This window comes from Chryseobacterium lacus, from assembly GCF_003336205.1.
Taxonomy (GTDB): domain Bacteria; phylum Bacteroidota; class Bacteroidia; order Flavobacteriales; family Weeksellaceae; genus Chryseobacterium_A; species Chryseobacterium_A lacus.
In genome coordinates this window covers 288358-346028 of the sequence record NZ_QPIE01000003.1, presented here as the reverse complement: position 1 = coordinate 346028, position 57671 = coordinate 288358, and the positions used below count along the sequence as shown (strand labels likewise).

56 protein-coding genes (2 of these 56 only partly in view) are annotated in these 57671 nt (G+C 40.2%); 26 read left to right on the top strand and 30 right to left on the bottom strand.

Features of this window, described 5'->3' with window-relative positions:
- Positions 1-708, top strand: the final stretch of a protein-coding gene (locus DQ356_RS05440) for a T9SS type A sorting domain-containing protein (protein ID WP_114303451.1). 1185 nt of this gene lie to the left of the window's left edge; only the last 708 of its 1893 coding nucleotides appear in the window; the start codon falls outside the window, past its left edge; its stop codon occupies positions 706-708.
- A 352-nt stretch (positions 709-1060) separates the two neighbouring features.
- Here the strand turns inward: DQ356_RS05440 and DQ356_RS05435 are convergent, their stop codons facing one another.
- From DQ356_RS05435 to DQ356_RS05410, 6 genes are read right to left on the bottom strand one after another with little or no spacing between them, the layout of a single operon-like run.
- On the bottom strand, positions 1061-2104 hold the full coding sequence (locus tag DQ356_RS05435; RefSeq protein WP_114303450.1) for a GMP reductase: 1044 nt from the start codon (positions 2102-2104) through the stop codon (positions 1061-1063).
- 35 nt (positions 2105-2139) lie between these two features.
- The gene (locus DQ356_RS05430) at positions 2140-2469 is read right to left on the bottom strand and encodes a DMT family transporter (protein ID WP_114303479.1); all 330 of its coding nucleotides are present in this window, start codon (positions 2467-2469) and stop codon (positions 2140-2142) included.
- Positions 2470-2523: 54 nt separating this feature from the next.
- Positions 2524-3078: an HD domain-containing protein gene (locus DQ356_RS05425; protein WP_114303449.1), complete on the bottom strand. Its 555-nt coding sequence runs from the start codon at positions 3076-3078 to the stop codon at positions 2524-2526.
- 46 nt (positions 3079-3124) lie between these two features.
- Complete coding sequence (gene mnmA / locus DQ356_RS05420) at positions 3125-4312, bottom strand: tRNA 2-thiouridine(34) synthase MnmA (protein WP_114303448.1); 1188 nt, start codon at positions 4310-4312, stop codon at positions 3125-3127.
- A 55-nt stretch (positions 4313-4367) separates the two neighbouring features.
- Positions 4368-5348 (bottom strand): Gfo/Idh/MocA family protein, encoded by a 981-nt coding sequence (locus tag DQ356_RS05415; protein ID WP_166413052.1) that lies wholly within the window; start codon positions 5346-5348, stop codon positions 4368-4370.
- Between the two features lie 58 nt (positions 5349-5406).
- Complete coding sequence (locus tag DQ356_RS05410) at positions 5407-7929, bottom strand: ATP-dependent Clp protease ATP-binding subunit (protein WP_114303446.1); 2523 nt, start codon at positions 7927-7929, stop codon at positions 5407-5409.
- Between the two features lie 159 nt (positions 7930-8088).
- Here DQ356_RS05410 and DQ356_RS05405 point away from each other — a divergent pair, with 159 nt between their 5' ends.
- The 9 genes from DQ356_RS05405 to DQ356_RS05365 all read left to right on the top strand — a co-directional run bounded on the left by DQ356_RS05405 (position 8089) and on the right by DQ356_RS05365 (position 18018).
- Positions 8089-8307 carry a uroporphyrinogen decarboxylase gene (locus DQ356_RS05405; protein WP_114303445.1) on the top strand — a complete coding sequence of 73 codons (219 nt, stop codon included), beginning with the start codon at positions 8089-8091 and terminating at the stop codon, positions 8305-8307.
- Positions 8308-8336: 29 nt separating this feature from the next.
- Entirely contained in the window at positions 8337-9437 is a 1101-nt protein-coding gene (locus tag DQ356_RS05400; RefSeq protein WP_114303444.1) for a glycosyltransferase, read from the top strand.
- A gap of 9 nt (positions 9438-9446) precedes the next feature.
- A complete protein-coding gene (locus tag DQ356_RS05395) occupies positions 9447-9866 on the top strand; it encodes a SufE family protein (protein ID WP_114303443.1) in 420 nt (139 codons plus the stop codon).
- On the top strand, positions 9863-10858 hold the full coding sequence (locus tag DQ356_RS05390) for a glycosyltransferase family 9 protein (protein WP_317048685.1): 996 nt from the start codon (positions 9863-9865) through the stop codon (positions 10856-10858). Before DQ356_RS05395 ends, DQ356_RS05390 begins: the two co-directional genes overlap by 4 nt.
- A 302-nt stretch (positions 10859-11160) precedes the next feature.
- A complete protein-coding gene (locus DQ356_RS05385) occupies positions 11161-13287 on the top strand; it encodes an elongation factor G (RefSeq protein WP_114303442.1) in 2127 nt (708 codons plus the stop codon).
- 342 nt (positions 13288-13629) lie between these two features.
- Entirely contained in the window at positions 13630-15741 is a 2112-nt protein-coding gene (locus tag DQ356_RS05380) for a TonB-dependent receptor (RefSeq protein WP_114303441.1), read from the top strand.
- A gap of 76 nt (positions 15742-15817) precedes the next feature.
- Positions 15818-16519 (top strand): hypothetical protein, encoded by a 702-nt coding sequence (locus tag DQ356_RS05375; protein ID WP_114303440.1) that lies wholly within the window; start codon positions 15818-15820, stop codon positions 16517-16519.
- Positions 16507-17022: an acyl-CoA thioesterase gene (locus tag DQ356_RS05370; RefSeq protein WP_114303439.1), complete on the top strand. Its 516-nt coding sequence runs from the start codon at positions 16507-16509 to the stop codon at positions 17020-17022. Before DQ356_RS05375 ends, DQ356_RS05370 begins: the two co-directional genes overlap by 13 nt.
- Before the next feature lie 60 nt (positions 17023-17082).
- Positions 17083-18018: an NAD(P)-dependent oxidoreductase gene (locus tag DQ356_RS05365; protein WP_114303438.1), complete on the top strand. Its 936-nt coding sequence runs from the start codon at positions 17083-17085 to the stop codon at positions 18016-18018.
- Positions 18019-18032: 14 nt separating this feature from the next.
- Here the strand turns inward: DQ356_RS05365 and DQ356_RS05360 are convergent, their stop codons facing one another.
- Positions 18033-19838 (bottom strand): hypothetical protein, encoded by a 1806-nt coding sequence (locus tag DQ356_RS05360; RefSeq protein ID WP_114303437.1) that lies wholly within the window; start codon positions 19836-19838, stop codon positions 18033-18035.
- Between the two features lie 304 nt (positions 19839-20142).
- Here DQ356_RS05360 and DQ356_RS05355 point away from each other — a divergent pair, with 304 nt between their 5' ends.
- From DQ356_RS05355 to DQ356_RS05340, 4 genes are all read left to right on the top strand, one after another.
- Complete coding sequence (locus tag DQ356_RS05355; protein WP_114303436.1) at positions 20143-21405, top strand: serine hydrolase domain-containing protein; 1263 nt, start codon at positions 20143-20145, stop codon at positions 21403-21405.
- A 26-nt stretch (positions 21406-21431) separates the two neighbouring features.
- Positions 21432-23180 carry an Ig-like domain-containing protein gene (locus DQ356_RS05350; RefSeq protein WP_114303435.1) on the top strand — a complete coding sequence of 583 codons (1749 nt, stop codon included), beginning with the start codon at positions 21432-21434 and terminating at the stop codon, positions 23178-23180.
- Complete coding sequence (locus DQ356_RS05345; RefSeq protein WP_185123769.1) at positions 23177-23638, top strand: heme-binding domain-containing protein; 462 nt, start codon at positions 23177-23179, stop codon at positions 23636-23638. Before DQ356_RS05350 ends, DQ356_RS05345 begins: the two co-directional genes overlap by 4 nt.
- 143 nt (positions 23639-23781) lie before the next feature.
- Entirely contained in the window at positions 23782-25860 is a 2079-nt protein-coding gene (locus DQ356_RS05340) for a prolyl oligopeptidase family serine peptidase (RefSeq protein ID WP_394337246.1), read from the top strand.
- A gap of 71 nt (positions 25861-25931) precedes the next feature.
- Here DQ356_RS05340 and msrA read toward each other — a convergent pair whose 3' ends face one another.
- The 9 genes from msrA to DQ356_RS05295 all read right to left on the bottom strand — a co-directional run bounded on the left by msrA (position 25932) and on the right by DQ356_RS05295 (position 34996).
- On the bottom strand, positions 25932-26483 hold the full coding sequence (gene msrA, locus DQ356_RS05335) for a peptide-methionine (S)-S-oxide reductase MsrA (RefSeq protein WP_114303476.1): 552 nt from the start codon (positions 26481-26483) through the stop codon (positions 25932-25934).
- Between the two features lie 144 nt (positions 26484-26627).
- The gene (locus DQ356_RS05330) at positions 26628-27356 is read right to left on the bottom strand and encodes an ABC transporter ATP-binding protein (protein WP_114303433.1); all 729 of its coding nucleotides are present in this window, start codon (positions 27354-27356) and stop codon (positions 26628-26630) included.
- Between the two features lie 23 nt (positions 27357-27379).
- Entirely contained in the window at positions 27380-28846 is a 1467-nt protein-coding gene (locus DQ356_RS05325) for a DUF5687 family protein (protein WP_114303432.1), read from the bottom strand.
- Between the two features lie 65 nt (positions 28847-28911).
- Positions 28912-30561 (bottom strand): DNA repair protein RecN, encoded by a 1650-nt coding sequence (locus DQ356_RS05320; protein ID WP_114303431.1) that lies wholly within the window; start codon positions 30559-30561, stop codon positions 28912-28914.
- Positions 30562-30687: 126 nt separating this feature from the next.
- Positions 30688-31590: a type IX secretion system protein PorD gene (gene porD / locus DQ356_RS05315; protein WP_114303430.1), complete on the bottom strand. Its 903-nt coding sequence runs from the start codon at positions 31588-31590 to the stop codon at positions 30688-30690.
- A 39-nt stretch (positions 31591-31629) separates the two neighbouring features.
- A complete protein-coding gene (gene coaBC, locus DQ356_RS05310; protein WP_114303429.1) occupies positions 31630-32826 on the bottom strand; it encodes a bifunctional phosphopantothenoylcysteine decarboxylase/phosphopantothenate--cysteine ligase CoaBC in 1197 nt (398 codons plus the stop codon).
- A gap of 109 nt (positions 32827-32935) precedes the next feature.
- Positions 32936-33259, bottom strand: a complete 324-nt coding sequence (locus DQ356_RS05305; RefSeq protein WP_114303428.1) for a DNA-directed RNA polymerase subunit omega — start codon at positions 33257-33259, stop codon at positions 32936-32938.
- 44 nt (positions 33260-33303) lie between these two features.
- Positions 33304-34263, bottom strand: coding sequence for an outer membrane protein assembly factor BamD (locus DQ356_RS05300; protein WP_114303427.1), 960 nt, complete (start codon positions 34261-34263; stop codon positions 33304-33306).
- A gap of 103 nt (positions 34264-34366) precedes the next feature.
- Positions 34367-34996 carry a TetR/AcrR family transcriptional regulator gene (locus DQ356_RS05295; protein WP_114303426.1) on the bottom strand — a complete coding sequence of 210 codons (630 nt, stop codon included), beginning with the start codon at positions 34994-34996 and terminating at the stop codon, positions 34367-34369.
- A gap of 68 nt (positions 34997-35064) precedes the next feature.
- Between DQ356_RS05295 and DQ356_RS05290 the strand changes: the two genes are divergently transcribed.
- The 3 genes from DQ356_RS05290 to rnpA are packed head-to-tail and all read left to right on the top strand — an operon-like array spanning position 35065 to position 36829.
- On the top strand, positions 35065-35700 hold the full coding sequence (locus DQ356_RS05290) for a TatD family hydrolase (protein WP_114303475.1): 636 nt from the start codon (positions 35065-35067) through the stop codon (positions 35698-35700).
- A gap of 14 nt (positions 35701-35714) precedes the next feature.
- Entirely contained in the window at positions 35715-36455 is a 741-nt protein-coding gene (locus DQ356_RS05285; RefSeq protein ID WP_114303425.1) for a tRNA threonylcarbamoyladenosine dehydratase, read from the top strand.
- Positions 36452-36829 carry a ribonuclease P protein component gene (gene rnpA, locus DQ356_RS05280; RefSeq protein ID WP_114303424.1) on the top strand — a complete coding sequence of 126 codons (378 nt, stop codon included), beginning with the start codon at positions 36452-36454 and terminating at the stop codon, positions 36827-36829. Before DQ356_RS05285 ends, rnpA begins: the two co-directional genes overlap by 4 nt.
- Positions 36830-36836: 7 nt before the next feature.
- On the opposite strand, the gene DQ356_RS05275 is transcribed toward rnpA, so the two are convergent.
- From DQ356_RS05275 to DQ356_RS05225, 11 genes are all read right to left on the bottom strand, one after another.
- Positions 36837-37208 (bottom strand): sulfite exporter TauE/SafE family protein, encoded by a 372-nt coding sequence (locus tag DQ356_RS05275; protein WP_228420645.1) that lies wholly within the window; start codon positions 37206-37208, stop codon positions 36837-36839.
- An 8-nt stretch (positions 37209-37216) separates the two neighbouring features.
- Positions 37217-38923 carry a hypothetical protein gene (locus tag DQ356_RS05270; RefSeq protein ID WP_114303422.1) on the bottom strand — a complete coding sequence of 569 codons (1707 nt, stop codon included), beginning with the start codon at positions 38921-38923 and terminating at the stop codon, positions 37217-37219.
- Positions 38924-38926: 3 nt separating this feature from the next.
- A complete protein-coding gene (locus DQ356_RS05265) occupies positions 38927-39451 on the bottom strand; it encodes an LptE family protein (protein ID WP_114303421.1) in 525 nt (174 codons plus the stop codon).
- A gap of 2 nt (positions 39452-39453) precedes the next feature.
- Positions 39454-40728 (bottom strand): sigma-54 interaction domain-containing protein, encoded by a 1275-nt coding sequence (locus DQ356_RS05260; protein ID WP_114303474.1) that lies wholly within the window; start codon positions 40726-40728, stop codon positions 39454-39456.
- 160 nt (positions 40729-40888) lie between these two features.
- Positions 40889-42322: a tRNA (N6-isopentenyl adenosine(37)-C2)-methylthiotransferase MiaB gene (gene miaB, locus DQ356_RS05255; RefSeq protein WP_114303420.1), complete on the bottom strand. Its 1434-nt coding sequence runs from the start codon at positions 42320-42322 to the stop codon at positions 40889-40891.
- 155 nt (positions 42323-42477) lie between these two features.
- A complete protein-coding gene (locus tag DQ356_RS05250) occupies positions 42478-43275 on the bottom strand; it encodes a hypothetical protein (RefSeq protein ID WP_114303419.1) in 798 nt (265 codons plus the stop codon).
- 10 nt (positions 43276-43285) lie between these two features.
- Entirely contained in the window at positions 43286-44050 is a 765-nt protein-coding gene (locus DQ356_RS05245; protein WP_114303418.1) for a hypothetical protein, read from the bottom strand.
- An 18-nt stretch (positions 44051-44068) separates the two neighbouring features.
- The gene (locus DQ356_RS05240) at positions 44069-44560 is read right to left on the bottom strand and encodes an energy transducer TonB (protein WP_114303417.1); all 492 of its coding nucleotides are present in this window, start codon (positions 44558-44560) and stop codon (positions 44069-44071) included.
- Positions 44561-44602: 42 nt separating this feature from the next.
- The gene (gene lysA, locus DQ356_RS05235; protein ID WP_114303473.1) at positions 44603-45802 is read right to left on the bottom strand and encodes a diaminopimelate decarboxylase; all 1200 of its coding nucleotides are present in this window, start codon (positions 45800-45802) and stop codon (positions 44603-44605) included.
- Positions 45803-46024: 222 nt separating this feature from the next.
- Positions 46025-47251, bottom strand: coding sequence for a 3'-5' exonuclease (locus DQ356_RS05230; protein WP_114303416.1), 1227 nt, complete (start codon positions 47249-47251; stop codon positions 46025-46027).
- A gap of 11 nt (positions 47252-47262) precedes the next feature.
- Entirely contained in the window at positions 47263-48786 is a 1524-nt protein-coding gene (locus DQ356_RS05225; protein ID WP_114303415.1) for a helicase HerA-like domain-containing protein, read from the bottom strand.
- A 159-nt stretch (positions 48787-48945) separates the two neighbouring features.
- On the opposite strand from DQ356_RS05225, the gene DQ356_RS05220 reads away from it, so the two are divergent.
- The 9 genes from DQ356_RS05220 to DQ356_RS05180 all read left to right on the top strand — a co-directional run bounded on the left by DQ356_RS05220 (position 48946) and on the right by DQ356_RS05180 (position 56243).
- Positions 48946-49314 carry a hypothetical protein gene (locus DQ356_RS05220; RefSeq protein WP_126723235.1) on the top strand — a complete coding sequence of 123 codons (369 nt, stop codon included), beginning with the start codon at positions 48946-48948 and terminating at the stop codon, positions 49312-49314.
- Between the two features lie 100 nt (positions 49315-49414).
- A complete protein-coding gene (locus DQ356_RS05215; protein WP_114303413.1) occupies positions 49415-50269 on the top strand; it encodes a hypothetical protein in 855 nt (284 codons plus the stop codon).
- Between the two features lie 63 nt (positions 50270-50332).
- On the top strand, positions 50333-52321 hold the full coding sequence (locus DQ356_RS05210; protein ID WP_114303412.1) for a TonB-dependent receptor plug domain-containing protein: 1989 nt from the start codon (positions 50333-50335) through the stop codon (positions 52319-52321).
- 84 nt (positions 52322-52405) lie between these two features.
- Positions 52406-52849, top strand: a complete 444-nt coding sequence (locus tag DQ356_RS05205) for a hypothetical protein (RefSeq protein ID WP_114303411.1) — start codon at positions 52406-52408, stop codon at positions 52847-52849.
- Positions 52850-52895: 46 nt separating this feature from the next.
- Entirely contained in the window at positions 52896-53696 is an 801-nt protein-coding gene (locus tag DQ356_RS05200; RefSeq protein ID WP_114303410.1) for a sulfite exporter TauE/SafE family protein, read from the top strand.
- A gap of 4 nt (positions 53697-53700) precedes the next feature.
- The gene (locus tag DQ356_RS05195; RefSeq protein ID WP_114303409.1) at positions 53701-54072 is read left to right on the top strand and encodes a hypothetical protein; all 372 of its coding nucleotides are present in this window, start codon (positions 53701-53703) and stop codon (positions 54070-54072) included.
- Between the two features lie 73 nt (positions 54073-54145).
- Positions 54146-55546, top strand: a complete 1401-nt coding sequence (locus DQ356_RS05190; protein WP_114303408.1) for an MBL fold metallo-hydrolase — start codon at positions 54146-54148, stop codon at positions 55544-55546.
- Positions 55547-55553: 7 nt separating this feature from the next.
- Positions 55554-55913 carry a rhodanese-like domain-containing protein gene (locus tag DQ356_RS05185; RefSeq protein ID WP_114303407.1) on the top strand — a complete coding sequence of 120 codons (360 nt, stop codon included), beginning with the start codon at positions 55554-55556 and terminating at the stop codon, positions 55911-55913.
- A gap of 6 nt (positions 55914-55919) precedes the next feature.
- Positions 55920-56243, top strand: coding sequence for a hypothetical protein (locus DQ356_RS05180; protein WP_114303406.1), 324 nt, complete (start codon positions 55920-55922; stop codon positions 56241-56243).
- A gap of 27 nt (positions 56244-56270) precedes the next feature.
- Here DQ356_RS05180 and DQ356_RS05175 read toward each other — a convergent pair whose 3' ends face one another.
- The 3 genes in view from DQ356_RS05175 to DQ356_RS05165 are tightly spaced (at most 46 nt apart) and all read right to left on the bottom strand, a layout consistent with a single transcriptional unit that may run on beyond the window.
- The gene (locus DQ356_RS05175; protein WP_114303405.1) at positions 56271-56732 is read right to left on the bottom strand and encodes a GNAT family N-acetyltransferase; all 462 of its coding nucleotides are present in this window, start codon (positions 56730-56732) and stop codon (positions 56271-56273) included.
- The gene (yihA, locus tag DQ356_RS05170) at positions 56713-57333 is read right to left on the bottom strand and encodes a ribosome biogenesis GTP-binding protein YihA/YsxC (RefSeq protein ID WP_114303404.1); all 621 of its coding nucleotides are present in this window, start codon (positions 57331-57333) and stop codon (positions 56713-56715) included. Before yihA ends, DQ356_RS05175 begins: the two co-directional genes overlap by 20 nt.
- A gap of 46 nt (positions 57334-57379) precedes the next feature.
- A protein-coding gene (locus DQ356_RS05165) for an alpha/beta fold hydrolase (RefSeq protein WP_114303403.1) crosses the window boundary here: on the bottom strand, positions 57380-57671 show its end. The gene runs 470 nt beyond the window's last position; the window shows 292 of its 762 coding nt (coding positions 471-762); the start codon falls outside the window, past its right edge; the stop codon is at positions 57380-57382.

The window sequence follows — 57671 nt, the reverse complement described above, 5'->3', positions numbered from 1 at the left end:
TTGAAAGTCGATAGCGCTGGAAATGTACAATGGAGTAAATCGGTAGATGGGTATGCAAATTCTGTTGTAGCCGCTGGGTATGGCTATAGTAAAGGGCCTCTGGTTCTCAATGGTAATGAAGTGGCCTTCGTAAAAGGGTCACAGGGCGACCAGTGGGGAACGCACACCATGACCCGTCCGGCGAATGACGATGGGGATCCACTCTTGGTACGCCTCAACAAAGAAACGGGTGCCGTAATTGGAGCGCACGAAATCTTAAGTACTTATGGTTCAAAGGATGAGTTTACCTCTATAGCGGTAGATAATGATGGCAATTATGTAGTGGGCGGTTTCAAGCACGGCAGCCTTTTTATGGATCCCAATGACGGTGTACCAGAACTTCACGGCAATACTACCAGCGGGAAATCCCAGTTTTTCTTTGCCAAACTGGCTACCTCGTCTTCATGTACCCAAATGAACACCACAGAAACCCCGTTAAAACAAACGGATGTGGTTTTCTACCCAAATCCGGTAAATGATGTTCTTCATATTAAAACCAAAGAAAAACTTACTTCCTATGAAGTCATCACCGCAGACGGAAGGCTGATGAAGCAGGGTAAATTTACAAGAAACCATACCATTGATATGAGTGGTGTCACCCCTGGAGTGTATTATGTGAAAGTGCAGGGTGATGGTTTTGCTACGGCAGGGAAAATAGTGAAGAAATAAGAAAGGCAAAAGGTAAAAGGCAAAAGGTAAAAGGTAAAAGGATTGAGCCGGTTAATGGTTTAGAAGGAGCGGATTTGCTGATTGCTGGTTAATTGATTAATCGATTAATTGTTTAGTAATAGCGAATTTGCAAATTTGCAAATTTGCAGATTTGCAGATTTGCTAATAAGACAGAAGGCTTCGACGGGCTGAGCCTGACAGAGGGTTTGTTCTTTCGTAACTGCTTCTTCAATAGACGAAATAATCCCGGAACGGTTCCCTTTATGGCTAGGGTAATTGGGCCGGGATTTTTTGTGAATTGAAATGGTATACTAAGAAAACAGGCAAAACCTTACCGGACATTTTAAAAATCTTAATCGCCGGTAAAGACCTGATTTTCCTGTTCCTGAACCCGGATAAAAGTGGTTCTTTTGGAAAGTTCGCGCAGGGTATGGGCTCCTACATAAGTGCAAGTAGAGCGAATTCCGCCTAAAAGATCTTTCACAGTTTCGGAAACGGATCCTTTATAGGGGATTTTAACTGTTTTCCCTTCTGAGGCACGGTATTCAGCGACACTACCGGCATGCTTTTCCATCGCTGTCCGGGAACTCATGCCGTAGAAAAGTTTATATTTTTTCCCTGATTCTTCGCTGATGTCGCCGCCGCTTTCATCATGTCCGGCCAACATTCCACCTAGCATCACAAAATCGGCACCGCCGCCGAAAGCCTTCGCTACATCGCCCGGAACTCTACACCCGCCATCTCCGATGATGTGTCCTTTCAATCCGTGGGCAGCATCGGCACACTCAATAATTGCGGAAAGCTGAGGATACCCCACACCTGTTTTCACTCTCGTGGTACAAACCGATCCCGGGCCTATTCCTACTTTAATCATATCTGCACCTGCAAGAAGAAGTTCTTCCACCATTTCACCCGTCACTACATTTCCTGCCATAATGGTTTTTTCCGGAAAACGATCCCGTGCTTTTTTTACAAAATTCACGAAATGTTGGGAATAACCATTGGCAACATCAATACAGAGAAACTGCAGTTCAGGATTTTGACTGAAGATTTTCTTAATTTTTTCTTCGTCTGAAGCGCCGGTTCCGGTACTCAGCGCGATATGATGATAGAATTCTTCCGGTTTTCCTTTTAAAAATGAACTCCATTCTTCGACGGTATAGTGCTTGTGAATGGCGGTCATCATCTTTGCTGATGCGAGTGCTTCTGCCATTTCAAAAGTCCCGACGGTATCCATATTGGCTGCAATCACAGGAACGCCTTTCCAACGGCGGCCGGTATGGAGGAAAGTGAATTCCCGTTCCAGAGAAACTTCCGACCTCGATTTCAAAGTAGAACGTTTTGGCCGAAACATCACATCTTTAAATCCTAATTTAATATCATATTCTATTCGCATGAGATGGTGTTTTTGTGATTAAAAATAATGTATCGTCATTGTGTGGTAACCGCTTTCAGTCCCACAATAGAAGCGATGAGCGTGGTGATGAAAAACAGTCTCCAAAAATCTGCCGGTTCCTTAAAAAAGAAGATTCCGACGAGAACCGTTCCCACCGCTCCAATGCCTGTCCATACAGCATATGCTGTACCAATAGGCAATGTTTGAGTGGCCTTCACCAATAAAACCATACTGATAGCAAGACAAATGAGAAACCCCGAAAACCACCAATAAGAAGCCGTTCCCGTAGTTTCTTTGGCCTTTCCGAGACAAGCAGCGAAACCGACCTCAAACAGGCCGGCGATAATGAGCAATATCCAGTTCATAATGTAATTAGTGCCGTAAAGGTGTGAATATTTTCCCAAATACTGAAAAACTTTTCAGCGGGAAAGCTGTTTCAGTCCTTCTTCCACCACCGTCATTGCTTTTCTTCTAAGTTCCGGATTTCCCCGATCCAGAGCTTTAAGGATGGTTTTTACTTCATGCAGATAAACTTTTGCAAAATCCGGATCGTAAGGAATAATCTCCAGCGAGTTGTCCAGAATATCGGCATATTTAACCGTTTGGGTTTCCGGGGATATTTGCTTCAGGCGTTCCACTTCTTTAGCCTTTCGGGTACGGCGGTTTAATTGGGGGAAATCATCTTTAATATAGACATCCGTAAGTTCTATCACTCTCTTCAAGGTTTCTTCTGCCTGAGCTTCCGGCATCACGGTTAGTAGAAAATTTCTCATTTCTTCTTCGCCTATCGGAGTATCTTCCAACACATCGTGCAACAATGCCGCTGCGAGAACAGTGATATCCTGAGTGTAATTTTTGCACTGTTCCATTACCCTGACAGGATGCACCATATAAAGATCCGGAGTGTATTTGCGTTGCTGATTTCCGTGGGCATGATAGCCAAATTCGGTAATCTTTCTCAGAGTTTCTTCCATTGCGGTTAATTTGGCAAACTCCTACAAAAACCTTTCCGAAGCTTTTTTAACTGATCACCCCGCTTCCCAATAATTCATCATTCAGATACCAGGCGGCAAACTGGCCTTCTGCGACGGCAGACTGCGGGTTCTGAAATTCAATAAAAAGTACTGAATCGAATTGATGAAGAATGGCTTTTTCCAAAGGTTGACGGTAGCGGATTCTCGCCATCACTTCCATCGTTTCGCCATCATTTAAACGAAGATCTTCCCGAACCCAGTGAACTTCAGCCGGATGAATTCTGATCACTTTAGTAAAAAGGCCAGGGAAATTTTTCCCTTCTCCCACAAACAGAATATTCTGTTCCATATCCCGTGAAATAATAAAACAGCTTTCCTGATGACCGCCGATACCAAGGCCTTTGCTCTGCCCGATGGTATAATATTGCGCTCCCTGATGCTTGCCTATCACTTTGCCATCAGATTTGTTGTAGGTTTTTTTAGTTGACAGAAATTCCAGTTCTTCTTTTTTAGATGAAAATTCAGGTATTTCTTTAGAATATGCTTCGAGATCTTTGAAAATTTCAACAATTTCGCCTTCTTTGGGCTGCAGCTGCTGTTTGAGGAATTCAGGCAAACTTACTTTCCCTATAAAACACAAACCTTGGGAATCTTTTTTTTCGGCAGTAATCAATCCCTGGTCTCTCGCAATTTCTCTAACTTTAGTTTTTGTGAGTTCGCCGATCGGGAAAAGCGCTTTAGAAAGCTGCTCCTGATTTAGTTGGCAAAGGAAATAGCTTTGGTCTTTATTCTGATCTTTTCCTGAAAGCAAACGATAAATTTTGGTTTCGTTTTCATCTGCGAAAGAATCCAAACGGGCGTAATGACCTGTAGCGACTTTTTCTGCACCCAATGCCAAAGCTGTTTGAAGAAAAACATCAAATTTTACTTCACGGTTGCACAGTATGTCCGGATTGGGAGTTCTTCCGTTTTCATATTCCTTGAACATATAATCCACGATGCGTTCTTTATACAGCTCGCTCATATCGATCACCTGAAAAGGAATTCCCAGTTTTTGGGCTACCATCAGCGCATCGTTGCTGTCTTCTATCCACGGACATTCATCCTCCAGAGTAACCGAGGCATCGTTCCAGTTGCGCATGAACAAACCGATGACTTCGTGCCCTTGCTGCTGCAGCAGATAGGCAGCCACCGAAGAATCCACTCCTCCCGAAAGACCTACTACAATTTTCATTACATCAGAATTTGGTGCAAATTTACAACTTTACACCGGGATTAACCGAGGCATACTATGAACAGGTTCTATACACACTTTCCAGAAAAGCAATCAGTTTTTTTCCTTCCTGAAATGAAATATCACTGGGCTTGCCTTGCGACAGCACTTCTGTTACGGTGTGGTATTCCTGTCTTAAGTTTTCCAAATTATCGGGAACGGTAATAATGGTGGGATCCAGCAGATAATCCTTGATGTGGCAAACTTCCACTTTGTCAAAATATTGTCCTGATATTTTGATATTGCCATGTTCTGAAACGATCGTCATGGAACTTTCAAGGTTTTTTTCATAGGCTGCAGTAGTAAAACTGATGCTTCCCATCCCTCCTTTCACAAAATCAAAAGTGGCGATACCGGTATCTTCGATTTCAATCAGATTTTTGTGACGCAGGGTTTTCAGCCGCGAATGAACATTTTCTATATCTCCAAAAATCCAGAAAATAAGGTCGGCAAAATGGGTAAACTGGGTAAAAAGTGTTCCGCCGTCCATGCTTTTGCTGCCTTTCCAAGATTTGGGAAGGTAATAATTTTCATTGCGATTCCAGAAACAATTGGTCTGCACCAGATAAATATCGCCCAAAATCCCTGATACCACCAAGTTTTTCAACCATACGGAAATGGGAGCGTAGCGGTTCTGCATAATCATGAAAACACTTTTCCCTGATTTCTGAGATACTTTTTCTAAGGTTTCGGCTTCTTCTACCGACATGCAGAAGGGCTTTTCGATAATGACATGATACCCGTTCTGCAGCAGTTCCCTCGCTTGTTCGAAATGCAGATAATTCGGTGTGGCGATTACTACAACATCCGTATCCGTGTCTTGTTCCAGAAAAGTTTCCAGTTGCGGATACGCTAAAAACGAATCCTGCGAATCTTCTTGCCAATGATGATCGATCACGGCACTGAGGCGCACGGTATCGAGACTTTTGATAATCTCAATATGCTTTTTCCCCATAAATCCGTTTCCTAAAACGGCAAAATTTAAAACGTTACTCATTTTAATCATAAAAAACCACCGACATTCATCAGTGGTTCTGTTGTTCGTGAATAATTGGTTATACTTTTTCTTTTTTTTCTTTTACGGGCTCTGCTTTTTCCAGTGCATCTTTGGCTTCGTTCAGTTGCAGCGTTACCTTATCACCTTCTTTCATTTGTTTGTTCACCAGCATTTCAGCAATCAGGTCTTCGATATATTTCTGGATAGCACGTTTCAGCGGACGGGCTCCAAAGTCTTTGTCCCAGCCTTTTTCAGCAATGAAACTGGTGGCCTCTTCTGTAAGTTCCACTTTATAACCCAATTTTTCAATTCTGTTGTATAGTTTATTCAGCTCCAGATCAATGATTTTTCTGATATCCTTTTGTTCCAGAGAATTGAAGATAATAATATCATCGATTCGGTTCAGGAATTCCGGTGCAAAAGCCTTCTTCAATGCGTTTTCAATCGTAGAACGGGCTCTGGCATCTGTGGTAGATTTCTTCGCTGACGTTCCGAATCCTACTCCATCTCCGAAATCTTTCAGATCGCGGGTTCCGATGTTGGAAGTCAGGATAATAATCGTATTTCGGAAGTCGATTTTCCTTCCCAGACTGTCAGTTACATGGCCTTCGTCCAGAATCTGAAGTAAAATATTGTATACATCGGGATGTGCTTTTTCGATTTCATCCAAAAGAATAACGGCATAAGGCTTTCTGCGGACTGCCTCGGTAAGCTGTCCTCCTTCTTCATATCCTACATACCCCGGAGGCGCTCCTACCAGACGGGAAACTGCGAATTTCTCCATGTATTCGCTCATGTCAATTCTGATCAATGCATCATCAGAATCAAAGAGCTCGCGAGCCATTACTTTTGCCAATTCGGTTTTACCTACTCCCGTTGTTCCTAAGAAAATGAAAGTTCCGATAGGGCGGTTGGGATCTTTGAGTCCGGCGCGGTTTCGCTGAATTGCTTTCACTACTTTTTTCACGGCGTCCTCCTGCCCGATCACTTTTCCGTTCAACTGATCATCCATTTTCGCCAGCTTATCCAGTTCATTTTTACCCACCTTGTTGACAGGAACACCACTCATCATCGAAACAACTTCGGCTACATTTTCCTCGGTTACTGTTTCTTTTTTCTCTTTTACCTCTTTATCCCATTGTTCTTGTGCCACAGAGAGTTCCATCACCAAGCGTTCTTCTTCATCTTTAAGTTTTCGGGCTTCCAGATAATCCTGTGCCTTCACCGCTTTCTGTTTCAGCTCCTTAATTTCTTCAATTTTCTTTTCATTTTCGATAATTTGCGTAGGAACTTTCATGTTCTTGATATACACTCTGGATCCGGCTTCATCCAAAGCATCAATCGCCTTGTCCGGCAGAAAACGGTCTGTAATATATCTTGCGGTCAGGTTTACACAGGCGTTAATGGCTTCGTCTGTATAACTTACATTATGATGGTCTTCATATTTATCTTTGATCTGATTCAGAATCAATACGGTTTCTTCAATAGAGGTTGGTTCTACCATTACTTTCTGAAAACGCCTTTCCAAAGCACCGTCTTTCTCAATATACTGTCGGTATTCGTCCAAGGTAGTAGCTCCGATGCATTGAATTTCGCCTCTTGCCAAGGCTGGTTTGAACATATTTGAAGCATCCAGACTTCCTGTGGAAGATCCTGCGCCGACAATGGTATGCAATTCGTCGATGAAAAGAATGACATCTCTGTTTTTTTCCAGTTCAGTCATAATGGCTTTCATGCGCTCTTCAAATTGCCCACGGTATTTGGTTCCTGCAACAAGGCTTGCCAGATCCAAAGTAATGACCCGTTTGCCGTATAAAACCCTGGATACTTTTTTCTGATGAATCCGCAGTGCCAGACCTTCGGCAATAGCGGATTTACCAACACCCGGTTCTCCTATAAGCAAAGGATTGTTTTTCTTTCTTCTGGAGAGAATCTGGGAAACCCGTTCTATTTCTTTTTCGCGGCCAATTACAGGATCCAATTTTCCGTCTCTGGCAAGCGAGGTCAGGTCTCGCCCGAAATTATCCAGTGTCGGTGTTTTGCTTTTTCCTGTACCAATATTGCCTGATGGTTTTCTCATTTGCCCATACTCTTCCCTTTCTTCATCGTCGTCATATGCACTCATCTTCGGTTGCTCGCCGGAGTTTTTCATCATCATTTGGTATTCCTTGGAAACCTTTTCATAATCCACATCGTAGGCTCCCAGAATATTGGTCGCCGGATCTTCGAATTTATACAAAATACCCAAAAGCAGGTGTACTGTATTGATTTCTGTAGAACGGTATTGTCTGCATTCCAACTCAGAACGGCGAATGGCCTGATCTGCCATTTTAGTAAATGAAATTTTTTGTTTTTCTTCCGCAAGCGGGTTGATGGAAGCCACGTTCATGGATTCAATCTTTCTGCGAATCTGTGTAAGGTCAGCGTCCAGATTCTGAAGGATTTCCTTGGCAGAGTTTTCTGTTTTTATAATGCCTAAAAGCAGATGTTCCGTATTCAGGAATTCACTTTTCAGCCTGCGTGCTTCGTTTTTGCTGAGTTTGAATACTTGATCCAAACCCTCTGAAAATTTATAATCCATAATAAAATCTCGTCTATTTATGAGGTGGAAATTGCTCCACCTTTTCACGGTGAATAAGTTACAAATTCTTTACCAAAAATAATTAATGACGATATGGCAGAAATACGAAAGGTGATCTTACTGAAAATGACTACATTTGCAACCCTAAAATTATCGATTATGAGTCCAGAATTGATCAGTTATATCGGGTATGGCGCATCGTTTTTTGTAGTTCTTAGTTTCATCCTGAGAGATTTAAAAAAAGTCAGAATTATCAACCTGATTGGATGCATTTTGTTTGTGATCTATGGCGTTTACAATGATATGTTATGGCCTATTATTATTCCTAATGCCATTTTGGTGTTCATTCAAGCCTATCATCTGATCAAAAAAGATTAAATCCCAAAAAACCACAAAAATTTTTATTTATGAAAATTCTGGTGTCCGCATTCAGCAATCTTTATACCGACCAACGCATAGAAAAAGTGTGCGACACCCTTCACCGAAACGGGTATAAGATTGAACTTATCGGCAATACCTGGGGTGGCGAACCGGATATGGAAAGACCGTATCCTTTTTTCAGAATACGCCACTCTCAAACCTCATTGCGACGTGCTTATCTGGAATTTCAATTCAAACTTTATCGGGAACTGACAAAAAGGGCTGACAAAAACACCATCCTTCTCGCTAATGATTTAGATGCTTTACTGCCCAATTTCCTGATCGCAAAAAAACTAAACATCCCTTTGGTTTTCGACAGCCATGAAATTTTCACTGAAATGCCGGCTATTAAAGGAAGATTTACGCAAAAAATCTGGAAGAGTCTGGAAAAACAGCTGGTTCCCGGCACGAAATATATGATGACGGAAAGCCACAGCTATGCCGAGTGGTTCCACGATGAATATGGAGTACAGCCGGTAGTGATAAGAAATATTCCAAAAAAAATCACAGAAACGATTGATATTCCCACGAATAACCCGAAAATTATTCTGTATCAGGGAGCCATCAATCAATCCCGGGGAATTCCTCAGGCTATTCTGGCGATGAAGAATATAGAAAATGCCGTGTTCAAAATCATTGGTGACGGCCCCAAAAAGGAGGAATATGAAGCTCTTGCCCGGAAGGAAAACCTGGAAGAAAAAGTTATTTTCCTTGGGAAACTTCACCCTGATGCGCTTCGCAAGGTAACCCGTACTGCAGATGTAGGACTCAGCGTGGAGGAAAACGGAGGTGTCAGTTATTTGTATTCTCTGCCGAACAAAGTGGCAGATTATATCCAGTCGAGAGTGCCTTTGGTCATGATTAATTTTCCTGAAATGAAGAGAGTTTATGATCAATTTACAGTAGGAGAAATGATAGAAAATCATCAGCCTGAGACCATCTCCAAAGCCATCACTGCAGTTTTGGAAAAAGGAAGATCTTTTTATCAATCAGAATTGGAAAAGGCAGCGGAGGAACTATGCTGGGAAAAAGAAGAGCCTAAAATACTCGCCCTCTTTCAACAGGTAGAAAAGGAAAACTTTCATTAATTTTGCAGCATGACAATCAAAGAAAAGCAGCAGGAAGTCATTGATGATTTTGAGTTTCTGGACGACTGGGAGCAAAAATACGAATACATCATTGACCTCGGAAAACAATTGAAAGGATTGCCGGAAAACCGGAAAACGGACGAAAACCTGATCAAAGGCTGCCAGTCGCAAGTATGGATTGACGCCTCCTATAAAGACGGAAAACTCTTTTTTGATGCAGACAGTGACGGGATTCTTCCGAAAGGCATCGTATCGTTACTGGTTTCCATATACAGCGGCCACACAACAGCTGAAATTCTGGATTCTGATTTTGATTTCATTGCAGAAATCGGCCTTCAGGAATTCCTATCCCCTTCCCGTGCCAATGGATTGATGGCCATGACCAAGCAAATTAAATTTTACGCCGTAGCCTATCAGTTGAAGTCTTGACGAAAATCCTCACATACCGGTTCTCCGCTTTTGGCGACGTAGCTATGGCCGCTTTGGTTATACGTGAATTTCTGGAACAGCATCCGGAAGTGGAACTCATCATGGTTTCCCGGGAACATTTTGCCGATCTTTTTAAAGCAATTCCCAGGTTGACATTTAAAGGAGTAAGCCTGGATGATTATAAAGGGATTTTCGGCATGCATAAACTGGCTAAAGAACTGGCCACGGAATTTAACCCCGATGTGGTGGCGGATCTTCATGATGTGATTCGCACCAAAATCCTGAAAAGAATTTTCAGAGAAAAAGGATACAAAGTATCTGTTATTGATAAAGGTAAAGAGGAAAGAGAAATCCTGACCGATGTGTGGAATCTTGACAAAAAACCGATTCGTTCTACTGTGGAGAAATACGCCGATGTATTTCGTAATTTAGGTTTTCCCGTTGAACTTTCACACGAATTCAGAATTCAACAGGTTCAGAAATCCGGAATTGGCTTGGCTCCTTTTGCACAACATCATGGCAAGATGCTGCCTTTGGAAAAAAGCTATGAACTCGCCAGAATTCTGGCTAAAAAACATTCACTTTTTTTCTTTGGCGGAGGCAAAAACGAAACGGAGATTCTGGAAGAATGGCAACATAAAATTCCGAATACCACTAATTTGGCAGGTAAACTCACCCTACAACAAGAACTTCAGAAAATCGCAGAATTAGAGATCATGATTTCCATGGATTCTGCCAATATGCATTTGGCCAGCCTTGCAGGAACACGATGCATTTCCGTTTGGGGATCTACGCATTACTTTGCGGGATTTCTTGGTTATGGGCAGAAAATTGAAGATGTGGTGCATGTGAAAGACCTTACCTGCAGGCCTTGTTCTATTTTTGGCGACAAAGAATGTTACCGTGGCGACTATGCTTGTCTGGAGGAAATCGATATCCAACAAATCATCGATAAGATACAACCTGGGGAAAAGGAATTCGCTGAAGAGTAATCTACTTTCCGGGGGACGATTTGAATGTTCCTGCTTTCAAAAATTTTTATTCTTTCTTTTTCGAAACATTTTGCATAAAGTCGTGATTGCTAAACTGCGGCACGGAAACTATCGTAATCTCAATGAAATAGAGCTTTGTGGTGACCATCCTTCGATTTATCAAAATCTGTCAAATATCACTTTTAGAAATTCTCAAAATCCGGCGTCGTATTCAAATCTTTTGTAACTTTATTTGCCGGAAAAAATTAATGAACCGGCTATCTTTTTCCGCCTTCTTCTGAATCATTAAAAACCATTATATTATGACTGCACATACCCAAGATTTACGCAATGTGGTTTTGCTCGGCCATTCGGACAGTGGCAAAACCACGCTCATAGAGACCATGCTGTATGAAGGAGGAGCCATCAAACGTCGCGGAACCGTAGAAAACCGGAATATGGTAGGCGATTTTACCGATATTGAACATGAAAAAAAGAAAACTATTTTTTCGCACCAAATGTTCGTGAACTGGAGAAACAACAAAATTAACATGATTGATACTCCGGGATTTGACGATTTCGTAGGCGAAGTGATCGCCTCACTGAAAGTGGCAGATACCGCTTTGATTGTACTGAATGCAGCTTCCGGAGTCGAAGTAGGTACAGAGCTGGTTTGGGAATATGTGGAACAATACCGAACGCCGGCCATTTTTGTGATCAATCAGATGGATCATCCGAAAGCGGATTTTGAGATCACTTTGTCTCAGGCGAAAGAAAGATTTGGTTCGAAAGTGATACCCGTTCAATATCCTTTGAATTCCGGTGAGAAATTCAATCAGATTATTGATGCCCTGAGAATGGTGATGTATGAATTTCCGGCAGAAGGTGGAAAACCTGAGAAGATATCCATCCCCGAAAGCGAGATGGAAAAAGCGAATGCCATGCACAATGCACTGGTTGAAATTGCTGCCGAAAATGAAGAAGGTTTGATGGAAAAATATTTTGAAGAAGGAAACCTCAGTGAAGAAGAATTAGCGAAAGGGCTTACCATTGCGTTGGCACATCAACAGTTTTTTCCTGTTTTTGCAGCATCCGGACTGAAAGATATGGGAAGCGGCAGAATCATGGGATTTATTGATGACATTGCACCATCACCTCTGGACAGGCCAAAACGCAAGATGCAGGACGGAACTGAACTGGCTTGCGATGCCACCGAAAAAACTACCATTTTCATTTATAAAACCACTTCTGAACCTCAAGTGGGACAGCTTTTTTACTTCAAAGTTCTGAGCGGAACCCTGAAACCTGGAGATGAACTCGTGAACGCTGAAAATGGTGAAACCGAAAGAATTTCACAACTTTTTATTGCTGAAGGAAAAGAAAGAATTTCTGTGCCACAGCTGGAAGCCGGAGATCTTGGGGTGACCGTAAAATTAAAATCTGCCCATACCAACAACACCCTGAACACCAAAGGAACTGACCGCAAAGCACGCCTCATTGAATTCCCGGAAAGCCGCGTCAGAAAAGCAGTATTTGCAGAAAGCACTTCCGAAACAGAAAAACTTTTTGCCGCTCTAAATAAAATCCGGGAAGAAGATCCTACCCTGAAAGTAGAAATAGATCACGATACCCACGAAGCCGTACTTGGCGGACAAGGGCAGCTTCATCTCGAACTGGTGCAGCAACGTCTAGAAAAGGAATTCGGAGTGAAAATGCAAATGAAAAATCCTAAAGTTTCCTACCGGGAAACCATCACCGGAAAAGCTGATGCCGATTACCGCCATAAAAAACAATCGGGTGGAGCCGGCCAATTTGGGGAAATATACCTCAAAATAGAAAATTATTATGAAGGAATGGAAGAGCCTTCCGGAATGAACATCCGACAAAAAACGATAGAAGAACTTCCCTGGGGTGGAACCTTAGCTTTTTATTGGTGCATCGTGGGAGGTGCCATTGACAGCCGGTATATTGGCGCCATAAAGAAAGGAATCATGTCACAAATGAAAAACGGCCCATTAACCGGTTCGCCCTGCCAAAATATTAGGGTGTGCGTCTATGACGGAAAAATGCACAGTGTAGACAGCAACGATATTTCCTTTCAGTTGGCCGCTGCAGGTGCGTTCAGAGAAGCTTTTCAGCAGGCAAAACCTGAACTTTTGGAACCGGTCTATCACTTGGAAATCCTCTGTCCGGATGAAGCAACAGGTGAAGTAATGGGAGATCTACAAACCCGAAGAGCCATCATTTCCGGAATGGATAGCGAAGGAAGTTACCAGAAAATCATGGCAGAAGTACCATTGGCAGAACTGGATGATTACGGTTCTACATTGCGATCCATCTGCGGAGGCAAAGCCAAGTTTACCATGAAATTTTCCGATTATCAGCTGGTCCCTGCCAATATCCGACAGGAACTTGTGAAAAAATATGCTACTGAAAAAGCGGAAGTCTAAGAGTCTGTTTAAATCTTATAAAATAATTCAGTGACGGTTTCCACCATTCCTGGGGTGTGGGTGGCTGATGAATTTTCCAAATTAAAGTCAGCGTGCAGAAGGGAAGTGTGAAACCGTCGCTTTTTTAGTCTGGAAAAGCATCTGTTTTCTTTCAGTGAAAAGATGTATCTTTGCCGGCGAGAAATAAAGGGGTGCTGTAAAAAGCTGAGATCATACCCGATGAACCTGGAACAGGTAATGCTGTTTAGGGATTATCCCAACCGTAACATTGCGGATACGGACAAGTATATCTTTTTGAACCCCTTTTATTCCAATAAATTTTAACCTTAAAAATTTAAAAGAATGAAAGGATTGTTTTTTTTAGGGCTCTGTGCAGGCCCGTTCTATTTTGCACAAACATATCCACAAGATTCCCTGAAAGTTCAGGAAATTCAAGAAGTAACTTTTACGAAACGGCTTCCCGTTGCCAAAGAAATCATCAATGTAGAAAAAAATCTGGGCTACAAAAATCTGGGGCAGGATCTTCCGATTCTTCTTAAAAACCAAACCTCTGTCGTGGCTACATCAGATGCCGGAAACGGAATTGGCTACACAGGATTCAGAATCCGGGGAGTTAGCGGAACTTCCATTAACGTGATGATGAACGGAATTCCTTACAACGATTCCGAATCGCAGGGAACTTTTTTCGTGAATGTGCCTGATCTTACCAGTTCTGCATCACAAATTCTGATTCAAAGAGGAGTAGGAACTTCTTCCAACGGCGTTTCGGCTTTCGGAGCCAGCGTGAATGTCATTTCCAAAGATCCGGAAAAGGAGTTTTACGTGAAATCTGACAACAGTTTCGGTTCGTTTAACACCTATAAATATGCCGCTGAAATAGGCTCCGGAAAATTCTGGAAAAACCGCCTTTCCGTGATGGGCAGATATACCGGAATCCATTCTGACGGATATATTGACCGCGCTTCTTCAGACCTGCATTCGTACAATTTCACTGCATTATTTGAAGAAAACAAAACCCGAATCCGCCTTCTGGCTTTTGGTGGAAAAGAAAAAACCTACCAATCCTGGAACGGCATCGACAGAGAAACCTGGCAAACCAACCCTACTTTTAACTATTCCGGAGCGATCTACGATGCGAACTGGGAAAATATCATCGGTTTTTATGATAATGAAACCGATAATTACCGGCAAAACCACTTCCAGCTTCTTTGGAACCAGAACTTCGGAACGAATTGGGACTTAGAAACCACGCTGCATTATACCAAAGGAAAAGGATATTACGAAAATTACAAGCAGGAAGACCGCTTCTCGAAATATAATCTTCCCAATCAGGGAACGGCAACCCGAACCGATTTCATTAGAAAAAAATGGCTTGATAATGATTTCTACGGAATGGTTTCTACGCTTTACGGAAAATTTGACGACCTGAACCTGCAACTGGGCGTAGTAGGAAATCAATATTACGGAAGACATTTCGGAAGGGTAAGCGGAGTGTTTTTACCTGAAATTACTGATCATGAATATTACCGGAACAATGCTGTGAAAAATGAAATTTCCGGTTTTGCCAAAGCGGTGTACCAATGGAATCGGCTGGAGTTTTTCGGAGACCTGCAACTGCGGAATATCGGATACGACAGCCATATTGTAACCGCCGGTGATGATGAAGGTTTAGAGGTAAATAAAAAATGGAGTTTTTTCAATCCTAAAGCAGGAATCAGCTACAAAATTCCCTCAGGAAAAATATTTTTCTCTTATGCACTTGCGCACAGGGAACCAACACGTGACGATCTGCAGGCAGATCCAGATACACGCCAAGAACAACTTCATGATTTTGAACTGGGCCTAGAAAAGCAGATCGGAACCCGGGCTTCCGTTACTGCCAATGCGTATTACATGAATTATAAAGATCAGCTGGTTCTTTCCGGCGTCATTAATAATATCGGTGAATTTATCCGGGAAAATGCCGATGAAAGCTACAGAATGGGAATTGAACTGGGTGCACTTTGGAGAATAACCGATCAACTTGAAGCGAATGCCAACCTGACTTTGAGCAGAAATAAAATAAAATCCCTGAATTCGCAGGACGAGGACGGGACACCTCTGGTCCTGAAAGATACCGATATTTCTTTTTCACCCGCCATTTTGTCGAATTTGAGGATTCAATATCAGGCCACACCGCGGTTTTCTGTCGGTCTTTCCAGCCAGTATGTCGGGGAACAATACCTCAACAATACTGCTACCGAAGCGTTGAAACTGGACGCATATTTTACTTCTGATTTCAATGCACAATATACGTTGCCGCTCAGAAAAACAGAACTTCAGCTTAAGTTTCTGTTGAACAATATTTTTGATCATAAATACATCAACAATGGCTATGTGTATGACACCGATCCATATTATTTCCCACAAGCGGGAATTAATTTCATGCTCGGCATGAGTGTCACCTTCAGATAAGACGCTGTAAATCAGAAGCAAGGTTCCTTTCGGGGAGCCTTTTGTTTTTGGTTAAAATAAATTAAATTTGCCCAACATGAATATTTCAGCCGATATACTTGATTTTGTGAAAGAAAAGGGAAAAGCTCCGGTTCCGGGATTTGGAATCTTTTCTTTTGAAAGCACCGCAGCCCAACTGAATTCTGACACCAAAACACTGTTGCCGCCAGCGGGACGTATTGTTTTTGAAAGCGATTATACCATCAGTGACAACAGGATCATTGATTTTATTGCTTCGAAAAATAATATTCCTCATCACGAAGCGCAAACCGCTCTTGAAAAAATGACGGCTTTCTGGAAAAACAAAACAGAACTTGCAGAACCTTTCGAAGCAGAAGGGCTGGGCGAATTTCAAATGCACGACGACCGGCTTCTATTTAAAGGAAAACGGGCAGAACAAATACATCCGGATTTCTACGGCCTAGAACAAATTGTTCTCGCAGATCTTAAAAATAACCAGACAAAATCGGATACTTCAGGAAATTATCGATTTCGGAAATCGTTCTGGTGGTGGTTTCCGATCCTGATTATTATGGGAATCATCGTGTATTTTGCAGCAACACAAAAAGAACTGCTTTTCGGCGCTCCTTCTTTTTTACAGCCAGAAGAAGTAGCAGAAGCACCACAAATACAGGAAGAAAAGAAAATAATCCCAGCAGTTTCAGACAGCATGAAAGCAGACACAATGCAAACCGAAAATGCCGCACCACAAACCCCCGAATCAACATGGAAAAAATAAAAAAAGCCAGCGAATCGCTTACCATCATGACGAACATTGTGCTTCCCAACGAAACCAATTCGCTAAGAAATCTTTTCGGTGGAGAGCTTTTGGCAAAAATGGATCGTTGTGCTTCAATATCTGCCGCGAGACATTGCGCCAGACGAGTGGTAACGGCTTCTGTAAATCATGTTTCGTTCAATCAACCGATTCCAGAAGGGGGAATTGTCGTTCTGGAGTCGAAAGTTTCCCGCGCGTTTTCGACTTCTATGGAAATTTATGTGGATGTATGGCTGGATGATCCTATTGCCGGAAAAAAAATTCATACCAATGAAGGTATTTACACTTTTGTGGCTGTAGATGAATATAATAAACCGGTTCCTATTCCGCAGGTGGAAGCAGAAACTGAAATCGAAAAACAGCGTTACGACGCAGCATTGCGCCGGAAAGAACTGTCTTTGATTCTGTCTGGAAGAATGAAACCACATGATTCTGTGGAACTCAAAAAGCTTTTCTCAAGTTAAAATTAATTCAAAAATGATGTTCATTCCATTTCTTAAAATGGAACGTCATCGCCATATCAAATGAAAATACTTCAGCTGGATACCAACCATCATCTCATTACCGAACAGCTTACTGCAAATGGCTTTCAGGTGGATGAGGACACGGTATCTTCGTATTATGAAATTTTAGAAAAAATTAATAATTACGACGGTATTATTCTTCGGAGCAGGATTCCTGTTGACAGAAATTTCCTGGAAGCTGCTGAAAATCTGAAATTCATTGCCCGTGTAGGAGCCGGAATGGAAAACATTGACACTGAAACTGCAAAAAAGTCAGGCATTCTTCTCTTTAATGCTCCTGAAGGAAACCGCGATGCCGTAGCGGAACACGTGCTGGGAATGTTGCTTTTGCTTATGAACCGACTCAGAATTTGTTCCGATGAAGTGTGCAACGGCATTTGGAAACGGGAAGAAAATCGAAGTGATGAACTGTACGGAAAAACATTTGGCATTATTGGCTACGGAAATATGGGCAAAGCCGTTGCTAAAAGACTTTCAGGATTCGGAGTGCGCGTTATTTTTCATGATATTCTTCCCGATCTCTCGGATGAATTTGCAACCCAAGTTTCTCTGGGTGAACTGAAAAACGAAGCTGATGTCGTCAGTCTTCACCTTCCGCTGACACCTGAAACTTTGTTTATGATAGATGAAAAATTTATTTCAGAAATGAAGAAAGATTTTTATTTCATTAATACCGCACGCGGAAAAAATGTGAAAACCAAAGATCTGGTCGTTGCCCTGAAATCCGGGAAAATAAAAGCCGCTGCCTTGGATGTTCTGGAATACGAACGTAGTTCTTTTGAATCTTTGGATGAAATGAACGAAGATTTACAATTCCTTTTGCAGTCGGAAAAAGCATTGGTAACCCCGCACATCGCAGGCTGGTCGCACCAAAGCAAGGAAAAAATGGCACAGATTATTGTAGATAAAATACTAAAAAAATTCCGGAAGCAGTAACGCCTCCGGATTTTTTATACCGAAAGTTCGGCAATGGTAAGCTGTTGCACTTCTTCTTCGTAGTGCTCCAGTTCGCTTATAATTTTGCTTTGGTCTTTCTTGAAAAATGAAGTGTTGGCAAAAACCGTTTTGTAATATGAAATTCCCTGCAGGAGATTGTTCCGGAAAGCTTCCAGCTTTTTTACCTGCTGAGGTTTCAGTTCCGTGGCTGCCGTCATTTGATCTGCCAGATTTCCGATGTACAGTTTCAGTTCTTTAACAAACATATTCGGACGTTGGCTGTGATCTTCCAGACTGATTTTTCCATAAATATGCTGAATCATATCCTTCAGAGAAACCGTTTTGGAGAAATACGCCATATTCGGTCCAGGACAAATCACAACACCTTGTTTTTGGCCTTTCACCGGAAAGCCAAGTTCCAAATGTGACGCATTGGCTAAACCTACGCAAAGGCAGGCTTTCTCGGTAGCCGCCGTTTTTTCTTTATTAAATTCCTCAAAAGAAAGTTCATTTCTGCGACCTTCCAGTTCCTTCAGTTTTAGATCCTGATATTTTTTAGAAGCCGTACAAATTCCTTCGTTTTGGCCGTAATCTTTGCTGAGTGCAAGGTATTTTTTAGGGCATGAACTTCCGGCTTTTCCGGCGGCAATTCTTTGATTTTTATGAAACTCATTTGTGGTTCCGCGAACGGTATTGAAAGGAATTCCCAAAGGAGAAATATTGCTGAGATACAAGTCTTTTTCTTTCGCATTGGCCAGTAATTTTCGGGTGTCATCATCCACAGAAGTAGCTTCCGGTACCAGCAGGAAAGGCGAGCCCCAACCTACAGAATCCACTTCGTAATAATTGAGTAAAAAATCCTGTTCTTCTGAAGTTCCCACACCGCCTTGAACGGTAATTTTAATGGGTGGAAATTCCGCAGGAACCGTTCTGCCCTTGCTTTCCAGCGATTTTGAAAAGAGATCGTACGCTGATGCTGCGAGTTCCTGTTTCTTTTCTTTAAATTCTTCAATAATGGGCCCCAATAACAAACCGTCTGTTGCGAAAGCGTGTCCGCCGCAGTTTAATCCGGATTCTATGCGGTATTCCGATACCCAAAGTCCTTTTTTGGCAAGGAAATTTCCTTGTACCATGGCAGAACGGAAATCGCTGACTTTCAGAACAATTTTCTTTTTGAAATTATTATCAGCGTCGGGATAAAAATCATCAAAAGATTCCAAATAACTGTACAGTCTTGGGTTCATTCCGGCAGAAAAAATCACGGAAGAACGGGCAGTACTGTTGGCAAAACCGCGTAATGCAGCATGAGCGTCATTGTACATTGATGGAAGTGGTTCGCCATCTTTGAAGTTTTCTTTATCTACCTTGGTCATGATATTGACATCAATACTTCCGGGATGGAAATACTGATCCAGAGCGGCTTTTACTTCACTGATGTTGTTTTTTCCGGATTGGATAAGATCTTCCAGTTTCTGTTTCAGTTCCGACGTTGACGGAAGAATCGCAAGAAATTCATCGATTTTCTCTTTCTTTTCAATCATTTCCGATTTGAAAGTTTCAAATTTTTCGGTCACAACTTTATCGACAAGATTCAGATAATTCGTAATTCTTTTAGCCTTAGAATCTTCTGCTTTCAGGCTTACTTGTTCGTACGGATGTTTGAATTTGGCAGCGTAAAAAGCGGTCATTCTATCGATGAGATCATCATCCATAATAGAAATAACGGAATCGATTCCGTATTGTGCTACCCGTACCGGACTGTCGATCGTGAAAGCAAGTCCCATAACAGGGATATGAAAGGTGTGTAAGTGTTTAGACATGAATAAAAACGCGTTTATATTTGAGCCCAAAGGTAAGAATTAAGAAACGGTAAAAAACATGATTTAAACCCTAAAATAAATATTTTATTCCTTATTTTTCATTTTAATCCCGCTTTAGTTTTATAATTTTTGACGATTGCAGGATATTCATGGTTAAAAAGTATTCTGTAAAACATTGGTGAAGAATTCGTATCACCGGAATATAAACCCTTTTCAGGTTGTTAAATAAATCTTAATATTACTTGTATCCATGCGCTTCTTTGCTATAATTTGCTAAATTGCCGCTCATTTGAATGATTGGAAAATGAAGAAAAACTTTTGGCTGGTTGCGTTTCTATTTTTGTTTTTGTTTTCGTGCAAGAAAGAATCCGGAACGTTAAAAGAAGAAACGCAAACCTCTCTTCCGAATTTTGGAAACATCGAACTCGACAAAGTTTTTCAAAGACAGGACAATCGGATCGCTCATGAAGATTCCCTTCACACGATTATTCACCATTATTATCAGAATATCTGGGAAGGAGGCGATCTTTGGGGAGGTTTTCTGATTGCCAAAGGCGACAATATTCTGTACGAGGGATATCGCGGATTTGCTCAGGATCATCAGCAGGAACCTATTACACGGGACACTCCGCTTCATATTGCTTCCATCAGCAAACCCATCACTGCGATGGCCATCATGAAACTGGCAGAAGCAGGAAAGCTAAAACTGGAAGATACTGTGGATCAATTTTTTCCAAAATTTCCCTATCCCGGTGTTACCGTAAAATCTTTGCTGACACAACGGAGCGGGCTTCCGAAATATGAATATTTTATTGAGAAAATAAAACCTGAACCGGCAGAACTTTCTAAAAAGTTCCTTACCAATCAGGACATTCTCAATATGATGATAAAATACAAACCTGATGTGCTGCGTGCGCCGGAAACAGGTTTTACTTACTGCAATACCAATTATGCGCTGCTCGCCCTTATTATTGAAAAAGTAACATCAACTCCATTTCCATCAGCGATGGAACAAATGGTTTTTGAACCTTTGGGGATGAAAAAAACCTACATTTTTCAGGAAAAAGACACCCTTTCGGGAGCTAAATCCTTCTACAGAAACGGCCCGAAAGTTCACCCTTATGACAGATTGGACCTCATTTACGGGGACAAAAATGTATATACCACACCGCGAGATTTGCTTTCGTTCTCCAAAGCGATGTATGCCGACAATTTCCTTCACAAAGACCTGAAAGACATGATATTTGAGCCTTATAGCAATGAAAGAAAAGGCATCAATAATTACGGAATTGGCTTCAGGATGAAAGTGTATGACAACGGATCAAAACTTACTTACCACACCGGATGGTGGCATGGCACAAATTCTGTTTTTGCGCATCTCCCGGATTCTTCAGTTACCATCGTAGCAATTGGAAATAAATTTTCCAGGTTGCCTTATTCTGCGCTGTCGCTGGCCAGTCTTTTCGGCTCTTATCCGATAGAAGCAGACCGTCTGAAGAAAAGTTTAATGGGTTCCCGAAATTCTTCCACTCTCGAAGCAGCCCATTCTACGTCCGTTGATGAATAATCATTAAATTTGTACAAAATTCTTTTATGAAGAAGTTATTACTTCTCGCTGTTTTCTCTTTAATTCTACTTTCTTGCGCCCGCGTCGGATCGCCGGTAGGTGGCGACAAGGACACTATTCCTCCGAATTTTTTGGGATCCAATATTGATACGCCAAGAGTTTTAGTTCCTCAGGATTTCAGGGAATTGAGGCTTGCTTTTGATGAATATATTACCCTGAAAGATGTTAACAAAAATCTGATTATTTCTCCGCCTATCAGAAGAATAAAGAAAATACTGCCTGCGAACCTAGCCACCAGAGAAGTGATTATTCAATGGGAAGATACTTTACAGGCCAATACTACTTACAGTTTCAACTTCGGAAACGCGATTCAGGATAACAATGAAGGAAATCCGTTGCCTTATTTTACTTATGCCTTTTCCACCGGTGAAAAAATTGATGATCTTTATATCAGCGGTGAAATCACAGACGGATATCAAATCCGGCCTCCCTCAAAACCTGCCAGTATTGTAATCGGACTGTATCAGGTAAAAGATACGATGGATTATCGCCAAAAACCATATTACATTACCCGCGCAGATGATGACGGATATTACGAACTGAATTACATTTCGCCCGGAGAATTCCGTGTCATTGCTTTTGAAGATGAAAATGGAAATTCCGTTTACGATCCCGGAAAAGAAAAAGTAGCTTTCCGGAAAGAACCTGTAAAAGTAGATTCCTCGATTTCTGGCCTCAATATGAAACTTTTTCCTTCACGAAAACCTTTGAAATATTTAGAAATGAAACCGATGGACGGAGGTGTCGTGATGCTTTTTGAAGGGAATCCGGAATCTGTACAAGTGAAGTCTGTGAGTGAAAAACTAAAAAATTACAAAGTAACACACCGTCCGAATTCAGATTCTGTGAAAATCTGGTTCAATGCGGCAGACCAAAATATTGGCGTAAATTCCACCGAAAATGTAAGGTTGAGTTATGATACCGGAAGCCGACAGGATACAGTATCACTATTTTACAAACACAACGAAAAAACAGAAATGCTGATTGAAAACCGAGGTGGAAATTTACTTCCTCCCAAGTCGCCTTTCAGGATCAGTTCCAATTTTATGATTGATAAAATTCAACCCGAAAAATGGACGCTCACTCTTGACAGCCTTACTGTAGAACCGTTCACAGCGAAAATTTCGGAAACAAATCCGTATCAAATTCTAGTGGAAGCGAATTTTCAGGAAGGCCAAAAATACCGGCTCACGGTTCCCAGCAAAACGGTGTCTTCCTTCTACGAATCGACCAGCAAACCAATGCGTTTTGATTTTGAGGCGGATCAATTACAGAATTTTGGAAGCATTACTTTTCAACTGGCCAACAAACCGGAAAGTAAATTCTGGCTTCAGTTGCTCAACAGCAATGAGGAAGTGGCCTACAGCAAATATACTGATCAGGCAAATGTGAAATTTGATATCGTAAAACCCGAAGAATATTTTGTGAGAATTCTGGTAGATAATAACGAAAATGGGCTTTGGGAAGGCGCAGATTTTCAGAAAGAAATTTTCGCTGAAGACGCTTACATCTTTTACAAAAAAATAAGCGCACGCCCACTTTGGGAAATTGTAGAACCCTGGGATTTGACCGATCCCCGAAAACTGGACCCTCAAAAGCCGGCGGCTCCTGCTGCGCAACAAAATCCGTCAACACCTCGGACTACAACGCCAAGAAACACCAATCAGCCTTTACAAACGACACCTCAGCAACGCCCACAACTCCAAAGACGATGATCAAAAAAACCGGCAAAATAGTACTTTGGGTTATCGCCATTTTTGCTGCCATACAATTGATCCCGATCGATCGGGCCAATCCTCCGGTAGATCCTGAAAAAGATTTTATTCAGGTGATGAATACGCCTCCCAAAATATCTGGACTTTTGAAAAGAGCTTGTTATGACTGTCATTCTTTCGAAACTGAATATCCTCGCTACGCTTATGTTGCGCCGGTTTCGTGGTCGGTAAAACATCATATCAATGAAGGCCGTGAACACGCCAATTTCTCAATTTGGGAAAATTACAATCAGGATCTGAAAAAAAATATGCTGGAAAAAGCAGCACAAAATATTGACTCCAGAAAGATGCCGATTCCCGGATATATTGTCTATCATCCTGAAGCCAATCTTTCCGAAGCCGAACGCCAATTGCTGATCAATTATTTCAAAGAATTGCTGGAATCAGAAACGTATTGATAAGGTTTTTCACTTGCATTTCGAGGAAAAACAGAACTTCTTTTATCATTGATCCGGAATATCTTTATCAATTATTTTGATTATTTTTGAAAAAAATCCGTACTATGACTTTTAGAAATCTTTGTATTGGTTCAGGAATACTGATGTTGGCTTCCTGCACTACACAAACTATGAAAATAACACCTTCCTACCCTGAAACAAAGAAAATTCAACACACCGATACTTATTTCGGCGAAAATGTGGAAGATCCATATCGCTGGCTGGAGGATGACCGTGCTGCAGATACCAAAGACTGGGTTCAGCGGCAGGCCGCGTTTACAGGAGATTATCTTTCCAAAATACCGTTTCGCGATGACTTGAGATCTCAGCTCAAAAATATCTGGAATTATGAAAAAGTTTCGGCTCCTTTTAAAGAAGGTGATTATACTTATTTCTATAAAAATGATGGACTGCAAGCGCAATCGGTACTTTACAGAACAGATAAAAATGGTAAAACCGAAGTGTTTCTGGATCCGAATAAATTTTCCACAGCAGGAACTACTTCTTTAGCCGGAGTTTCTTTTAATAAAAAAGGAAATCTGGTTGCTTATCGCATTTCTGAAGGCGGTTCCGACTGGAATAAAATCATCATCATGGATGCAGTGAGCAAAAAACAGATTGATGAAACCTTGGTAGATGTGAAATTTTCCGGTGTTTCATGGCGAGGCGATGAAGGTTTTTATTATTCCAGCTACGATAAACCCGATGGAAGCGCACTTTCTGCCCAAACCGATACTCATAAAATTTATTTTCACAAACTGGGAACACAACAGAAACAAGATGAATTAATCATTGGCGGAGTAAATTTTAAAAGAAGATACCTTTCCGCAGAAGTATCTGATGACCAGCGCTTTCTGATTTTAAGCGCTGCCAATGCTACAAACGGGAATGAATTGTATATCAAAGACCTGAAAAATCCGAAATCGGACTTCATCGCTATACAAAAAGGATTTGATCATAACACGGATTTTGTTCACAGCAAAGGCGACATTATTTATATGATGACCGATAAAAATGCACCTAACCGAAGACTGGTAAAAACTAAGATTACAAATCCTACGGCATGGGCAGACGTCATTCCTGAAACTGAAAATGTATTGAGTGTTTCCACAGGCGGCGGATATTTTTTCGCTAGATATATGAAAGATGCTGTCACTTCCGTAAAACAGTTTGATGGAAACGGCAAAGTGATTCGTGACATTCAACTTCCGGGAATTGGAACCGCCGGCGGATTTAGCGGAAAAGAAACGGAAAAAGAGCTTTATTATTCGTTTACCAATTACATTACTCCCGGAACCATTTATAAATATCAGGCAGAAACCGGAACTTCTACCGTTTATTATCAGCCAAAAGTAAATTTTGATCCGAAACAATATGTCTCTGAACAGGTTTTTTATACCTCGAAAGACGGCACCCGGATTCCAATGATGATTTCTTATAAAAAAGGACTGAAAAAAGACGGGAAAAACCCAACCATTCTCTATTCCTACGGAGGATTTAACATCAGCTTGCAGCCCGCATTTTCAGTCGTGAATGCAATCTGGATGGAAAATGGCGGCATCTACGCAGTTCCCAACATCCGCGGAGGCGGTGAATACGGCAAAAAATGGCACGATGCCGGAACCAAAATGCAGAAGAAAAATGTTTTTGAAGATTTTATAGCAGCCGGAGAATATTTGCAGCAGCACGGTTATACTTCCCCTGATTATATGGCACTCTCCGGCCGTTCCAACGGTGGACTTCTCGTAGGTGCTGTGATGACAATGCGTCCGGATCTTGCGAAAGTGGCTTTCCCGGGAGTTGGCGTTCTGGATATGCTTCGTTATAATAAATTTACTGCAGGAGCAGGCTGGAGCTACGACTACGGAACGGCTGAAGACAGCCGAGAAATGTTCGATTACTTAAAATCGTATTCGCCGGTGCACAATGTGAGGAAAGGCGTTTGCTACCCTTCTACCATGGTGATTACAGGCGATCATGACGATCGTGTAGTGCCTGCTCATTCTTTTAAATTCGGGGCAGAATTACAGGAAAAACAATCTTGTAAAAATCCAATTTTAATGAGAATTGAAATTAATGCCGGACACGGAGCTGGCAGAAGTACCGACCAGGTGATTGGTGAAAACACTGATCTTCTGAGTTTTGCACTTTATGAAATGGGTATCAGAAATCTGAAGCCGTAAGTTATCACACTAACAAAAATGCCTTTCATTTTTTCTGAAAGGCATTTTTCATTGGATTATTCCAATGATTATTACTCTTCCAGCCAGCCTTTTTCACCAAAATACTTTCTGAATTTCTGAATCTTGGGTCCAACGACTGCGCTGCAATAAGGCGTGTTTGGATTTGCAGAATAATACCCCTGATGATACGTTTCCGCAGGCCAGAATTTTTCTAATTTGGTGATTTCCGTAACATATTTCCCTGCCCATTTTCCGGATGCTTCAGATTTTTTAACAGCATCTTCTGCTTTTTTCTTTTCCGTTTCATCATTGTAAAAAATAACCGAACGGTACTGGGTTCCAATATCATTTCCCTGTCGGTTGAGCTGGGTAGGATCGTGAAGAAAAAAGAAGACTTCCATCAGTTGTTCATAAGAAATAATTTTGGGATCATAGGCGATCTGTACTACTTCGGCATGTCCGGTTTCCCCGGTGCAGACTGCTTCATAAGTTGGATTCTCAACTGTACCGCCGGAATATCCAGACACCGCTTCATGTACGCCTTTCAGCATGTTAAAACAACTTTCAACACACCAGAAACATCCACCGCCAAATACAATATATTCAAGATTATTTTTATCCATATTCAAATTTTTAAACTGATCATGAGGTTGTTTTTTTTCCTGTCCGTTACAGGAAATCAACAGAAAACACCATATCGAAAAAAGAAATTTCCTCACTTTAGTAAGAACGTTTTCTGCTCCGTTTTATTTGAAAATCTGAAAACCTTATTCTGTAACAGATTGCCCTTCTTCGTGTACCGTTCCGGCAAAGAAATTTTCTAATTCCTGCAAGGTTTCCGGATTGGTTTTGATGTCTTTCACGACAACACCTTTATTCAGCAGAACAATTCTGTTGCTTACTTCGGTAGTATGCGCCAGATCATGGCTGGAAATCAGGAAAGTAACTTGTTCTTTCTGAGACCATTCTCTGATTAACTTTTTCAGTTTTATCTGCGTAGAAGGGTCCAGATTCGCAAAAGGTTCATCCAAAATAATAATTTCCGGTTTGCCGATCAGCGCTCCTACAATTCCTACCTTTTTTTGGTTTCCTTTGGAAAGGTCTCTAATGTATTTCTTCGCATTCAGAATTTCTCCGTTGAAAAAATCGCTAAATTGTTTCAGAAACTCATCTACCGCCGGCTTCGACTGACCACGGAGTTCACCAAGAAAATAAAAATATTCTTCGGGAGTCAGATAACCGATCAAAAAACTTTCATCAATAAATGCTGAAGTTCTGTTTTTCCATTCTTCCGATTCATTCACTTTAACGCCAGCGATAGAAACCGATCCTGAACTGGGCTGTATCAAATCCAGCAGCAGCGAGAATAAAGTGGTTTTTCCGGCACCATTATTTCCTACCAATCCGAAACTTTCGCCTTTGGGAATTTCAAGATGAGTGATATCCAACACTTTTTTGGCTCCGTAAACTTTAGATATATTCTGAATTACAATCATTTTATTACTTTTTAAAATTACGATTATGTTGTTTTTTTAAATGCTTCCAGGGTGGAATATTTCTCCGTTCTGTATGCTTTTACAATTTGATCAAAAATGATATTGCGCATCAAAAAACCGATGAGTCCCAACAAAGCCAAAGCTCCCACTGCGGCATACATCCCGAAAAAATATTTCATCCCGGCAAATACGACCATGGGCAACAGCATCTGAGGAATCATCATGAGCATCACTTTAAAATTAAAATTATTCTTGCTTCCGCTGAAGCTTTTCGTGCTGGAATTTAGGTCTACAGGCTGTTTATTAAAAGCTCCTGCCAAAAGTGTGAGGTAAGAATTCACTCCGAGATTATACAGTCCGCCTGCCAAAATCGTGAGATACACTTCCCATCCAAAATAAAGATACGCAGTAGAAAGAATCATTGAAATCAAAATTCCAATAATAATCAGCGACCATTTGGCTTTCAGATATTGTTGGTACGGAACGTTCTGCGTCATCATCAGAGGATAATAAGAGCTGTCCCAGGCGGGAACCCGCTGTCCGAACATCATCATAAAACCGCCGGTAACGAAAATAGCCGCAAACAGTTTCATGAAATCTGACTGGTATAATGAATTAAAGAAAAGCAAACCGTAAAAAAGAAAGAAGAATCCTGAAATCATTGCAGCACGCGCGGCTTTGCTTCTTTTCAGCAAGCGGACATCATTGTTCAAAAATGTCCCGATAACACCGAATTTGTTTAGAAATTCAATATTTTCGGTTTTGCCTTCTGCTTTTTTTAATTCAAGCCCCTGATCTAAATAGAAGTTTTGTCTGATGACTTTATGCGTATAATAAGCAGAGGCTCCTGCGAGTAAAATAGGAATTAAAAACAATCCGGGAATACTGTACAAACTATAAAAAATCGTCTCTGAAAACTGAGTAAGCTGAATAACACCATAATATTCCAGAGCTCCAAATAAAATCACTATTCCCGCGACGGAGTAAAAAACAGAATTTTTTCCGTTCAGCAAAATATTAAGGAAATTATTGAAATAAAATACAAACAGAATTCCGATCACGAACATTAATACACCTGCGAAACTGAATCCATCAATCACAAGCAAAACAGCAAAAGGAATCAGAAAAAGCAGGTTTCCCCAGTTGAAAAAGTGAAAAAAGGTTTTCAGAATGGTGTAATCGACCAGTTTATTTTTCGGAATATTTTGTCCAAGAAATGGCTTGATGTTCTGCGTCGGCATTTGCTGAATGAAATACCTGAGCACAAGATCGAACGCCCAATAATACAGGAAAAACCGGCAAAACAACAGCAAAGGATCGGTTTGCAACTCTTCTTTAGCAAAGAAGAAAAGCAGAAAAGGCATCGCCATGAACATCAAAGCAAAATACACAATACTGAAAAACATCAGGATTCTGAGCGCTAAATTGGTTCCGAATTGTGGATTGCGTATAAAGTTTTTTAATTCTAACCGTAGTAAACGTCGGTACATAACATTTTTATTTGATAAGTCAATATAATACAGAAAATGTTACAGAAAAACAAGATTCCGAAAAATCACTTCATCAGTTCGGCAGCCTGTTGCAATGCAGCTTGCGTAATGCGGGAACCGGACAAAAGCTGTGCGATTTCCTGAAGTTTCTGGTTCTGATCAAGATGAATAATCTGAGTTTGCGTCTTTCCAGCAACTTCTGTTTTGATCACTTTGTAATGCGCATCACCTTTTGCGGCTACCTGCGCTAAATGTGTAATCACGACAAGCTGCATATCACCGGCCATTTCCCGCATGACATTGCCCGTTTCTTCAGCAATTTTACCTGAAACACCTGTATCAATTTCGTCCAGAATCAAAGTAGGAAGTTCGGAATTTTCAGCCATAATTTTTTTGATGGCGAGCATTACCCGAGATCGTTCGCCGCCGGAAACTGCGTGCTGAATATTCTTCAGCGGAAAACCGGAATTGGCCTGAAAAAGAATTTCAATTTTATCTTTACCGAAAGAATTAAACGAATCGGCAGGCGACAACTGTACTCGAATTCTGGCTTTTTCAAGACCCAATTTGCTGAGAAGTGCTTCCATTTTTTCTTGGAAAATATCCGCTGCCACCTGTCTGTTTTTTGTAAGTACTGCTGTTTGCTGACTCATCCGTTGATAAAGATTGGACAGCATTTTTTCGGTGGTGATGATGGAATTTTCCAGATCAGCAAAATTGCTTTGCTCAGTATTCAACTCATCCCGAATGCCAATCAATTCAGGAATTGTATTAACATTATGTTTTAAAAAAAGCAGATTTATTTTGTTGATTCTACCACTCAGTTCCTCGTAAAGTTCCTGATTAATGTCAATCTGTTCTGCTTTATTCTGAAGTTCAAATAAGATATCTTTCAGTTCCACAAAATTCTCATCGAACCGCGTCAGCAATTCTGAAAACTCGTGTGAAAGTCCCGCAACTTTTGAAAGGCGGTTTTTGGAATCCAGCATTGCATCCAGAATTCCAATTTCTTCAGCATCGAAACGAGCGAAAATCTGCGCCAAATTTTCAGAAATTGCTTCGGCATTTTCCTGTGTAGAAATTTTTTGTTGTAAGTCTTCAAGATCAGTTTCATCCAAATTCGCGTCCTGAAGCTCAGATAAAATAAAAGACTGATAATCAGATTCTTTATTACTTCGCTCCAGTTGGGATTTCATTTCTGTAAGCCTCCTTTCCAGCAATTTAGCTTCAGAAAAATCCTTTTGATAACCGTTCGTAAGAAGCCTGTTTTCTGAAAGACCGTCAATGATTCTGAACTGATATTCTTCCTTAAAAAGATCGGAAGTTTCAAACTGCGAATGTATATCCACGAGTTTTCCGGAAAGCTGTTTCAGAATATCCAGCGTCACCGGAATGTCATTGACAAACGCTCTGGATTTGCCTGAGGGAAGAAGTTCCCGACGAATAATCGTTTGAGGTTCAAAGTCAAGATCATTTTCTTCAAAAAAAAGTTTCAAGTTCTCAGATATAGAGAATTCTGCCTCAACAATACTTTTTTCTTCAGTTTCGGACATGGATCTGATGTCGGCCCTTTCGCCCATCATCAGCCTCAAAGCACCTAAAAGAATCGACTTTCCGGCTCCGGTTTCTCCGGTAATCACCTGCAATCCTTCGCTTAAAGAAATTTCAAGCGAATCGATAAGGGCAAAATTCCGTATAAAAATTTTTGAAAGCATTCAGAAACCGTTTCAATGTGAATAAAATCTATTGAGCCTGTAAATTTAAGACTTTCGGAAGGATTTAGAAAATGTAAACCAACACCAATTTCGGCAAATAAAAAGACTTATTTCCGGAGATGAGGATCATTTCCATTTATTCCATTTGCTGTCAATATTTTTTGGAGAGAGTGTCACCATCAGTTGTTTCAGGTCATTCATATTCACTGCTCCATTATTCGTAGAATCAAAAATACTGTAGATTTCATTCGCTTTCGTATCAAGAAAAAGATTGATTGCGTAATTCTGCTGGAAAGTGTTTTCGTAGAGTTTCAGTTTCATCAGCCCGTCTGCAATTATTTTCTTTGGGCCAGCCTGATCCTGATTATAAAGATTATCCAATCCGGAACGATGATAGGAATAGAAAACACTCCTCAAATTGTTCAGGTTGGGATTAATAATTCCGTCGATTAACGATCCTCGGCTTCGCGGCCCTTCAATGACGGACCAACCTTCAAATCCTTTATTCATGGCGTTCCGGGAAATCTGTTGTGCTTTATTGAACCATTGTTGTCCACCCAAAGACTGAAAACTGTCTCCGTCGTATCCCAAAACGAGATAAGCATAAAAACTAATAATATCAGTAAGATTTTTCCCGGAAAACTGTCTTTCGTTGAAAATCAAATTCTCATTTTCTACGTATTCAAAAACAATCTGGGTATCATTAATATTAATCAGCGGTGATTCATAAGTGCTGTTGAAAACAGGCCGCACTGCCTGTACTACAAGGCTTCCGTTGAACTTATTTCCTTCCCTTCCGGTAATAACGAAGGCGAAATTGGATTTTACTTTTTCAAAATTCTGAAGTTTTTTGCCTGTCCAACTGGTGTTGTTGATAAAATCCCGAATGTTTTTCTCCAGCGTTTTATAAACCTGCTGATTACTGCCACCCAATTGCTGAGCATTAACAGTGACATTGGCGAAAATTTCCTGTGAAAAAGCCAACTGAGCAGAGAGAAAAACGATAAATAAAACAAAAAATCTTTTCATGGATAACCGGTTGAGTTTCAAAACGGAAAATTAGTCAAATTATTTTAAAAATTCATCTTCAATACAATTCAGAATATCGCGAGCCACTTCCTTCTTAGATTTCAGTCCAAAACTCTTTTCTGAATTTTGGGTAATGATTTTTACTTTATTGGTGTCGTGCCCAAATCCGGCTCCCGCCTCCCGAAGCGAGTTCAGAACGATAAGATCCAAGTTTTTTTTGTTTAATTTTTCCTTTGCGTTTTCCACCTCATTTTGTGTTTCGAGGGCAAAACCCACCAATATTTGGTTTTTCTTCCTTTCGCCCATGGCTTTAAGAATATCGGGATTTTTAACCAGATTCAAGGTCAGATGATCTTCTTTCTTTTTGATTTTTTCATCTGCTGTTACCTCCGGCGCATAATCCGCCACTGCTGCACTGGCAATTGCAAAATCGCAGGTTTCGTAATAATTAAAAACCTGATTTGCCATTTCTTTGGCAGAAGTAACGCGGTGAATGTCAATATTGGAATGCTCTGGTTTTAATGCTGTCGGCCCGGAAATTAAGATGACTCTCGCTCCTCTTTTCGCAGCTTCTTCTGCCAAGGAAAAACCCATTTTTCCCGAGGAATGATTTCCTATAAACCTGACAGGATCAATGGCTTCATAGGTTGGACCAGCGGTAATAAGAACCGTTTTGCCCGTTAATTTTCTTGAAAACGAAAAGAAATCTTCCACTGCGCTCAGGATGGTTTCAGGTTCTGCCATTCTTCCCGGTCCGAACAATCCGCTGGCCAGTTCACCTTCTTCCGCCGGAATAATAAAGTGGCCGAAATCCTCTGCCATTTCCAGATTTTGTCTTGTGGAAGGATGCGCATACATATCGAGATCCATTGCTGGGGCAATAAAAACAGGACATTTTGCTGACATATACGTAGCGATAACGAGATTATCACATATCCCGTGAATCATTTTCCCAAGCGTATTCGCTGTGCAAGGTGCAATCAGCATGATGTCTGCCCAAAGTGCAAGTTCCACATGACTGTTCCATAGGCCGTTATTTTCGAAAAAATCCGAATAAACAGGCTTTTTGGAGAGTGTAGATAAGGTGGCTTTGGTGACAAACTGTTTTGCGGAAGCCGTCATAATCACCTGAACTTCTGCTCCTTTCTTAATAAAATCGCGCACCAGAATATTGATCTTATACGCCGCGATACCTCCCGTTACCGCAATTAATATTTTCTTGTTTTGAAGATTCATTTCTGTGGAAATTTAGTTTACTAATTTAGCGATTTTACACCTTGCAAAAAACAAAAGCCACAAAGCAGTGCTTTTGTGGCGGTATTATTCTTAGGAAATGAGAAAATATTTAGTTTCTCTCTTCTGTTTTTCTATAATAAATCTCACCATCAAGCCATTCGCGAATGGCAATAGAAGTAGGTTTGGGCATTTTTTCATAATGCTTGGAAATCTCGATCTGCTCTCTGTTTTCGAATACTTCTTCCAGCGTGGCATTGTGCACTGCGAATTCATCCAGCTTGTTATGGAGTTCTGTCCGTATTTCTGCATTAATTTGCTCTGCTCTTTTTCCCATGATGACGATGGCTTCATAAATGGAACCTACATTTTTTTCGATTTTATCTCGGTCGTAAGTAATAGTATTTATCTCTGCTTTGGAATCTTTTATGCTCATTTTCAACGGGTTTTTACGAATATTAAAGTCTGCAAATGTAAGGATTATTTTTGAATTGGTAAAGTGATGGCTGGCGGAGGCGTACTGGTTTTCACACTGTCTCGCAATGCCTGCCTTGCTGTTTTTTCACTTTCCGCAGCGTTTTTCTCTGCTTCTTTCTGTTGTCTTGCCAATAACGCAGCTTTATTGTTTTCTACCTGTTGCTGTACTTTGGCGAAATTTTCTTTTTCTCTCAAAAGTTTTTCTCTCAAATCAGCGGCTGTTTCAGCTTGAGAAGATCCCGGAAGTTCTTTCTCTACCTGCCGTGTGAAAGCCAAAGCACTTTCAATTCTTTCCTGTTTCAGGTCGTAGATGGAATTCATCGCGAGTTCATAACGGGATTTCAGAATCAGGTCATAAATCGCAGGGCGAAGTTTCGTAGCCGGAAAGTCTTCTAAAACGTTTTCCAAAGCTGTGTTAGCAGCTCTGTATTCTCCCATTTTATAGTACTGCTTCCCGTTTTCAAATGCCTTATATTCCAGCTTGTAAGAAAGTTCTTCAATTAGTTTGTTGATATTGACGCCTCTTTCCGAATTCGGATAATTATTCAGGAAATTCTGAAGTTCGTTGATGGCTAATTCTGTACTGGACTGATCCAGGTTATAATCCATCGAACCTTCATAATAGCAAAGTGCCGACATGTAGGAAGCCTCTTCTCTTCTGGGATCCTGAGGAAAAGTGACGGCAAAATTCTTGAACTGATGCCCGGCCAGTTTATAATTTTCATCATAATAATTGGCATAAGCGGAATTAAAAACGACATTCGGGGCATCATCTGTTCCTGCTACCAGATTAGAAAGTCTTTCATACAGTGCGATCGCTTTTGGCCATTTCTTATTGGCGAAATGTTCATTGGCAACATTCAGGATAAAGTTCTTGTCAGCACTTTTCAGGGCTTGGTCGTGACGCGTATTACACGATGCTACAATAAATATGGCAATAAGAACAATAAGATAATTTTTCATAATTTTTTTACTGCAAGACTCTGAAATTGATGATTCCGTCTGCCAGTCTGCAAAAATATAATTTTTTTGTCAAAAGCATTGTTTTTATGATTATTTAACTCAATTATTCCGTTACAAAACCCAACAATGTAAAAACAGACAACAAAACGGTGGCTTTTATCTTCTTTTCTGCTTCTTTTAGGTACTGCGCATCATCCTTGTGCGGAACGTACAGTTCAACGAAATTTCGGTTTCTAATCGCAAAAAGCGTTGTTCCCAAAACGATATAGAGAAGTTCTTCCGATTTGGGATTAAAAGTAAATACACCTGAAGCTAATCCTTTTTTGGTAACCTCGTCCAGTTTTGAAGCGCATATTTGGTAGAAAACCAGTAAATCTTCTTTCAGATGCGCATTATGCCGAAGATCCTGAGTAATAAAACCATAAAAGAAATTGTACTTGAACATTTGAGAGACCAGATATTTCACAATTTCTTTCATCTGCATTTCCGGTTTTCCATCAGTAATAGTTCCTGTAAATTCAGCAAAATTGGCGATAGCGCGCTGCAACCTGTATTCATAAAGCTGTGACATCATTTTGGCTTTGGACCCAAAATAATAGGAAATCATCGCTACGTTAATGTTGGCTTTTGTTGAAATATCGCGAACAGAAGTTCCCTCAAATCCCTTTTGAGCAATAAGTTCTTCGGCAACTTCCAGAATATGGATTTGTTTGTCAGAGAATTTTTTTCTCATATCATGTTTTGGTAAATTTAATCATTTTAACCGAATCGCAAAGAAATAGATATTCTGTATTTTTGAAGATGATTTTCTTTGATTTTCATCATCACTATAAAAATTCTGTTTCGGGAATCTACAACGCTGAACCCGGTGAACGCCCATCTGCAGGACTTTTTTCCGCAGGAATACACCCAAATTACATTTCAGATCATAATGAGGAGACAATAAAATGGCTCTATGAAACTGCGCAAAACGAAAACTGCGTCGCCATCGGTGAATGTGGATTAGACGGGTTGCTCGCCACAGATTTTCAGTTGCAAAAAGAAATTTTTCACCGTCAAATTCTGTTAGCGAATGAGGTGAACAAGCCCGTCATCATCCATTGTGTAAGAAAATTTTATGAGCTGATTCCGTTTAAAAAAATTGCGAAAATCCCGATGATCATTCACGGATTTAATAAAAAAGAACAGTTGGCAAAAGATATGCTGAAGCATGATTTTTACCTTAGTTTTGGGAAATCTGTCCTGCACAATTTATCTTTGCAAAAATTACTGGAACAGTTCCCGGTGCAAAAAATGTTTCTGGAAACTGACGGGCAGGATTTTGAAATCGAATTGCTGTACAGAAAAACAGCCGAACTGAAAAAAATGACGCCCGAAGAACTGCAGGAACAGATATTTACCAACCTCAACAATATTGGGATTTCTGTTCCCGAATGAGAAAATAAAAATATATGACGAACAAAAATTGGCTGGAACGTACGGAACTTCTGGTGAAAGAAGAAGGAATCCAGAAACTGCAGAACGCCAACCTTTTGATTATTGGATTAGGCGGAGTCGGTTCCTTTGCAGCAGAATTTCTGGGTAGAGCCGGCGTGGGCAAAATGACCATTGCTGACGGCGATACGGTAGACATCACGAACATCAACCGCCAACTTCCAGCCTTGCATTCTACCATTGGAAAAAAGAAGACTGAATTGGTCGCAGAACGGCTCATGGACATTAATCCTGAACTTCAGCTTACGATAATCAGTACATTTCTAAATCCTGAAAACATGGATGAAACGCTGGACGGACAAAATTTTGATTATATTCTGGATTGTATTGACAGTGTCAGCCCCAAAATCAGCCTGATAAAAGCAGCAAAAAAAAGAAAAATCAAAGTGATAAGCTGCATGGGAGCCGGCGGAAAAAAAGATCCAAGCAAAGTGTTGGTTCGTGACTTGAGTAAAACAAACAATTGCTACCTTGCAAAACAAATAAGAAAACGCCTGAAAAAAGAAAGCAATATCGTAAAAGGAGTGAAATGTGTTTTTTCCAGTGAACTTCAGGACGAAAAAAGCCTTAAATTGACCGACGGAACCAATTATAAACGTTCATTCTATGGGACCAACAGTTATATTCCTGCTTTATTCGGGTTGTATGCCGCCGCTGAAGTCATTAATTATCTTATAAAAAAAGAAAAGCTCCATTGAAACCGCAAGGATATCCCACAAAAGAAAAGCTGAAACAGAAGAAAGAAATTAAGCTGCTTTTCGAGCAGGGAAAATGGACTACTTTTGGCAGACTTCGGATCATCACTTTTTATCCTTCTGAGGTTTCCGAAGGAGTTTCAAACCACAGGATTGGCTTTTCCGTTTCAAAGAAAAATTTCAAAAAGGCAGTGGATAGAAACCGGATTAAAAGGTTGCTGAGAGAGGCTTACCGTTTAAATAAGAAAAAATACACGGATGCTTTCGGGAATAATTCTGTAGCGATGCTGTTTTGGGCTTCTAAAAAATTTCCCGTTCACTATCAGGAAGTTGAGAAAGAATTTTTGAAACTTTGTGAATCGCAGCTAAATAATTGACATCTATTTATTTCTGGAAGAACATCCGGATCGCTACGATGAACATCAATACAGCAAATATTTTCCTAAGCGCATCCTGAGAAAGGGAAATTGCGGTTTTGCTTCCCAGATAACTTCCCAATACAAAACCACAGCACAGAAGAAGTGCAGTTTTTATATCAACATTTCCTGTTTTATGATAATTCATGACCCCGAAAATTCCCACTGGAATCATGAGTAAAGCAAGGGTTGTTCCCTGAGCCTTATGCTGAGTAAAACCGAAAAAAAACACCAACACAGGAACCATAATAATACCGCCGCCAATGCCGACCAAACCACTGAGATATCCGGCTAATAAACCGAGAACTACCAAGCCAATAACCAAAGTTGTGCTGTCCATTTTCATCTTTATTGAGGGTTTCGCAAGGCTTTTACTTCCTGCACTTTTTCCATGAAATACTGTTCTTTTTCCGGATGTTTTTTACTCAATATTTCATAAGCCTGAATTGCTTTGGTATACAGTTTCTGCTCCGTATAAATTTTAGCCAGAGTTTCTGTCATCAGATGTGAAATATCATCCTTTTTTTCTTTAATAATATAGCTGCCTTCGTCTCTCAACTGCGAAATTTTGGGTTCGCTCTCTATAAATTTTTCTATTGCTTTGGCTTTAACTTTTTGCACTGTTTCCTCTGGCTTAGAAGATGACCGATCAATTTTCAGCCAACTTTGCCAGGTGTTGAGAAAGTGTGGAACATTACTTTTATCCTGTTCGTCGGGTTTATCCTGAGCTTTTTCTTCGGGTTTATCCATTGTGGAAATAGTCGGAGCAAAAAAGGAAACATTCATCACGGGAAGTTCTTTTTCATTAGCAGATTCCTTCAAATCATTCCCGATTTTATCATCTGATTTTTCGGTTTTTTCCTGATGATTTTTTGGTTCTTCCCTTTGCTGTTTGGAAGTTTCAATGAGCGCATCTGGTTTCACAGTGCTCACCTCCATAGGTTTCCAAGAAGATTGTATATGGTTCTTTTCAGGCTCCGATTCGGTTTTGTTTTCTTTTTTTATTTCTGCTTCATCAATTTTTTCTGCCGGAATATCCTGCTCTTTTTGGGAAACGGCGAAAGGCTGCGTTTCTCCAAAACTGACTTCCGTATTTTCCGTATTATCTTCTTCAATTTCGGGCTTCGGCTGTTCTTTCGTTTGGTTTTCCCTCGCCTTTTTCTCTTTTATTTTGCGTTCTACTTCTTCCACCAGCTTCCGCATTTCCTCTTCATGTTTGCTCAGCTTGGGTTTCGGAAGTTCAGAAACTGCTTCTTTTACCTTCCCGGGAGTCATTTTAATATCAGGAAGAAATTCTGCCGTTCGGTGAAAACTTAAAACCGAAGGATCCTGCACCGTCGTTTTATCCTGATGTCTATTATTTTCTTCCACTTTGGCTTCCGGACTTCCGGCAACGGGATCGGCAGAGGCCTGAGTGTGAATTGTTTTATTTTCTTCCGCTTCCAGTTGTTTGGTAAATTCCTTGGTGGGTGTGGTTTCCTCTGTAAAAACGGGCGGTGCTTTCATCTCAGGATCAGCTACAACAATTTGTCCAGATTCCTGCGAGGCTTCCAAATCAATTTTCGGTGCCTCTTTTCCCATAAAGTCTTCTTCACCTTCAAAAAGAATGCGGTTCAGTTCTCCTTTAACATACACCGGTTGTGGCTTTGGAGCAACAGAAGGAAGCGGCGAAGGAATTTTTTCAGCGGTTTCCTGCGGAATAATCTCTATATTTTCTGAAGGAATTTCTGTTTCTATTTCTTTAACTTCAGCGACAGGAATTTCAGTTTTAGAAATTTCTTCTGAAGTATCATTTTTAATTTCAGCTTGCTGCGATTTAGCAATGGGTTCTCCATTAATCAGATGATACAGGATTTTTTTATCCGTCGTATAAGCCGCTGTTTCTGAAAGTCTTTGCTGATAATTTTCGGCATCAAACTTAGAAGTGCCTAAAAGATATAACGCTCTGAAACTCTGAATATAAGGTTTGGATTTTATCTCTTCTTTCAGCAGGTTAAGATCTTCCGGCTGCAGCAGTTCTTTATTTTTGATTAACTCTATGATTCTCGCATTCATAATTTACCAGTTGGCTACAATATCATTAAAAATTTTGTTGATAATCCGCTCATTTACAAGCTTTACCTGAGCTGTTTCTATTTGTTGAATATCCAGATCGCTTGAAAAGACGGCTTCGTCAGAAAAAACCCTGTCGAAGCTTTTGTCAGGCTCAATTCTGTTTTCATAATGCACTTTTACGGTAATCGTCAGTTTGTTTTGTGCCGCCTGAATATTTCCGCCCGGTGCATTCACCGAGGAGGAAATCGTGGTGGGCGTTATGCTGTAATCGGTTATTTCACCCTCAATCAGAATATCGGGATTTTCCTTAGTTCCTTTCAGCGTCGTTCTTTGCAAAAATCTGTTTTGTATATCTGTAGAAAATTGTTGCGCCAACTGTGGGTTGTTCAGTGGTGCATTATTAATAAATTCATTTATCTGAATCGTTTGGGTTTCAGGGCTGAGTGAAGATCCCGTAAAACTGTAGCAAGACGATAGAATGGAAAATATTACCAGAAAAAAGAAATATGTTAGGTGTCGAAATTTCATTTTCAGTCTTCTAAATTGTATTGTTTTATTTTTCTGTATAATGTCCGTTGGGAAATGCCCAGTTCATCAGCAGCCTTGTTGCGTCTGCCTTTGTGTTTTTCCAAAGCTTTTACAATCAGTTCTCTTTCATTATTCTGCAATGAAAGGGAGACCGGCTTTGCTTCTTCCACTTCCACATCTTCCACCTCTTGGTAATCGTCTTCTGAACCTGGAATAACACTTGGCTTTCTCGATTGATTTTCAAAATACAACAACGAGTTTGAGCTGCCCGTTTGTGTTTCCGGAGAGTAGATTTTATTGATAAGAGCCTGTTCCTGATGACTAAAATTATTGTTTCCTTTACTCTTGATAAGTTCCGAAGTTAAGGATTTTAAATCATTAAGATCATTGCGCATATCAAAAAGAATCTTGTACATAATTTCTCTTTCGGAATGAAATTCTGAATTGGAAACACTTCCCGGTTGGTTTTTCTGAATCACCGCCGGAAGGTTGGTTTGGCTGGGAATATATTCAGCAAGCCGTACAGAATTAATTTCCCTTTTCTGTTCCACGACGGTCATCTGCTCGACTAAATTCCTGAGCTGTCGCACATTTCCCGGGAAGGGGTGATTTTCAAGATAAGTTACCGCATCATCAGTAAGCTGCAGTTCGGGCATTCTGTATTTTTCAGCGAAATCAATCGCAAATTTTCTGAACAGCAGATGAATGTCTCCTTTTCTTTCCCGAAGTGGTGGCATATCAATCTGAACGGTATTCAAACGGTAATACAAATCTTCCCGGAATCTTCCGTCCTGAATCGCTTTCATCATATTCACATTGGTGGCGGCCACAATTCTCACATCAGTTTTCTGAACCTGCGAGGAACCAACTTTCATGAATTCACCGCTTTCCAACACCCGAAGAAGCCGCACCTGCGTCTGCAAAGGCAATTCGCCAACTTCATCCAAAAAAATGGTTCCGCCGTCTGCAACTTCAAAATATCCTTTTCTGGTGGAAGTGGCTCCCGTAAAAGCTCCTTTTTCGTGGCCAAAAAGTTCGGAATCTATCGTCCCTTCAGGAATTGCGCCACAATTTACAACGATATAAGGATGGTGCTTCCGCCGGGATTCTGCATGAATAATTTTTGGGATAAATTCTTTTCCGACACCGCTTTCTCCTATCACAAGGACAGAAATATCAGTAGGTGCTACCTGTATCGCTTTTTCCAAGGCGCGATTCAACGCGGGATAATTTCCGATAACTCCGAAGCGTGTTTTTATGGATTGTAAGTCTGTCATTTTTGTTCTAAAATTTGAATAAAATCTTCTTTTGACGGCAAAAACCGTTTTGTATTTACTGGCAAAAAGTTTTTCCAATAAGGAAAAGAAAGAACTGCTTCCTAATTTAATTCATTATTTGAATATCGAGAATTAACAAACGATGTCTGTTTGGGTTCATCTACACCGTTTCGCCCAAAAGTGTTCCTTGGGTATTGCCATAAACAAAAACGGAAACAGTATCGCCTATTTTTTGTCCATCCAGTTTATCGAAAACACACACTGCATTTTGTGAATTTCTTCCTTTCCATTGGTTATCATTCTTTTTGGATGTTCCTTCTATCAGGATTTCATATACTTTTCCAACATATCCTGACATCCTTTTTCGGGAAAGCTCTCCCTGAAGTTTGATAACTTCAGAAAGTCTTCTTTGTTTCACTTCTGCGGGAACATCATCCTCCATTTTTTTATGCGCGGGTGTTCCAGGTCTTTCGGAATAGGCAAACATATAGCCGTAGTCATATTCCACTTCCCTCATCAACGAAAGGGTTTGCTGATGATCTTCTTCCGTTTCGCCACAGAATCCGATGATCATATCCTGAGAAAATGCGATTTCCGGAACTATCTTTTTGGCTTCATAAATCAGTTCCAGATACTCTTCTCGGGTGTGCTGTCTGTTCATCGCCTTGAGCATGTTGTTGCTTCCACTCTGAACCGGAAGGTGAACGTATTTACAAATATTATTGTATTTGGACATCATTCTGAAAACCTCCAGATTCATATCCTGTGGATTGGAAGTAGCGAAACGGATTCTCATTTCCGGAACGCGAAGTGCCACCATCTCGAGCAGGGCAGCAAAATCCACTGCAGTTGCTTTCTGTAGATCAGAAGCTTTGGCAAAATCTTTCTTTGGGCCGCCTCCATACCATAAATAGCTGTCAACATTTTGTCCCAGAAGCGTCACTTCTTTATAACCGTTGTTCCACAGTTCTTCGCATTCTTTCAAAATAGAAAATGGATCACGGCTTCTTTCCCTGCCACGAGTAAAAGGAACTACACAAAAAGTACACATATTATCGCAACCCCGGGTAATGGTAACGAAAGCCGTAACACCGTTTCCACCCAAACGGACAGGGGAAATATCGGCGTAGGTTTCCTCTTTGGAAAGGATGACGTTGATGGCATCACTTCCGCCTTCGGTTTCTTTTAATAAATTTGGCAAATCGCGGTAGGCATCGGGACCGACCACCAAATCTACCAACTGTTCTTCTTCAAGAAACCTGGTTTTCAGCCTTTCAGCCATACAACCCAAAACGCCCACTGTAAGACCGGGGTTAGTTTCTTTTTGTTTTTTAAACTGAGAAAGCCTCATCCTGACTGTTTGTTCTGCTTTTTCGCGAATAGAACAGGTGTTGAGAAGGATGAGATCTGCTTCTTCCACATTTAGCGTGGTATTGTATCCTTCATCCCGAAGAATAGAGGCTACAATTTCACTGTCTGAGAAATTCATTTGGCAGCCATAGCTTTCCAGAAAGAGTTTTTTGGTATTTCCTTTACGTTCAGCGATGGCGTAAGCTTCGCCCTGTTTGGTTTCGTCTATATATTTTTCCTGCACTTTGTTCTGTTTTTATTTCCAGAAATGATAAAGATCTGAGGTGCAAAGATACATAAAAAAGTGACAGAATGGCAGGAAAGATTGAAGTGCTTCTTTCAGATTAGTCGATAAAGATGAGCTATTAATCTTTCTGATCGATTTGTAAATCCGAAAATTTAAAAGTTAAATCTTTCAAAAAAGAAACGATCAACGTGATCAAGCCGGATTGTATTATTTTGCTGAAACTGCTTTTTCAGCGGATCAAGAGTCACTACAATGAACCATTCAAAAGGGACACTATTAAAAGTAGCAGGTGCCCAATCTCCGCTTATATTTTGTAATTTATACGATACTTTATGTATTTTTTTAGCATCATCACCAGTGTAAAATAACTGAGTCTTTTTAAGTTTTCCTCTCTCATCAATTAGAAAGAGGATAAATATAGGCTCATTGGTATTCCCCGTCACGTCCTTAGTCAACACTATTGATATTTTCTTATGAAGTTCAGCTACACCATCGCTAAATGTGGGGCTTGTATAAACATTCTCTTGAGGATTGAGTTTAGAATTAAAGATTATAAAGGGGAAAACAGAAAATTTAGCAATCGCTTTTACTTCCTTTCCGTCAATTTTTGCAGGTATCCATCCTTTCATGTGAGGAAGAACCGCTTTTGTGAAGTCATAAGCACATTGGCGTTGTTTAATTCTCAAAGTATCAAAATCTTTAACAAAATCGATTTTGCCATCAGGATAAACGAGAACTGCAGGGTCATAATATTCCTCCTTTGATTTACATTTCTGAATATTCTTTTCCTTAACAATTTTAATCATATCCAACATCATTCCCGTTGTACCGTTTTTATAAAACTGCTGTCCGTTAGGGTATTTCTCCAACACTTGGGATGTAAGAGCTTGGGAAAATAAAAATGCCAGAAGAATATAACTTTTCCTCAAAAGGGAAATTCCATTTCTCATTTCTGCTTTTTTAAAATCCCATTCTGTTGATTCCCGGTCTCACCGGTTGTTCAAATTTTTCTCTTTCCCAAGTATGGTCAAATTCCTGACTCACGATCATTTTCATTCTGTATTTTACAGGTTGGCCGTCCACTGTTGCCGGTTTCCATCGTTCTTTGATGTTCGTAATTTCATGAATTAACTGCTTCCTTTCTCTCTCATTATAATCTCCTTTCACAAGAACATCTTCTATATTGCCTGCTAAACCTACTACAAAAGTAAGCTCGGTTCTACCATATTTATTATGTTTAAGGGATTTCTCGAAAATATCTTTTACAATCATTCTGAAATTATGCAGCCCTTTTGGAAATTCTGGAGCCGTACTGATCTCATTTTTTTCCGTATAAAAAAGATCTGCAGGTTTAACGGTGAAAGTGGCCACTGCTTTTACTGGTAGATCATCTACCTTTGCCGGTTGCCATTTTTTAAGATGAGGAAGCAATTTTTTACTGAACTCGAAAGCACATTTATTTTTCTGTATATTAAGCGTGTCGAAATCTTTCACCAGATTAATTTTAGAATCAGGATTTACCAAAACTGATATAGTGTAAATTTCCTCTTTATTAGCACACGGTTTTAAATCTGCTAATTTTATAGCTTGTAATACATCAGCACTTAACGCATTAATTCCTCCCGCATAAAAATCCTGTCCTTCCGGATATTCATTTAAGATTTGGGCATCACTCAGTGAAAAGAATCCTGAAAGAAACAGGATTAAAAAAAGTTTTATTCTCATGATTATTGTTTAAGAAATTTACAAATCCACACTTTCTGAGGTGAAATTCAATTTAATTCTAATTTTCGAAGAAACAGGAACTTCATTACAAACAGCCGGGCTCCATCTTTTCTTAATTCTGGTTACCGCGAATTTCAGATCCCGAAGAAACGATTGGCTATTCGGAACTTTGGGGGTTACTTCAAGATTTTCCACATCACCCTTGGAATTGATGGAAACGTGAAGGAAAAAAGGCCCGTTCACCACATATATTTCTCGATCCACATACGCGGAAATATACTTGAACAGTTCTCTACTAAAAGCTTCGTCTCCTCCCTCAAACTGGGCACGGGAAAATTTGGAGATATCAGAACACGATTCAGGTTTGTACAATCCGAAAGGCCGCGCAATTTCTACACGGAAAAAATTACGGGAATTTTCCGCATAAAAAAACCCTTCCTGAAGGTCTTCCACATCCTGTGCAGGCACCCAACTGAAGGCAAATATCAATAAAAATAATACAGTTTTCATATATAGGATTTGTTACAAATATAAGATTTTGTCTCATGAATATCAGAGGACTTCCACCTGATTTTTCAGCAGATCCTCAAACTCTTCCCTTTTCCGGATTAGTTTTGCTTTGCCCTCGATAAATAAAACTTCAGCAGGCTTCAAGCGGGAATTAAAATTGGAACTCATTTCAAAACCATACGCTCCGGCATTCCGGAAAACCAAAATATCGCCTTCCCGAACCTCCGTTATTTTTCTGTCCCAAGCAAAAGTGTCCGTCTCGCAAATATTGCCCACCACCGTATAAATTCGTTCTGTCCCTTTAGGATTGGAAAGATTTTCAATAACGTGATACGAATCATAAAACATGGGACGAATAAGATGATTGAACCCCGAATTGACACCCGCAAAAACCGTCGCCGTCGTATGTTTTATTACATTGGCTTTCACCAGAAAATGCCCGGATTTGCTGACGAGAAATTTTCCCGGTTCGAACCAGAGATCTACTTTTTTTCCTGTTTTTTTGCTAAATTCCTTCAGAGCGTGATCTACTTTTTTGCCAAGACTCGGTACGTCAGTTTCCAGATCATCTTTTTGATAAGGTACTTTGAAACCGCTTCCCATATCAATATATTTCAGCTCAGGAAAATGCTCAGAAAGTTCAAACATAATATCCAATCCTTGCAGGAAAACATCGGGATCTTTAATTTCGCTTCCGGTGTGCATATGCAAACCTTCAATTCTGAGGCCTGTAGAATTCATAATCCGCTCAATATGTCGCAACTGATGAATGGAAATCCCGAATTTGGAATCGATATGCCCTGTTGAAATTTTATAATTTCCACCTGCAAAAATATGCGGATTGATCCGCACGAAAATAGGATAACTGCCTGCATATCGGTTCCCGAACTGTTCCAGAATTGAAATATTGTCGATATTAATATGCACTTTCAGCTCCATCGCCTCTTCTATTTCTGCAAGATCTACACAGTTTGGCGTAAACAGGATTTTATGAGACGGAAAACCTGCTTTTAACCCAAGTTTCACTTCGTTAATGGAAACACAATCCAATCCCGCTCCTAAGTTGTTCACATATTTCAGGATATTAATATTGGTGAGTGCTTTTGCAGCATAGAAAAACCGGGTATTCCGGTGAAACGAAGAAGTTAGTTTTTCATATTGAACTTTAATGCTTTCTGCATCATACACATAAACAGGAGTCCCGAATTCTTCGGCAATTTTTAATAAATTTCTATTTGTCATATTGATCATTTTAAAAAAAAACAGACCCCAAATGAGTCTGCCTATACGATTACGATTACTTCCAAAACACCAGACCTTATGTTACAGAAATTCCTTTAAAGAAGTGTTTTTTTCCCTTTGAAGAAACTTTTTTGAATGTAACAACGGCAGACATTATGTAATGCTTATAAATTTTGTCAAAAATAATTTTTTTGAACCGATCCTGCAATTTTTCTTTTCAAATTAAGATTCCGGCAGTGGCAGTATTTGTACGTCTCCTTTTAGTAATAACAATTTCAAGTCATTGGTCAGGTGCTCCGGAACGGAAGGAACGTCGATTTTCAGCTGTTGAAGTTTTGTTTTATTCTGAATTTGGGTATAAAGTTCATAAAATCCATACGAAGCAAGTTTTCCGTTTTTTAAAATTAAAAAGGCTTTCTCCCCTAACGTGCGGCCGGCAATTGACCATAATTCATTGCGATCTTTCAGGCTAATCACCGATGTAAGATGCTCCGGATTCTGATAAACTTCCTTCTCCCGAATAAAATGCAGCACCTTCATCGCCTGCGTAAATGAACTGAATTTCAGCAAAGGGATTTCGTTTGGATGAAGGCTTGTTTTCTCTGCCAAATATTTTCCTTTTCGATGGTACAAACCGTAAGGCAACAGTTGCTTTTTTCTGATTTTCTTGGTAATCATCAGCAGCTTGGCCAAAACGGGGGTTCCGGCAAGTTCATAATGAATTTGTTGCGTTTTTTCCTGAATGCCACTGTATTTTTGGGATTTGGAATTAAAGAGTTTCTTGGAAAACTTATTAATATTATCCACAAAATCTGAAAACAATATTTCTCCTTTTTCATCCTGAAAATACACGATTCCTATCGCATTGGGAAGATCCTGAGTGAGTTCTTTTATTTTGTTCACATAGGTTTTCGCGTTGGTTTCCTCATGCTGCTTCTGTATAATTTCATTTTCGGTATCTTTTGAGATAAGAACCTTGAAAAGATCCAATGTTGCCCGGGCGTCTCCACGAGCACGATGATGCTCCACCAAAGGGATTCCGAGAGATTTCACCAATTTTCCAAGTGAGAAACTTTCAGCTTCCGGAATGAGTTTTTTTGCCAGATCAATCGTATCCAGCGTATCAATTTTAAAATCATAGCCCAGCCTTTTAAAAGACTGCCGCAACATCCGATAATCAAACTCTACATTATGTCCTACCAGCGTTGTGCCTTCAGTTATTTCGATCACTCTTTTGGCTACCTCATGAAACTTCGGAGCTGTTTTCACCATTTTGGGGGAAATTCTCGTTAATCGCTGAACAAAATTGGTAATGTCCGCTTCAGGATTGATGAGCGAACTGAACTGATCCACAATTTTATGGCCGTCAAATCTGTAAATCGCAATTTCGATGATAATTTCCTCCCGGAAACCACCTCCGTTACTTTCTATATCTATTATTGAATACAAAATCTTTCTTATTATCTTCTTCTACTTAATCCTAACATTCCCATAATGGCTTTCGCTCCCTCCCTCATCAGTGTATTGGTAAAGGTTCTTCCTGCTCTGCTTGTGAGTACTTGCTCCACTACACTCTGCTCTTTTTTTACGGTTTTTACTTTCTGCTGAGCCGAAGCATTTTGTACAGCCTCTTCCATTCTGGTAACCAACATTTCATAAGCACTGTCTTTATCAATATCATTTTTATATTTTGCAACCAGAGCTGATTGCGAGGCCAATTCTGACACTTCAGATTCAGAAAGAATATCCATTCTGGATTCCGGAGAAATTAAATAGGTATGAACCAATGGTGTCGGAATTCCTTTTTCATTGAGTGCTGTGACAAATGCTTCCCCAATTCCCAAATTCTGTATTAAATTACCCGCATTGTAATACTCCGTTTCGGGATAATTTTCCACTGCTTTATTTATTTCTCTTTTGTCTTTTGCAGTAAATCCACGAAGAGCGTGCTGAATTTTTAACCCGAGCTGAGAAAGTATATTTTCCGGGACATCACCTGGGATCTGAGTAATAAAATAAATTCCTACTCCTTTGGAGCGGATGAGTTTCACCATCATTTCAATCTGGCTCAGGAGAGTTTTGGAAGCTTCCTTGAAAATAAGATGCGCCTCGTCAATAAATAATACAAGCTTTGGTTTCCCGGAATCTCCTTCTTCGGGGAATTCCATATATATTTCCGCAAACAGCGCCAACATAAAAGTAGAAAAAAGCTGAGGCTGGGTCTGGATATTTCCTACTCTCAGAATATTGATGACACCTTTCCCGTCCTTCTGACTCTTTAAATCATACACATCAAAACTCGGCTCACCGAAGAATCCAGTTCCGCCCTGCTGTTCCAAGGATACAATAGACCGAAGAATAGCGCCCAAAGAAGCAGTAGAAACAGATCCGTAATTTTGGGTCATATCAACTTTTCCTTGTGGGTTATCTGTTACATACTGAAGCACTTTCTTCAGATCTTTCAAATCAATTAGCGGCAATCCTTTATCATCACAGTATTTGAAAACAATGGACATAATTCCGGACTGGGTTTCATTGAGCTGAAGAACTTTCGAAAGCAAAACAGGCCCAAACTCCGTTACCGTAGATCTTAGTTTTACTCCTTCTTCTCCGGAAATGGTCATCAGTTCTACAGGAAAACCCTGAGCGTTCCAGTCCAGTTTTGTTTTACCATATCTTTCCTCAATGATGGCATTACGCACACCGGGTTTCGCAATTCCCGAAAAATCTCCCTTGATGTCCAACACCAGCGAAGGAATTCCGGCATGAGAAAGCTGTTCAGCAAACACCTGAACGGTTTTTGTTTTTCCTGTTCCGGTGGCACCGGCTATTAATCCGTGCCGGTTGATCGTTTTTAAGGGAATCGTAATATTGACTTCCGGAACTACTTCACCATCCAACATGGCTTTTCCAAGGATGAGACACTCTCCTTTAGTGGTATACCGGGCGTTCATCTCTTCAATGAATGTTATTTTATCTGCCATAACTCGCTTATAAAATGTTAAATTTAAAATTTTTTACCTAAAAGAGAATGGTATTTTAAATTTTTTACGTTGAGGAAGAGTGAAGTGATATTTATCATCAGAATATTGTGACCGCAGTCATAGGTTATGCCCTGTTTCAGAAGTACCTTTGTATCAATAATGAGAATAGTTCTTTGTACTATATTATCTGTAATTGTTTATGTGGTGAGTTTCCAGAACTCTCTTGTACTTCTGGATTATAAAATCCACAAAGAATTCTACGAAGCTCATTGTATCAATCAGGACGTGCCGGAAATGGAGTGTCACGGAAAATGCCAAGCCAAAAAACAATCTGAAAAGAGCGGAACTCCTGTGAGTGTTATAAAATCCGGAAGTTTTGAATTTCATTTTCTGCCAGCAGTACAAATCTCTCTAACCTTTATGTATGACCAACCTGTTGGTAATCACAAACCATTTTATTTAGGCGAACACGCTGTACTAAAAGGTTTTTCCGAAACAGCTCCACGCCCTCCAGAATATAGACTTTAAGAAAACTGTGTTTTTTCTTTAAGGAATTTTCACACCCTTATTTAAATTTTAAAGAGAATATTCTTTAGAATCATCCGTCTATTAATTAAAATCCAAAACAATGAAATTTTCAATAAAACCAATATTGGCCGTTTTGATGATGGCCCTCTTCCTCGTATCCTGCCGTAACGAAAACAGCGATATAGACGAGACCTCTAATCCTTCTACAAGTCTTAAAAAAATAAAAGACATTGACAATAATGACCATATTATAGAGTTGTATTCAGTTAGCGGAACCACGGCTCTGGGATACAATGAACTGAGCATCAGAATTAAAAACAAATCTAACAATCAGTACGAAAAAAATGCAACCATCACCTGGACTCCAATGATGCATATGACGAGCATGAGCCATTCCTGCCCAAAATCTTTGGTAACGAAAAACGGATCCGATGATACTTTGTATAATGGATATATCGTGTTTCAAATGCCACAAAATGCGTCAGAATTCTGGGATTTAAAAATTGATTACACCATCAACGGTACTGATTATTCAGCAATTTCGGTGATCGATGTTCCGGTTTCCGATAAAAAAACGGTGGCTTCTTTTTTAGGCTCCGATAACAAGCGATATATTGTTGCCTACATTAACCCGAAGAATCCAAAAGTTGCCTTAAATGACATGACAGCCGGAGTTTGGATGATGCAGGATATGATGACTTTCCCAGTTGCCAACGGTTATACTTTGAAAATAGATCCGAGAATGCCGGGAATGGGAAATCACTCTTCGCCCAATAATGTGAATCTGACACAGATTTCTGCCGGCAGTTTGTATAAAGGAAAACTTTCTTTAACCATGACAGGTTATTGGAAAATAAATCTCCAGCTTGCGGACGCGTCCGGAAATATTGTCGGAGGAAACGATGTAACGGATACTCAAACTTCCAGTAGTCTTTTCTTTGAAATTGATTTCTAAATTTTCAAAACTAAACGCAAAGCCCTTGCGTGAGCGGGCTTTGCTTTTCAAAAATTATTTGTAATGAAAAAAATAGGAATCATTCTGTTCAGCGCTTTTGCTGTTCAGAATATAGTGGCACAGTCGGAAAAAGACACTTTGAAAACTGCAGAAATTCAGGAAGTTATTGTTATAGGTACTACTAGAATTACCAACAAACAGGAAAAACCTCTCGGCTCTATAGACGAATATCTTCAAAAATCTTCGTCCATCAATATGATTCGAAGAGGCGCTTACGCCTGGGAACCGGTGATTAACAATATGCAGACAGAAAGAACTTTGATCACCATTGACGGAATGAGAATTTTCGGAGCATGTACGGATAAAATGGATCCCATCACTTCTTACGTGGAAGTTTCCAATCTTTCTGAAGCTGAAATCATTTCCGGACAGCAGGGTTCATGCCACGGAAGTACCATTGGCGGTGCTGTGGATCTGAAAAGGCAGAAAGGGAATTTTGCGGAAAACAAATGGGATTTCAATATCAATTCAGGATTTGAAAGTGTTAATCAGCAAAAAATATTCGGCGCAGGTGCCCGTTATCAACATCAGAAATTCTATTTAGAAGCGGATGTGATGAGCCGGGATGCTGAAAATTATAAGGCAGGAAATAACATGGAAGTTCTGTATTCCCAATTCAGGAAAATTAACACATCAGGAAATATTGGCGTGAAAATAGCTGAAAATCACTTGCTAGAAGGCTCGGTTATTTATGATAAAGCTACAGATGTGGGTTATCCCGCACTTCCCATGGATGTTTCACTTGCAGAAGCCGTCATTACTTCTCTGAATTACCAAATGGTACCCAAAAGTGAGCTTTTTACAAGTTGGGATACTAAAATATATTACAATACCATCACCCACCGAATGGATGACACCACCCGCCCGAGCGTTCCGGTACACATGGATATGCCCGGCTGGAGCAAAACGTATGGTTATTATTCCAAACTGAAAGGCGAAATCAAAAACCATCAGTTGCTAATGAATGTGAATGGTTTTTACAATCAATCCGTTGCAGAAATGACGATGTATCCAAATAATCCGGAGGAAAATTTAATGTTCATGTACACCTGGCCAGATGTACGAACTTCTTTTCAGGGAGTTTTTCTGGAAGATAAAGCAGTGTTGAACCCCAATGTTTTTATTAAAATTTCCTGTTCTTTAGGTTTTCATTCCAATAAAGTAGCCAGCGAATTTGGCCTGAACAGCCTGAAAATTTTCCATCCTGATATGAAAGACCAGAAAAGCCGTCTTCTGAAAAATATTTCCGCAAATTTTGAGTTTAACAGAAATGGCTTTAATTATGGCTTCGGCACTGGTTATGGCGACAGAGCACCTTCTGTTTCTGAAGGTTATGGTTTTTATCTTTTTAACAGTGCGGAACGTTACGATTATATCGGAAATCCTGAGCTGAAGAACGAAAGTTCAGCGGAAGCGAATGCATTTGCAGCTTTTAAGAAGAATAATTTCTACGTAAAACTCTCCGGTTCCTATTTTCATATTTCAGATTATATTATAGGAGAAATTATTCCTGATCTCGTTCCTATGACGATTGGAGGAAAAGGCGTGAAACGCTATACAGCACTGAAATCTGCCACCATTATAAATTCTGCTTTGGAAACAGAACTTATTTTTCTGAATGATTTTAAATGGAAAGCACAGCTTACCTACAGTCAAGGACGCGATTTTCAGAACGAGCCGCTTCCTTATATCAGCCCGTTGACTTTGTTGTCATCAGTCAGTTTTGAGAAAAATCGCTTTTCTGCCGAAGCCTCTGTGATGGCCAATTCCCGACAAACAGACTTCAGCGAAGTTTATGGAGAAACCGAAACGCCCGCTTTCGCAGTAATACAAATTTCTGCTGGCTATAGATTTCTGTTCGGGAAAAATAAAATTCACACTAAGATAGGAGTTGAAAACCTTCTGGATACACAGTATAATACCTATTCTGATTGGAACAAAATACCAAGACCGGGAAGAAATTTTTATCTTAATATTCATTATCAGTTTTAAATGAGAACATGATAACTTCCATGTTTGAAAAATGCGGTACAATCATTTTTTTTATTAAATTTATTCCTTGTTTAAAAGAAACCTATGAAAAGAGCAGAAATACTTCAAAGAATTATTGAAGAACAAAATAAAGTGATTCAAAATCTACAGGAATCCGTGGACAGGTACAAGTCTGCGTCAGATCTAGATGAGGATGATACCGCAGATCCGGACGATTATGCACGCCAGACTCAGGCAAAAGATATGCAGTTGAGGTATGAAAAAATGCTGGCAAAGGAAAAAAACGACCTGAATTTTGTTCTTTCAGAAAAAGAAACTTCTCATACGGAAATCGAACCCGGTTCCGTAGTGGAAACCGAAAATCATTATTTCTTCATTGGCGTTGCACTTCCGGCGTTTAAAATGGAGAGCAAAGAAGTCTTCTGTGTTTCGCCTGAAGCTCCGATTTTCGGAAAACTACGCGGCAAAAAAACCGGCGACACTATAGAAATGGGAAGCAATACCTTTAAGATTACTTCTATTTTCTAACGGTATTGCAATTTCAATTTAAAATGATACCGTTACCTTTGCGAGGATGAATATAGCAGGATATTTTTTCGCCATTGTAATAGGTCTCGTCATGGGGCTTATCGGTGGCGGCGGAAGTATATTGAGCGTTCCTGTTTTTGCATATTTATTTCAAATCGATGCCGTCACAGCGACTACATTGTCATTATTTGTCGTAGGAGTCACCAGTGCGGTTGGCTCCGTAGGATACATCCGGCAAGGGCATGTTAATTTCAGAACGGCATTGCTTTTCGGACTTCCGTCAGTGGCGGGTATTTTATTTTCCAGAAGAGTAGTGCTGCCGCATTTGCCACCATATATCATCAACAGATGGGGAATTACCATTACCAAAGAAATGTTCATCCTGGTTCTTTTTGCGGTTTTGATGCTCATTTCGGCTTTTAAAATGATAAAAAGAATCGATCGGCAAAGAATACCGAAATCTGAAGAAATCAATTATACGCTTCTAATTTCTCAAGGGCTTTTAGTGGGAATAATCACCGGATTTATTGGAGCAGGCGGCGGATTCCTTATTGTTCCCGCATTGGTAATGCTACTGAGGGTTCCTATGAAACAGGCTGTCGGAACTTCGCTATTCATTATTGCATTTAACTCCAATGTCGGTTTTGTTTCTTCCTTGGATCGAACTGTAATCGACTGGCCGTTTTTGCTGTCCTTCACTGGACTTTCTGTCTTCGGGATTCTCATCGGAGTGAAAATCGCCAAAAAAATTGCTGGCCGAAAGCTTCGCCCGATATTTGGCTGGTTGGTTTTGGTGATGGGAATCTGGATTATCATCAATGAATTATTAATTAAACAAATATCTTAATAAAATGAAGAAATTATTTTTTTTCGTTGCGCTCTCAGGTATAACATTAGCAAGTTGTACAAAAGAAGAAAACAAAGGAGCGCAACAGGAAACGACAACTCAGGATGCTCAGGAGAGCAATGTTCAGGATACGAAAACACTTAAAAGCAGCACCGGCGAAACAGTAAAAGTAACCTACTTTGCTGAAGGCGGAATGGTAGCTGTAAAATTAGAAAAGGAAGGACAGCCTGAACAGAAACTTACCGCAAAAACCGTTAACGCTCAGGGAAATCCGATTTTTTCTAACGAAGAAATGATGTGGGAAATGAACAGCAGCGGAACAGGTGGAAAGCTCACCGATAAAGAGGGAAACAGCACTGCTTTTTCGGATGAATAGATTGAATGTGATTTATATCACTTTACGTTTAAGCAATTAGCCTGAAATTTGCTATCAACTAAAAAATTTAAAAATGAAGATTGAGCAGATTTATACCGGATGTCTGGCACAGGGTGCTTATTACATTGTTTCTGAAGATGAAGCAGCCATTATTGATCCTCTGCGTGAGGTGCAACCTTATCTGGATCGTCTGGAAAAAGATCAGGTAAAGCTCAAATATATTTTTGAAACGCATTTTCATGCCGATTTTGTTTCCGGACATCTAGACCTGAGCAGAAAGACAGGAGCTCCCATTATTTACGGACCTACCGCTCAACCGGATTTTGAAGCCATTATTGCTGAGGACCATCAGATTTTTCAAATTGGAAAAATAAAAATAAAAGTTCTGCACACTCCCGGCCATACTCTGGAAAGTTCTACATTTCTATTGATTGATGAAGAGGGAAAAGAAAACGCTATTTTTTCAGGAGACACGTTATTTCTAGGCGATGTCGGAAGGCCGGATCTTGCACAGAAAAAGGGCACCATCACTCAGGAAGAACTTGCCGGAATGCTGTATGACAGCCTGCAAAATAAAATAATGCCGCTTCCTGATGACGTGACGGTTTATCCTGCACACGGCGCAGGTTCGGCTTGTGGCAAAAACATGCAGAAAGAAACCGTAGACTCGCTCAGAAACCAGAAAAGAACAAATTATGCGCTTAATCAACCGGATAAGGAAAGCTTCATCAGTGCTGTTCTGGAAGGTCTTACCGCACCTCCCAAATATTTCGGAATGAATGTTACTTTGAATAAAAGCGGATATGAAAGTTTCGAAACAGTAATGAATAAAGGTTTGAATCCACTAAATCCGGATGATTTTGAAACGGCTGCAGAAGAAACAGGAGCACTCTTGCTCGATACCAGAAGTGCCGCAGAATTTCATCAGGGATTTATTCCGAACGCAGTAAACATAGGATTGAAGGGCGACTTCGCTCCATGGGTTGGAAGTATGGTGGTGGACGTAAAACAGCCTTTACTTTTAATCACAGAACCGGGGAAGGAAAAAGAAGCCATCACCAGACTGTCACGGGTTGGTTTTGATAACGTGGTAGGTTTTCTGGAAGGTGGTTTTGAAAGCTGGAAGAAATCAGGAAAAGAAACTGATGAAATTAAAAGAATTTCACCTGATGAATTTGCAGAACAGTTCCACACCGATTTAAAAATTATTGACGTTCGAAAAGAATCAGAATTTGAAAAAGGGCATCTCCAAAATGCTGAAAACAAGCCTTTAGATTATATTTCAGAATGGGCAGGAAACATTCCTGATCAGGAACATTTTTATCTTCATTGCGCAGGCGGCTACCGAAGCATGATTGCAGCTAGCATCCTGAACTCTCGTGGAATACGGAATTTCACAGAGATCGGAGGAGGATATAACGGAATTATTAAAACCGGAAAAATCCCTGCACCACAGATCACTTGTGAGAAATAATTTTGAAATGAAAACGATCTTAAACTTTTTCTTACTCGTATTCCTTTTTTCATGTGCAGCACCCACTGTCGCCTTCGATAACCGGCATGGCTTGATCGAAACTGTACAAAGCCCCGAAACGCTTTTGGTGGATGTACGGACTCCGGAAGATTTCCGCAATAATCCTGTTCCCAACGCTGTTAATATTCCTTTGGCACAAATTGAAAACAATCTGGAAGTATTCAGAAACAGCAAATCAACGGTCGTTTTTTGTAATTCAGGCAAACAAGCCGGAAAAGCAATGGAAGTACTGAAAGAAAATAAAATCAACAACGTCCGAAACGGGAAAACCTGGAAAAATATAAATGCTATCCTTCACCTAAAATAAGAGCTCATGAATATACTGAAATATACAGATTTCTTTAAAGACAGGCCTTCTGTTTTTCAGATTAAAAAGACAGCAACTCAACAGCAATTGGCCGTAGCACTGGGACAGGGTGCTGTTCTCGAAAAGCAAAACTTCTCAGAATCAACGACTTTAATCATGCTCAAAGGCGAAATTAAATTTTCGTTGCCGGATGTGGATTTAACTTTTACAGAACTGGATTTTTATGAAATTCCTATTGATGTGGAACATGAAATTACCGGTGTAGAGAAAGAAAATTTGTTTCTTATTATTAAGGAAATGAATAACGAACCTGATAATGATCTGCTGTAAAATCCTAATTATTCAGGATTCTTAAAATTACTTTCTCAGCATTTCAGTGTGAGGAATCTGGTCTTCCAGATATTTTTTACCCGTATCTTCAAATCCAAAATTCTGGTAAAAATCCAGAAGATAATCCTGCGCTGAAATTCGCACAACAGAAGTCTGGAAGCGGCTTTCAATAAGTTGCAGGGCAATATTCATCAGTGCTTTACCCAAACTTATTCTTCGGAAGTTTCCTGTCGTCAGAACTCTGCCTATAGATGTTTCCGGATATTTTATTCCTTTGTCGAAAATCCGGCAATAAGCTGCAACTTCACCATCTTTTTCTGCCCAAAGATGAATGGCTTTTTGATCGGCATTATCAGGATCCAAATAGTGGCAATGCTGTTCCACAACGAAAACTTCCATTCTTGCTTGAAGAATCTTGTACAATTCATCGACAGAAAGCTGATCAAACGATTTTGCCTTCCAAATGAAATCACTTTTCAAAACGGACATTATTTTTCTTCAGAAACTGGTTGGTTTTTTCAATAAAAGACAGAATCTCGTCTCCACCTTGCTTTTTTTCAGCTGAAGTAATATACATTGGCGGCAATTCATCCCAGAATTCCTCCATTTTTTTTCTGTATTCTTCGGTATTTTTGACAGCAGCATTTCCTCTCAGTTTGTCCGCTTTTGTGAAAACAATAGAAAAGGGAATTCCGCTCTCACCACACCATTGCATAAAATCTAGGTCAATTTGCTGTGGCGAATGCCGGATATCGATTAAAACAAAAAGATTCACCAGATTGGTTCTGTTGAGGATATATTGTGTAATCAGTTTTTCAAAATCTTTCCTCAACGATTTGGAAACTTTGGCATAACCATAACCGGGAAGGTCGGTAAGATACCATTCTTCATTGATGAGAAAATGATTGATGAGCTGTGTTTTCCCGGGCGTTTGCGAGGTTTTGGCGAGGTCTTTTTTGTTGGCCATCGCATTAATCAGTGAAGATTTGCCCACATTCGAGCGGCCGATGAAAGCATATTCCGGCAAAACCGGATCGGGGCAATCCTGCCACTTCCCTGAACTTTTTATAAATTCTGCAGTTTTAATCATAAGAAATAGGATTCATCCCGTAAAATCGTGATGGTTATGTTTCGGGTTACTCCCGGCTTCTCAACCAATCGTAAAGAATTGCATTAAATTCTTCAGGTTTTTCCATCATAGCAGCGTGCCCGCATTTATCAATCCAGAAAAGGTCGGAATCGGGAATCAGCCTGTCCATTTCCGAAGCCACTTCCGGCGGAGTCACATTATCCTGTTTTCCCCAGATAATGCAGGTAGGCACCTGAATTTTATGAAGTTCCTTTTCCATATTATGCTTTATCGCACTTCGGGCCAGCATCACAGTTTTTATTCCTTTTCCGCGGTCGTTTACTACCGAGAAAACCTCA

What these genes read in the sequence shown, in the direction of transcription:
- DQ356_RS05430 (WP_114303479.1), bottom strand. Translation starts at nt 2,469, where the DNA reads ATGAACTGGATATTGCTCATTATCGCCGGCCTGTTTGAGGTCGGTTTC.
- DQ356_RS05190 (WP_114303408.1), top strand. Translation starts at nt 54,146, where the DNA reads ATGAAGATTGAGCAGATTTATACCGGATGTCTGGCACAGGGTGCTTAT.
- DQ356_RS05355 (WP_114303436.1), top strand. Translation starts at nt 20,143, where the DNA reads ATGAAGAAAAACTTTTGGCTGGTTGCGTTTCTATTTTTGTTTTTGTTT.
- DQ356_RS05180 (WP_114303406.1), top strand. Translation starts at nt 55,920, where the DNA reads ATGAATATACTGAAATATACAGATTTCTTTAAAGACAGGCCTTCTGTT.
- DQ356_RS05425 (WP_114303449.1), bottom strand. Translation starts at nt 3,078, where the DNA reads ATGGAAGAAACTCTGAGAAAGATTACCGAATTTGGCTATCATGCCCAC.
- DQ356_RS05435 (WP_114303450.1), bottom strand. Translation starts at nt 2,104, where the DNA reads ATGCGAATAGAATATGATATTAAATTAGGATTTAAAGATGTGATGTTT.
- coaBC (WP_114303429.1), bottom strand. Translation starts at nt 32,826, where the DNA reads ATGAATCTTCAAAACAAGAAAATATTAATTGCGGTAACGGGAGGTATC.
- DQ356_RS05175 (WP_114303405.1), bottom strand. Translation starts at nt 56,732, where the DNA reads ATGTCCGTTTTGAAAAGTGATTTCATTTGGAAGGCAAAATCGTTTGAT.
- DQ356_RS05265 (WP_114303421.1), bottom strand. Translation starts at nt 39,451, where the DNA reads ATGAAATTTCGACACCTAACATATTTCTTTTTTCTGGTAATATTTTCC.
- DQ356_RS05285 (WP_114303425.1), top strand. Translation starts at nt 35,715, where the DNA reads ATGACGAACAAAAATTGGCTGGAACGTACGGAACTTCTGGTGAAAGAA.
- DQ356_RS05240 (WP_114303417.1), bottom strand. Translation starts at nt 44,560, where the DNA reads ATGAAAACTGTATTATTTTTATTGATATTTGCCTTCAGTTGGGTGCCT.
- DQ356_RS05400 (WP_114303444.1), top strand. Translation starts at nt 8,337, where the DNA reads ATGAAAATTCTGGTGTCCGCATTCAGCAATCTTTATACCGACCAACGC.
- DQ356_RS05350 (WP_114303435.1), top strand. Translation starts at nt 21,432, where the DNA reads ATGAAGAAGTTATTACTTCTCGCTGTTTTCTCTTTAATTCTACTTTCT.
- mnmA (WP_114303448.1), bottom strand. Translation starts at nt 4,312, where the DNA reads ATGAAAATTGTAGTAGGTCTTTCGGGAGGAGTGGATTCTTCGGTGGCT.
- DQ356_RS05300 (WP_114303427.1), bottom strand. Translation starts at nt 34,263, where the DNA reads ATGAAAAATTATCTTATTGTTCTTATTGCCATATTTATTGTAGCATCG.
- DQ356_RS05210 (WP_114303412.1), top strand. Translation starts at nt 50,333, where the DNA reads ATGAAAAAAATAGGAATCATTCTGTTCAGCGCTTTTGCTGTTCAGAAT.
- DQ356_RS05290 (WP_114303475.1), top strand. Translation starts at nt 35,065, where the DNA reads ATGATTTTCTTTGATTTTCATCATCACTATAAAAATTCTGTTTCGGGA.
- DQ356_RS05325 (WP_114303432.1), bottom strand. Translation starts at nt 28,846, where the DNA reads ATGTACCGACGTTTACTACGGTTAGAATTAAAAAACTTTATACGCAAT.
- msrA (WP_114303476.1), bottom strand. Translation starts at nt 26,483, where the DNA reads ATGGATAAAAATAATCTTGAATATATTGTATTTGGCGGTGGATGTTTC.
- DQ356_RS05250 (WP_114303419.1), bottom strand. Translation starts at nt 43,275, where the DNA reads ATGAGAAATGGAATTTCCCTTTTGAGGAAAAGTTATATTCTTCTGGCA.
- DQ356_RS05245 (WP_114303418.1), bottom strand. Translation starts at nt 44,050, where the DNA reads ATGAGAATAAAACTTTTTTTAATCCTGTTTCTTTCAGGATTCTTTTCA.
- DQ356_RS05330 (WP_114303433.1), bottom strand. Translation starts at nt 27,356, where the DNA reads ATGATTGTAATTCAGAATATATCTAAAGTTTACGGAGCCAAAAAAGTG.
- DQ356_RS05260 (WP_114303474.1), bottom strand. Translation starts at nt 40,728, where the DNA reads ATGACAGACTTACAATCCATAAAAACACGCTTCGGAGTTATCGGAAAT.
- yihA (WP_114303404.1), bottom strand. Translation starts at nt 57,333, where the DNA reads ATGATTAAAACTGCAGAATTTATAAAAAGTTCAGGGAAGTGGCAGGAT.
- DQ356_RS05305 (WP_114303428.1), bottom strand. Translation starts at nt 33,259, where the DNA reads ATGAGCATAAAAGATTCCAAAGCAGAGATAAATACTATTACTTACGAC.
- DQ356_RS05185 (WP_114303407.1), top strand. Translation starts at nt 55,554, where the DNA reads ATGAAAACGATCTTAAACTTTTTCTTACTCGTATTCCTTTTTTCATGT.
- DQ356_RS05365 (WP_114303438.1), top strand. Translation starts at nt 17,083, where the DNA reads ATGAAAATACTTCAGCTGGATACCAACCATCATCTCATTACCGAACAG.
- DQ356_RS05320 (WP_114303431.1), bottom strand. Translation starts at nt 30,561, where the DNA reads ATGCTTTCAAAAATTTTTATACGGAATTTTGCCCTTATCGATTCGCTT.
- porD (WP_114303430.1), bottom strand. Translation starts at nt 31,590, where the DNA reads ATGAAAAGATTTTTTGTTTTATTTATCGTTTTTCTCTCTGCTCAGTTG.
- DQ356_RS05360 (WP_114303437.1), bottom strand. Translation starts at nt 19,838, where the DNA reads ATGTCTAAACACTTACACACCTTTCATATCCCTGTTATGGGACTTGCT.
- DQ356_RS05220 (WP_126723235.1), top strand. Translation starts at nt 48,946, where the DNA reads ATGAGAATAGTTCTTTGTACTATATTATCTGTAATTGTTTATGTGGTG.
- DQ356_RS05385 (WP_114303442.1), top strand. Translation starts at nt 11,161, where the DNA reads ATGACTGCACATACCCAAGATTTACGCAATGTGGTTTTGCTCGGCCAT.
- DQ356_RS05215 (WP_114303413.1), top strand. Translation starts at nt 49,415, where the DNA reads ATGAAATTTTCAATAAAACCAATATTGGCCGTTTTGATGATGGCCCTC.
- DQ356_RS05375 (WP_114303440.1), top strand. Translation starts at nt 15,818, where the DNA reads ATGAATATTTCAGCCGATATACTTGATTTTGTGAAAGAAAAGGGAAAA.
- DQ356_RS05415 (WP_166413052.1), bottom strand. Translation starts at nt 5,348, where the DNA reads ATGAGTAACGTTTTAAATTTTGCCGTTTTAGGAAACGGATTTATGGGG.
- lysA (WP_114303473.1), bottom strand. Translation starts at nt 45,802, where the DNA reads ATGACAAATAGAAATTTATTAAAAATTGCCGAAGAATTCGGGACTCCT.
- DQ356_RS05200 (WP_114303410.1), top strand. Translation starts at nt 52,896, where the DNA reads ATGAATATAGCAGGATATTTTTTCGCCATTGTAATAGGTCTCGTCATG.
- DQ356_RS05345 (WP_185123769.1), top strand. Translation starts at nt 23,177, where the DNA reads ATGATCAAAAAAACCGGCAAAATAGTACTTTGGGTTATCGCCATTTTT.
- DQ356_RS05225 (WP_114303415.1), bottom strand. Translation starts at nt 48,786, where the DNA reads ATGGCAGATAAAATAACATTCATTGAAGAGATGAACGCCCGGTATACC.
- DQ356_RS05205 (WP_114303411.1), top strand. Translation starts at nt 52,406, where the DNA reads ATGAAAAGAGCAGAAATACTTCAAAGAATTATTGAAGAACAAAATAAA.
- DQ356_RS05195 (WP_114303409.1), top strand. Translation starts at nt 53,701, where the DNA reads ATGAAGAAATTATTTTTTTTCGTTGCGCTCTCAGGTATAACATTAGCA.
- DQ356_RS05275 (WP_228420645.1), bottom strand. Translation starts at nt 37,208, where the DNA reads ATGGACAGCACAACTTTGGTTATTGGCTTGGTAGTTCTCGGTTTATTA.
- DQ356_RS05270 (WP_114303422.1), bottom strand. Translation starts at nt 38,923, where the DNA reads ATGAATGCGAGAATCATAGAGTTAATCAAAAATAAAGAACTGCTGCAG.
- DQ356_RS05405 (WP_114303445.1), top strand. Translation starts at nt 8,089, where the DNA reads ATGAGTCCAGAATTGATCAGTTATATCGGGTATGGCGCATCGTTTTTT.
- DQ356_RS05340 (WP_394337246.1), top strand. Translation starts at nt 23,782, where the DNA reads ATGTTGGCTTCCTGCACTACACAAACTATGAAAATAACACCTTCCTAC.
- DQ356_RS05295 (WP_114303426.1), bottom strand. Translation starts at nt 34,996, where the DNA reads ATGAGAAAAAAATTCTCTGACAAACAAATCCATATTCTGGAAGTTGCC.
- DQ356_RS05380 (WP_114303441.1), top strand. Translation starts at nt 13,630, where the DNA reads ATGAAAGGATTGTTTTTTTTAGGGCTCTGTGCAGGCCCGTTCTATTTT.
- DQ356_RS05410 (WP_114303446.1), bottom strand. Translation starts at nt 7,929, where the DNA reads ATGGATTATAAATTTTCAGAGGGTTTGGATCAAGTATTCAAACTCAGC.
- DQ356_RS05395 (WP_114303443.1), top strand. Translation starts at nt 9,447, where the DNA reads ATGACAATCAAAGAAAAGCAGCAGGAAGTCATTGATGATTTTGAGTTT.
- DQ356_RS05370 (WP_114303439.1), top strand. Translation starts at nt 16,507, where the DNA reads ATGGAAAAAATAAAAAAAGCCAGCGAATCGCTTACCATCATGACGAAC.